Origin of the sequence: Mycobacterium colombiense, assembly GCF_001953985.1 — a bacterium.
GTDB lineage: Bacteria > Actinomycetota > Actinomycetes > Mycobacteriales > Mycobacteriaceae > Mycobacterium > Mycobacterium colombiense_B.
In genome coordinates this window covers 230,686-288,159 of record NZ_MBEI01000051.1, presented here as the reverse complement: position 1 = coordinate 288,159, position 57,474 = coordinate 230,686, and the positions used below count along the sequence as shown (strand labels likewise).

54 protein-coding genes and 1 tRNA gene (2 of these 55 cut by a window edge) are annotated in these 57,474 nt (G+C 68.5%); 32 read left to right on the top strand and 23 right to left on the bottom strand.

Annotated features, from left to right (window positions below; genetic code table 11):
- The 4 genes from glgX to A5732_RS14145 form a co-directional block, all read right to left on the bottom strand.
- Positions 1-1,323, bottom strand: partial view of a glycogen debranching protein GlgX gene (glgX, locus tag A5732_RS14160; RefSeq protein ID WP_076055220.1) — the 5' portion only. Its footprint begins 879 nt before the window's first position; 1,323 of the gene's 2,202 nt are visible here — the first part of the coding sequence; it begins with the start codon at positions 1,321-1,323; the stop codon falls past the left edge of the window.
- A gap of 61 nt (positions 1,324-1,384) precedes the next feature.
- Complete coding sequence (locus tag A5732_RS14155) at positions 1,385-3,544, bottom strand: acyltransferase family protein (RefSeq protein WP_076102519.1); 2,160 nt, start codon at positions 3,542-3,544, stop codon at positions 1,385-1,387.
- 145 nt (positions 3,545-3,689) lie between these two features.
- Positions 3,690-4,466, bottom strand: a complete 777-nt coding sequence (gene ripD, locus A5732_RS14150; RefSeq protein ID WP_076102518.1) for an NlpC/P60 family peptidoglycan-binding protein RipD — start codon at positions 4,464-4,466, stop codon at positions 3,690-3,692.
- Between the two features lie 330 nt (positions 4,467-4,796).
- Positions 4,797-5,273 (bottom strand): hypothetical protein, encoded by a 477-nt coding sequence (locus A5732_RS14145; RefSeq protein WP_076055214.1) that lies wholly within the window; start codon positions 5,271-5,273, stop codon positions 4,797-4,799.
- A 62-nt stretch (positions 5,274-5,335) separates the two neighbouring features.
- Between A5732_RS14145 and A5732_RS14140 the strand changes: the two genes are divergently transcribed.
- The 4 genes from A5732_RS14140 to A5732_RS14125 are packed head-to-tail and all read left to right on the top strand — an operon-like array spanning position 5,336 to position 9,001.
- Positions 5,336-6,652, top strand: a complete 1,317-nt coding sequence (locus tag A5732_RS14140) for an adenosylmethionine--8-amino-7-oxononanoate transaminase (protein WP_076102517.1) — start codon at positions 5,336-5,338, stop codon at positions 6,650-6,652.
- 4 nt (positions 6,653-6,656) lie between these two features.
- On the top strand, positions 6,657-7,802 hold the full coding sequence (locus A5732_RS14135; protein ID WP_076055210.1) for an 8-amino-7-oxononanoate synthase: 1,146 nt from the start codon (positions 6,657-6,659) through the stop codon (positions 7,800-7,802).
- Between the two features lie 9 nt (positions 7,803-7,811).
- Entirely contained in the window at positions 7,812-8,492 is a 681-nt protein-coding gene (gene bioD, locus A5732_RS14130) for a dethiobiotin synthase (protein ID WP_076102516.1), read from the top strand.
- Complete coding sequence (locus tag A5732_RS14125; protein ID WP_076055206.1) at positions 8,492-9,001, top strand: 2'-5' RNA ligase family protein; 510 nt, start codon at positions 8,492-8,494, stop codon at positions 8,999-9,001. Before bioD ends, A5732_RS14125 begins: the two co-directional genes overlap by 1 nt.
- Here the strand turns inward: A5732_RS14125 and A5732_RS14120 are convergent.
- The 6 genes from A5732_RS14120 to A5732_RS14095 all read right to left on the bottom strand — a co-directional run bounded on the left by A5732_RS14120 (position 8,998) and on the right by A5732_RS14095 (position 16,547).
- On the bottom strand, positions 8,998-10,410 hold the full coding sequence (locus tag A5732_RS14120) for a mechanosensitive ion channel domain-containing protein (protein ID WP_076102515.1): 1,413 nt from the start codon (positions 10,408-10,410) through the stop codon (positions 8,998-9,000). The two genes, A5732_RS14125 and A5732_RS14120, sit on opposite strands and share 4 nt — an antisense overlap.
- A complete protein-coding gene (locus A5732_RS14115; protein WP_076055202.1) occupies positions 10,407-12,587 on the bottom strand; it encodes an adenylate/guanylate cyclase domain-containing protein in 2,181 nt (726 codons plus the stop codon). Before A5732_RS14115 ends, A5732_RS14120 begins: the two co-directional genes overlap by 4 nt.
- An 81-nt stretch (positions 12,588-12,668) precedes the next feature.
- Positions 12,669-14,033 carry a hypothetical protein gene (locus tag A5732_RS14110; protein WP_076102514.1) on the bottom strand — a complete coding sequence of 455 codons (1,365 nt, stop codon included), beginning with the start codon at positions 14,031-14,033 and terminating at the stop codon, positions 12,669-12,671.
- Positions 14,030-14,407: a hypothetical protein gene (locus tag A5732_RS14105; RefSeq protein ID WP_076102513.1), complete on the bottom strand. Its 378-nt coding sequence runs from the start codon at positions 14,405-14,407 to the stop codon at positions 14,030-14,032. The genes A5732_RS14110 and A5732_RS14105 overlap by 4 nt, the downstream gene beginning before the upstream one ends.
- 4 nt (positions 14,408-14,411) lie before the next feature.
- Positions 14,412-16,244 (bottom strand): hypothetical protein, encoded by a 1,833-nt coding sequence (locus A5732_RS14100; RefSeq protein WP_076102559.1) that lies wholly within the window; start codon positions 16,242-16,244, stop codon positions 14,412-14,414.
- A 111-nt stretch (positions 16,245-16,355) separates the two neighbouring features.
- Complete coding sequence (locus tag A5732_RS14095; protein WP_076055196.1) at positions 16,356-16,547, bottom strand: hypothetical protein; 192 nt, start codon at positions 16,545-16,547, stop codon at positions 16,356-16,358.
- Positions 16,548-16,682: 135 nt separating this feature from the next.
- Here A5732_RS14095 and bioB point away from each other — a divergent pair, with 135 nt between their 5' ends.
- Genes bioB through A5732_RS14080 form a run of 3 tightly spaced genes read left to right on the top strand, consistent with a single transcriptional unit; the run spans position 16,683 to position 18,633 of the window.
- Positions 16,683-17,720, top strand: coding sequence for a biotin synthase BioB (gene bioB, locus A5732_RS14090; RefSeq protein ID WP_076055194.1), 1,038 nt, complete (start codon positions 16,683-16,685; stop codon positions 17,718-17,720).
- 29 nt (positions 17,721-17,749) lie between these two features.
- Positions 17,750-17,977 carry a hypothetical protein gene (locus A5732_RS14085; RefSeq protein ID WP_064883538.1) on the top strand — a complete coding sequence of 76 codons (228 nt, stop codon included), beginning with the start codon at positions 17,750-17,752 and terminating at the stop codon, positions 17,975-17,977.
- A complete protein-coding gene (locus A5732_RS14080) occupies positions 17,974-18,633 on the top strand; it encodes a DUF2567 domain-containing protein (RefSeq protein ID WP_076102512.1) in 660 nt (219 codons plus the stop codon). The genes A5732_RS14085 and A5732_RS14080 overlap by 4 nt, the downstream gene beginning before the upstream one ends.
- Here A5732_RS14080 and A5732_RS14075 read toward each other — a convergent pair.
- Together A5732_RS14075 and A5732_RS14070 are read right to left on the bottom strand one after the other, a co-directional pair.
- Entirely contained in the window at positions 18,628-19,968 is a 1,341-nt protein-coding gene (locus A5732_RS14075; protein ID WP_076102558.1) for a lipase family protein, read from the bottom strand. The two genes, A5732_RS14080 and A5732_RS14075, sit on opposite strands and share 6 nt — an antisense overlap.
- Before the next feature lie 160 nt (positions 19,969-20,128).
- Positions 20,129-20,854, bottom strand: a complete 726-nt coding sequence (locus tag A5732_RS14070; RefSeq protein ID WP_076102511.1) for an NUDIX hydrolase — start codon at positions 20,852-20,854, stop codon at positions 20,129-20,131.
- A 46-nt stretch (positions 20,855-20,900) separates the two neighbouring features.
- Between A5732_RS14070 and nadA the strand changes: the two genes are divergently transcribed.
- Genes nadA through nadC form a run of 3 tightly spaced genes read left to right on the top strand, consistent with a single transcriptional unit; the run spans position 20,901 to position 24,384 of the window.
- Entirely contained in the window at positions 20,901-21,950 is a 1,050-nt protein-coding gene (nadA, locus tag A5732_RS14065) for a quinolinate synthase NadA (protein WP_064952752.1), read from the top strand.
- Entirely contained in the window at positions 21,947-23,527 is a 1,581-nt protein-coding gene (locus tag A5732_RS14060) for an L-aspartate oxidase (RefSeq protein WP_076102510.1), read from the top strand. The genes nadA and A5732_RS14060 overlap by 4 nt, the downstream gene beginning before the upstream one ends.
- On the top strand, positions 23,524-24,384 hold the full coding sequence (gene nadC / locus A5732_RS14055; RefSeq protein WP_076102509.1) for a carboxylating nicotinate-nucleotide diphosphorylase: 861 nt from the start codon (positions 23,524-23,526) through the stop codon (positions 24,382-24,384). The genes A5732_RS14060 and nadC overlap by 4 nt, the downstream gene beginning before the upstream one ends.
- Before the next feature lie 101 nt (positions 24,385-24,485).
- On the opposite strand, the gene A5732_RS14050 is transcribed toward nadC, so the two are convergent.
- Complete coding sequence (locus tag A5732_RS14050) at positions 24,486-24,899, bottom strand: nitroreductase family deazaflavin-dependent oxidoreductase (protein ID WP_064952749.1); 414 nt, start codon at positions 24,897-24,899, stop codon at positions 24,486-24,488.
- Positions 24,900-24,994: 95 nt separating this feature from the next.
- Between A5732_RS14050 and hisD the strand changes: the two genes are divergently transcribed.
- From hisD to A5732_RS14005, 9 genes are all read left to right on the top strand, one after another.
- Positions 24,995-26,341: a histidinol dehydrogenase gene (gene hisD, locus A5732_RS14045; RefSeq protein WP_076102508.1), complete on the top strand. Its 1,347-nt coding sequence runs from the start codon at positions 24,995-24,997 to the stop codon at positions 26,339-26,341.
- Complete coding sequence (locus tag A5732_RS14040; protein ID WP_076102507.1) at positions 26,338-27,477, top strand: histidinol-phosphate transaminase; 1,140 nt, start codon at positions 26,338-26,340, stop codon at positions 27,475-27,477. Before hisD ends, A5732_RS14040 begins: the two co-directional genes overlap by 4 nt.
- The gene (gene hisB / locus A5732_RS14035; RefSeq protein ID WP_076055176.1) at positions 27,474-28,094 is read left to right on the top strand and encodes an imidazoleglycerol-phosphate dehydratase HisB; all 621 of its coding nucleotides are present in this window, start codon (positions 27,474-27,476) and stop codon (positions 28,092-28,094) included. The genes A5732_RS14040 and hisB overlap by 4 nt, the downstream gene beginning before the upstream one ends.
- Entirely contained in the window at positions 28,091-28,714 is a 624-nt protein-coding gene (gene hisH / locus A5732_RS14030; protein WP_075236460.1) for an imidazole glycerol phosphate synthase subunit HisH, read from the top strand. Before hisB ends, hisH begins: the two co-directional genes overlap by 4 nt.
- A gap of 82 nt (positions 28,715-28,796) precedes the next feature.
- On the top strand, positions 28,797-29,528 hold the full coding sequence (gene priA / locus A5732_RS14025; protein ID WP_065052459.1) for a bifunctional 1-(5-phosphoribosyl)-5-((5-phosphoribosylamino)methylideneamino)imidazole-4-carboxamide isomerase/phosphoribosylanthranilate isomerase PriA: 732 nt from the start codon (positions 28,797-28,799) through the stop codon (positions 29,526-29,528).
- A gap of 7 nt (positions 29,529-29,535) precedes the next feature.
- On the top strand, positions 29,536-30,336 hold the full coding sequence (locus A5732_RS14020) for an inositol monophosphatase family protein (RefSeq protein ID WP_076102506.1): 801 nt from the start codon (positions 29,536-29,538) through the stop codon (positions 30,334-30,336).
- A gap of 1 nt (position 30,337) precedes the next feature.
- Positions 30,338-31,126: an imidazole glycerol phosphate synthase subunit HisF gene (hisF, locus tag A5732_RS14015; RefSeq protein WP_076102505.1), complete on the top strand. Its 789-nt coding sequence runs from the start codon at positions 30,338-30,340 to the stop codon at positions 31,124-31,126.
- Complete coding sequence (gene hisI, locus A5732_RS14010) at positions 31,123-31,470, top strand: phosphoribosyl-AMP cyclohydrolase (protein ID WP_064952742.1); 348 nt, start codon at positions 31,123-31,125, stop codon at positions 31,468-31,470. The genes hisF and hisI overlap by 4 nt, the downstream gene beginning before the upstream one ends.
- 77 nt (positions 31,471-31,547) lie before the next feature.
- Positions 31,548-32,639 carry a calcium:proton antiporter gene (locus A5732_RS14005; RefSeq protein WP_065052465.1) on the top strand — a complete coding sequence of 364 codons (1,092 nt, stop codon included), beginning with the start codon at positions 31,548-31,550 and terminating at the stop codon, positions 32,637-32,639.
- Between the two features lie 3 nt (positions 32,640-32,642).
- Here A5732_RS14005 and A5732_RS14000 read toward each other — a convergent pair whose 3' ends face one another.
- On the bottom strand, positions 32,643-33,101 hold the full coding sequence (locus A5732_RS14000; RefSeq protein ID WP_065052469.1) for a peroxiredoxin: 459 nt from the start codon (positions 33,099-33,101) through the stop codon (positions 32,643-32,645).
- Positions 33,102-33,173: 72 nt separating this feature from the next.
- On the opposite strand from A5732_RS14000, the gene A5732_RS13995 reads away from it, so the two are divergent.
- The 11 genes from A5732_RS13995 to A5732_RS13945 all read left to right on the top strand — a co-directional run bounded on the left by A5732_RS13995 (position 33,174) and on the right by A5732_RS13945 (position 45,502).
- A complete protein-coding gene (locus tag A5732_RS13995; protein WP_076102504.1) occupies positions 33,174-34,712 on the top strand; it encodes an anthranilate synthase component I in 1,539 nt (512 codons plus the stop codon).
- Positions 34,705-35,391, top strand: coding sequence for a TIGR02234 family membrane protein (locus tag A5732_RS13990; protein ID WP_076102503.1), 687 nt, complete (start codon positions 34,705-34,707; stop codon positions 35,389-35,391). The genes A5732_RS13995 and A5732_RS13990 overlap by 8 nt, the downstream gene beginning before the upstream one ends.
- A 112-nt stretch (positions 35,392-35,503) precedes the next feature.
- Positions 35,504-36,322, top strand: coding sequence for an indole-3-glycerol phosphate synthase TrpC (trpC, locus tag A5732_RS13985; RefSeq protein WP_007776189.1), 819 nt, complete (start codon positions 35,504-35,506; stop codon positions 36,320-36,322).
- A gap of 69 nt (positions 36,323-36,391) precedes the next feature.
- A complete protein-coding gene (gene trpB, locus A5732_RS13980) occupies positions 36,392-37,654 on the top strand; it encodes a tryptophan synthase subunit beta (protein WP_216351582.1) in 1,263 nt (420 codons plus the stop codon).
- Positions 37,651-38,466, top strand: a complete 816-nt coding sequence (trpA, locus tag A5732_RS13975; protein ID WP_076055162.1) for a tryptophan synthase subunit alpha — start codon at positions 37,651-37,653, stop codon at positions 38,464-38,466. Before trpB ends, trpA begins: the two co-directional genes overlap by 4 nt.
- On the top strand, positions 38,463-40,160 hold the full coding sequence (locus A5732_RS13970) for a prolipoprotein diacylglyceryl transferase (RefSeq protein WP_076102501.1): 1,698 nt from the start codon (positions 38,463-38,465) through the stop codon (positions 40,158-40,160). Before trpA ends, A5732_RS13970 begins: the two co-directional genes overlap by 4 nt.
- A 141-nt stretch (positions 40,161-40,301) precedes the next feature.
- Positions 40,302-40,655 (top strand): DUF2752 domain-containing protein, encoded by a 354-nt coding sequence (locus A5732_RS13965; protein WP_170880115.1) that lies wholly within the window; start codon positions 40,302-40,304, stop codon positions 40,653-40,655.
- A 66-nt stretch (positions 40,656-40,721) separates the two neighbouring features.
- A complete protein-coding gene (pyk, locus tag A5732_RS13960; RefSeq protein WP_064952736.1) occupies positions 40,722-42,140 on the top strand; it encodes a pyruvate kinase in 1,419 nt (472 codons plus the stop codon).
- A gap of 92 nt (positions 42,141-42,232) precedes the next feature.
- Positions 42,233-43,081: an acyl-CoA thioesterase II gene (locus A5732_RS13955; protein WP_139334753.1), complete on the top strand. Its 849-nt coding sequence runs from the start codon at positions 42,233-42,235 to the stop codon at positions 43,079-43,081.
- A 144-nt stretch (positions 43,082-43,225) separates the two neighbouring features.
- A complete protein-coding gene (locus A5732_RS13950; protein ID WP_076102557.1) occupies positions 43,226-44,626 on the top strand; it encodes a bifunctional lysylphosphatidylglycerol flippase/synthetase MprF in 1,401 nt (466 codons plus the stop codon).
- A 132-nt stretch (positions 44,627-44,758) separates the two neighbouring features.
- Positions 44,759-45,502 carry a maleylpyruvate isomerase N-terminal domain-containing protein gene (locus A5732_RS13945; RefSeq protein WP_076102500.1) on the top strand — a complete coding sequence of 248 codons (744 nt, stop codon included), beginning with the start codon at positions 44,759-44,761 and terminating at the stop codon, positions 45,500-45,502.
- Here the strand turns inward: A5732_RS13945 and cydC are convergent.
- The 7 genes from cydC to A5732_RS13905 all read right to left on the bottom strand — a co-directional run bounded on the left by cydC (position 45,464) and on the right by A5732_RS13905 (position 54,183).
- Positions 45,464-47,125, bottom strand: coding sequence for a thiol reductant ABC exporter subunit CydC (gene cydC / locus A5732_RS13940; protein WP_076102499.1), 1,662 nt, complete (start codon positions 47,123-47,125; stop codon positions 45,464-45,466). The genes A5732_RS13945 and cydC overlap by 39 nt on opposite strands.
- Positions 47,112-48,722, bottom strand: coding sequence for a thiol reductant ABC exporter subunit CydD (cydD, locus tag A5732_RS13935; protein ID WP_076102498.1), 1,611 nt, complete (start codon positions 48,720-48,722; stop codon positions 47,112-47,114). The genes cydC and cydD overlap by 14 nt, the downstream gene beginning before the upstream one ends.
- A 62-nt stretch (positions 48,723-48,784) precedes the next feature.
- Positions 48,785-49,825: a cytochrome d ubiquinol oxidase subunit II gene (gene cydB, locus A5732_RS13930; RefSeq protein WP_076055150.1), complete on the bottom strand. Its 1,041-nt coding sequence runs from the start codon at positions 49,823-49,825 to the stop codon at positions 48,785-48,787.
- Positions 49,826-49,860: 35 nt separating this feature from the next.
- The gene (locus A5732_RS13925) at positions 49,861-51,333 is read right to left on the bottom strand and encodes a cytochrome ubiquinol oxidase subunit I (RefSeq protein WP_076102497.1); all 1,473 of its coding nucleotides are present in this window, start codon (positions 51,331-51,333) and stop codon (positions 49,861-49,863) included.
- Between the two features lie 88 nt (positions 51,334-51,421).
- Positions 51,422-52,027: an HdeD family acid-resistance protein gene (locus A5732_RS13920; RefSeq protein WP_372236953.1), complete on the bottom strand. Its 606-nt coding sequence runs from the start codon at positions 52,025-52,027 to the stop codon at positions 51,422-51,424.
- A gap of 27 nt (positions 52,028-52,054) precedes the next feature.
- Positions 52,055-53,386 carry an adenylate/guanylate cyclase domain-containing protein gene (locus A5732_RS13915; RefSeq protein WP_076055148.1) on the bottom strand — a complete coding sequence of 444 codons (1,332 nt, stop codon included), beginning with the start codon at positions 53,384-53,386 and terminating at the stop codon, positions 52,055-52,057.
- A 720-nt stretch (positions 53,387-54,106) separates the two neighbouring features.
- Positions 54,107-54,183, bottom strand: a tRNA-Leu gene (locus tag A5732_RS13905).
- 112 nt (positions 54,184-54,295) lie between these two features.
- On the opposite strand from A5732_RS13905, the gene A5732_RS13900 reads away from it, so the two are divergent.
- Positions 54,296-54,913 carry an ANTAR domain-containing response regulator gene (locus tag A5732_RS13900; RefSeq protein WP_064952729.1) on the top strand — a complete coding sequence of 206 codons (618 nt, stop codon included), beginning with the start codon at positions 54,296-54,298 and terminating at the stop codon, positions 54,911-54,913.
- A gap of 103 nt (positions 54,914-55,016) precedes the next feature.
- Here A5732_RS13900 and A5732_RS13895 read toward each other — a convergent pair whose 3' ends face one another.
- A complete protein-coding gene (locus tag A5732_RS13895; RefSeq protein ID WP_064952728.1) occupies positions 55,017-56,219 on the bottom strand; it encodes a lipid-transfer protein in 1,203 nt (400 codons plus the stop codon).
- On the bottom strand, positions 56,216-56,659 hold the full coding sequence (locus A5732_RS13890) for a Zn-ribbon domain-containing OB-fold protein (protein WP_064952727.1): 444 nt from the start codon (positions 56,657-56,659) through the stop codon (positions 56,216-56,218). Before A5732_RS13890 ends, A5732_RS13895 begins: the two co-directional genes overlap by 4 nt.
- Before the next feature lie 165 nt (positions 56,660-56,824).
- Here A5732_RS13890 and polA point away from each other — a divergent pair, with 165 nt between their 5' ends.
- Positions 56,825-57,474, top strand: the start of a protein-coding gene (gene polA / locus A5732_RS13885) for a DNA polymerase I (protein ID WP_171975022.1). The gene runs 2,011 nt beyond the window's last position; the window shows 650 of its 2,661 coding nt (coding positions 1-650); its start codon is at positions 56,825-56,827; the stop codon falls past the right edge of the window.

The following is a 57,474-nucleotide window of genomic DNA, read 5'->3' as shown; positions in this document are numbered from 1 at the left end:
CCGCCAGTAATCGCGCACAGTATCGCGATACTTCCCGTTCCACTCGGTCCACAAACCCGGGAAATTTCCGACTTGGTAGCCGCCTTCGCCGACGTCCCACGGCTCGGCGATCAGTTTGACCTGGCTGACGATCGGATCCTGCTGCACCAGATCGAAGAACGCGCTCAATCGGTCGACGTCGTGCAGTTCGCGGGCCAGCGTGGCGGCCAGGTCGAAGCGGAACCCGTCCACGTGCATCTCGGTCACCCAGTAGCGCAGCGAGTCCATGATGAGCTGCAGCACGTGGGGATGACGCGGGTTCAGGCTGTTGCCGGTGCCGGTGTAGTCCTTATACAACCGCAAGTCGGTGTCGACGAGCCGGTAGTAGGCGGCGTTGTCGATGCCGCGGAAATTGATGGTCGGCCCGAGGTGGTTGCCCTCGGCGGTGTGGTTGTAGACCACGTCGAGGATCACCTCGATGCCGGCCTCGTGGAAGCTGCGCACCATGGATTTGAACTCGGGGACACTGGACTTGCGGTTGGCCGCGTACTCGTTGTTCGGCGCGAAGAACCCGAAAGTGTTGTAGCCCCAGTAATTTCGCAAGCCCAGGTCCAGCAGTCGCGAGTCGTGCATGAACTGGTGCACCGGCATCAGCTCGATGGCCGTGACCCGCAGAGACTTGAGGTGGTCGATGATCGCCGGGTGGGCCAGGCCGGCATACGTGCCGCGAAGCTCCTCGGGGATGCTGGGATGGGTCTGCGTCATGCCCTTGACATGGGCTTCGTAGATGACGGTCTCGTGGTAGGGGGTCAGCGGAGCCCGGTCAGATCCCCAGTCGAAGAACGGGTTGCTCACCGCACTGGTCATCGTGTGGCCCAGCGAATCGACCATGGGGGGAGTCCCCGGGTCGGCGCCGTCGGCGTTGGGCCCGTCCGGGTCGACCGCCTTCATGTCGTAGGAGAACAGGGCCTGGCCGAACGTGAAGTCGCCGTGGAAAGCCTTGCCGTACGGGTCGAGCAGCAGCTTGCTGGGGTCGCAGCGGTGACCGGCCGCCGGATCCCATGGCCCGTAGACCCGAAATCCGTAGCGCTGCCCCGGGGTGATGTTCGGCAGATAGGCGTGCCAGACGAATCCGTCCACCTCGTCCAGCGGAATCCGCGACTCGCTGCCCTGGTCGTCGATCAGGCACAACTCGACCTTCTCGGCGATTTCGGAGAACAACGAGAAGTTGGTCCCCGCGCCGTCGTAGGAGGCGCCGAGCGGATACGGGTTTCCCGGCCAGACGGTGGCGAGCTTGGGTTGGTGGTTACCGCCTGCTTCTGAAGCGGGACTGTTGGTTGACACCTATCGACCTTATCCGCGCGCGGTTGCGCTCACTCGGCTAAGTGGCCAGGAGTAAGGCGGCTCACCACCAGCCGGTGGCCTCGGCGATCTGGCGGCCCAATTCGGCTGTCATCGTCCGCACGTAGGTGGGAGTCAAATGGTGGGCGCCGTGGTAAATCAGGATGTTTCCCTCGACCGGACGGCACACGTCGGTGCGGCAGATCGCGTCCGACATGTCGAGCACCTTGAGCTGCGGGAACTGTCCGACGAAGTCGAGCGTCTGATTGCGGTCCGAGAGCAGGTCGGAACGCTTGATCGCGCATGACTGCGCGGTGCCACCCCGTTTGGCCAGGCAGTCCGCCGGGTCGAACGGTTGTCCGTTCTTCACCAGCCACGGGGTGTCGCGCATGCCGAGAATCGGAATGTTGTTGTCGGACAACGTCTGCCAGATCCCGATATAGGTGGCGGGCATGACGTCGCCGCTCTTGATGTTCCACGGCCGGGTGGTGGTGGTGAAGACGTAATCGGGCCGGTCGGTGACCAGTTTGGTCATCGTGCGTTGCACCCACTCGCGGCACTGCGGGTAGGGGGCGTTGTTGCCCATGATCAGCGGGACCTGCTCGGTGGACAGCGGGCAGCCCATCTTCAGATAGGTCACGACCTTGAAGTGGCGCGTCTTGCCCAGGATGTCCAGCGCGGGCAGCCAGTGCTCGGCGTGTGACCCACCCGCCAGCGCGATGGTCCGGCCGGCGGCCACATCGCCGTAGGTGCAGGTGACCACCGCGGGGTTGACGAAGTCGCTAATGCAGCCGTCCCGGGTGGTGGCGGGCAGGTCCTGTTTGACCTCCAAGACGGAGGGCCGCATCGGCAGCGCGGGCACCCGCACGCGTTCGGTCAGCGCACGCGCGCCGGGATAGTCCTGCGGGTTGAGGACGCTGAGCTCCTTGCCGGCCGACCGCAACACCGTGACGTGCTGGCGCCAGGTGAATGAGGTCGCCGTCAGCGTCACGCCCAGCAGCACGACGGCCGATCCGAGCGCCATCGTCGGCCGGGCCAGGCGCGTCGGCCACGGCCTCCTCGGGGCCGGCGCCGCCGCAGCCTTCGAGGATGCGCGGTAGCGCAGCGGGTCCTCGACGAGCCGGTTGGTCAGATAAGCCAACGCGCCGGACACCAGCAGCAGCACCGCGCCTTCGACGAAGCCGGCGTGCTTGTGACCGCTGTAGGACAGCCAGAAGATCAGCAGCGGCCAGTGCCAGAGGTATAGCGCGTACGCCATGGCGCCCAGCTCCACCAGGGGGCGCGTGGCCAGGATCCGGTTGGGCAGCGGCAACCGGCCGCCCTGCAGGTTGGCCCCGACGAGGATCAGCAGCATGGCGGCGCCGACAGGCACCAGCGCCCACGGGCCGGGGAACTCCTGCACGCCGTCGATCAGCGCCCCGCAGGACAGCACCGCGCCGAGCGCGACGGTGGCCACCACCGTCCGCACCCACCTAGGCCAGCGGACCCGGGTCACCAGCGCGCCGACGAGCGCGCCCAGCAACAACTCCCAGCCCCGCGCGAAGGTGTTGTAGTAGGCGGCCGACTGGTCCTGCTGGTGCGCGATGATCGCGTAGACGAACGAGGCCACGGTCAACGCGGTCAGCACGACCAGGAACAAGGTCCGCAGCCGGGCGCCCAGCGGTCGCCGGAACAGGTAGGCCAGGCCGGCGATCAACACCAGGAAGCTGACGTAGAACTGGCCCTGCACCGACATCGACCAGATGTGCTGCAGCGGGCTGACGGCTTCGCCGGCCCGCAGGTAGTCCGACGCGGTGTTGGCCAGTTCCCAGTTCTGGTAGTAGCCGAGGCTGGCAAGGCTTTGGTCGGCGTACGTCTCCCAGCGCGTCTCCGGTTGAACCAGGATGGTCAGCACCGCGCAACCGGCCAGCACCACGACGAGGGCCGGAACCAGGCGTCGGATGAGCCGGACCACCTCGGACGCCGGCGAGAGCGTCACGGCCGGGTTCAACGCCGCGCGAATGACCTTGCCACCGAAGAAGAATCCGGACAGCGCCAGGAAGACGTCCACGCCGCCGGAGACGCGGCCGAACCAGATATGGAAGACGGCGACCAACGCGATCGCGATGCCGCGCAGGCCGTCGAGGTCGTAGCGATAGAACCCCTGCGACCCCGCTTTACGCACCCCCGTGGCCCCCGGATCGGCGGTGGCGTCCGGCGCAGGAGAGGGTGACAGGGTCTGCATGATCGACAGTTAATTTACCGAAAACCCGCCACCCACTCCCGACCGCTCGCGGCGGCGAGGCTGCTCAGCGGGTCGCTGAGCGCCCGCGCTTGGCGGCGGGGGAGCAAGTGGCGGGCGTCGGACGGCCGGGGATCGACCGGGGAGACTACCTGCCGATGCCGGCGCCGGTCGGCTGTAACGGCGACTGCTGGGTCGGCAGTTGCTGGACGGGCGCTTGCTGGAACGGCGACTGCTGCAGCGGGGCCTGCTGCGTCGGAACCTGCTGCAACGGCGCCTGCTGAGCGGGCAGCTGCTGCGGCGTCTGCTGGTACGGCGACTGCTGCAGCGGGGTCTGCTGGGTGGGCAGCTGTTGCGGGGTCTGCTGGGTAGGCAGCTGCTGGGGCGCCTGCTGCAACGGCGCCTGCTGCGCCGGCGCCTGCTGCAACGGGGCCCCCAGAACCCGGACCATGTAGGGCGTCATGCCGTTGGTACGTACCGGCGAGACCTGCACGACGTCGCCGACCTCGAGCATCTGGTTGTTGCCCAGGTACATCGCGACGCTCTGGGTGCCCTCGGGACCGTAGAAGATCAGGTCACCCTTGCGGGCCTGCTGCGGGACGATCTTCTGGCCGACGCGGTATATCGCGCCCGATGACCGCGGCAGCTTGATGCCGGCGCCGGCGTACGCGTACTGCATCAGCCCGGAGGCGTCGAAACCGACGGTGTTGATGCCGGTGCCGGTGCCGCGGGTGGGGCCGTTGATGCCGCCACCGGCCCAGGAGAACGGCACACCGCGCTGCGACAGACCGCGGGCGATCACCACGTCGGTGGCCTGCTGGTAGTCCATCGACCTGGCGCCCGGGTCGGCGGTCGCGATGGTGGGAACCACCATCGGCGCCCCGAGCAGGGCCAAACCGATCGCGAAGGCGTAGATGCGTTTCATTGTTCCTGGCCTCTCAGGCGCTCAATGGGCCTCGGCGCGGTGACCTCGCGCGTCCGCCCCCGGTTCATGGACCAAGCGAAGGCCCCCACGCTGGGGCCGGACGCCGTCCATGGCACTTGCGAAGTGAATCAGCTGTCAGGACGCTCTATTCACATCAGTCACACAAGCAACTTTGACAACAGATGGGGTTAGCCGCCAGGTCCACGCGGGATTTTTTGTCGTACCGTGACCGGACGGTGACTGGCGCGCCGAATCTCGTATGCGCAGTTGTGATTTCGGTCTCAGTCGGTGACGAAATCGCACGTCTGCCGGGCGCCGGCGGCGGGGCGATCAGAGCCAGTAGCGTTCGCTGAACATGGTCAGCAGCGATCCGGCCACCGAGCTGACCATGACCAGCGCCAGCGCCAGAACCGGCCAGAAGGACATGTACCAGCCCTTCAGGATCGACACGACCGGCCCGATAACGGCCGCGGTCATGGCCGCACCGATACCGCCCCACACCACCGGGTGGATGTACAGGTCCAGCCCGTAGGGCACCGGCCCGCAGGTTTCGTCCTCGCAGACGTTCGCCAGGAAGCCGAAAAGCCGCGTCGGCCAGGTCGTCGCAGTGGCCAGCACCGCGAGCAGGACCAGCAGCACGACGGTGCAGACGACGTCCCACGGCGCCAGCCGCACCCGGATCACCCGGGCAGCCTCGTCGTCGTAGTCCGCCAGCGGGTAGTGCGTGTCCCTGGACCAGCCGGGTCCCGGCGCGGGCCCGGCCTCGGGTCCCGGCGCTGCGCTGTCGGACTGCTGCGGCGTGGCCATGATCTCCCATGCTTCCCGACGTCCCGGTTTTCCGCGAATCGGCTGCTTTACCCTCGATCACTATGCCCGCGGCCAAGGCCGGGCTGACGCCCGAGCAGATCAGCGCGATCGACGCCGCGCACCTGTGGCATCCCTACAGCACCATCGGTGCCGAATCCGTCGCCCCCGTGGTGGCCGTCGGCGCCCGCGGCGCCTGGCTGACCCTGATCCGCGACGGCACGCCGGTCGAGGCGCTCGACGCCATGAGCTCTTGGTGGACCGCGATCCACGGGCACGGCCATCCGGCGCTGGATGCGGCGCTGACGGCCCAGCTCGGCGCGATGAACCACGTCATGTTCGGCGGGCTGACCCACGAACCGGCCGCGCGGCTGGCCCAGCTGCTGGTGGACATCACCCCGGCCGGGCTGGACACGGTGTTCTTCAGCGACTCCGGGTCGGTGTCGGTGGAGGTGGCGGTGAAGATGGCGCTGCAGTACTGGCGCAGCCGCGACCGGCCCGGCAAGCACCGGCTGATGACCTGGCGCGGCGGCTACCACGGCGACACCTTCACGCCGATGAGCGTCTGCGACCCCGACGGCGGCATGCACTCGCTGTGGACCGACATCCTGGCCCGGCAGGTGTTCGCACCGCAGGTGCCCCGCGCCTACGACCCCGCCTACAGCGCCACGTTCGAGGAACAGCTGGCCCGGCACGCGGCCGAGCTGGCCGCCGTCATCGTCGAACCCGTCGTACAGGGCGCCGGCGGCATGCGCTTTCACGACCCGCAATACCTGCGCGACCTGCGCGACATCTGCCGGCGGCACGACGTGCTGCTGATCTTCGACGAGATCGCCACCGGCTTCGGCCGCACCGGCGAGCTCTTCGCCGCCGATCACGCCGGCGTGAGCCCGGACATCATGTGCGTCGGCAAGGCGCTGACCGGGGGATATCTCACCCTGGCCGCGACCCTGTGCACCACCGATATCGCCCACACCATCAGCACGGGTGAGGCCGGAGCGTTGATGCACGGCCCCACGTTCATGGCCAACGCCTTGGCCTGCGCGGTGTCGGTGGCCAGCGTCGAGGCGCTGCTCGGGCAGGACTGGCGGGCGCGGGTCGGCGAGATCGGCGCCGGCCTGGCGACCGGCCTGGAGCCGGCGCGGGCGCTGCCCGGCGTGCGCGACGTGCGGGTCTGCGGCGCCATCGGCGTCATCGAATGCGAGCGCCCGGTCGACCTGGCCGTCGCCACCCCGGCGGCGCTGGACAACGGCGTCTGGCTGCGCCCGTTTCGCAACCTGGTCTACGCGATGCCGCCCTACATTTGCACGCCCGACGAGATCGCCCAGATCACCTCGGCGATGGTGCAGGTCGCCAAGCGAACCGGCTCTCGTAGGCTCTAGGGCGATGAAGGCACCGATCGAGGTTTCCCCGCTGGACTGGCTGGAAGCGGTGGAACGGCAGCGCCGCGAGGCCGGACTGCGCCGCTCACTGCGGCCGCGTCCCGCCGTCGCCACCGAGCTGGACCTGGCCTCCAACGACTACCTCGGGCTCTCCCAACACCCCGACGTGATCGACGGCGGCGTCGCCGCGCTGCGCATGTGGGGCGCCGGGTCGACCGGGTCCCGCCTGGTCACCGGCGACACCGAGCTGCACCAGCAGTTCGAGTCCGAGCTGGCCGACTACGTCGGCGCCGCCTCCGGACTGCTGTTCTCGTCGGGCTACGCGGCCAACCTGGGCGCGGTCGTCGGCCTGTCGGGCCGGGGTTCGCTGCTGGTGTCCGACGAGTACTCGCACGCCTCGCTGGTGGACGCCTGCCGGCTGTCGCGGGCGCGGGTGGCGGTGACGCCGCATCGCGACGTCGGTGCCGTGGAGGCGGCGCTGCAGGCCCGCGACGAGCAGCGTGCGGTCGTCATCACCGAGTCGGTGTTTTCCACCGACGGTGCGCTGGCCCCGCTGCGGGAACTGCACGAGGTGTGCCGCCGGCATCGCGCCCTGCTCATCGTCGACGAGGCGCACGGCCTGGGCGTGCGCGGCGGCGGCCGCGGGCTGCTGCATGAGGCCGGGCTGGCCGGTGCTCCCGACGTGGTCATGACCACCACGCTGTCCAAGGCGCTGGGCAGCCAGGGCGGCGCGGTGCTCGGGCCGACGTCGGTGCGTGCCCATCTGATCGACGCGGCGCGCACGTTCATCTTCGACACCGGCCTGGCCCCGGCGGCCGTGGGCGCCGCGCGGGCCGCGCTGACCGTGCTGCGGTCCGAGCCGTGGCGGGCGGACGCGGTGTTGCGCCACGCCGCCTTCCTGGCCGAGGTCTGCGGCGTGCCCGAGACGCCGCAGTCGGCGGTGGTGTCGGTGATCCTGGGCGACCCGGACGTGGCGGTGGCCGCCGCGACCGCCTGCCTGGACGCCGGCGTGCGGGTGGGATGCTTCCGGCCCCCGACCGTGCCCGCCGGGACGTCGCGGCTGCGGCTGACCGCGCGCGCCTCGCTGGACGACGCCGAGCTGGAGGTCGCGCGCCGGGTGCTCACCGATGTGCTCGCCAAGCTGGGTTGAGGCGCGCCGGTGACGGTTCTGGTCGTCACGGGCACCGACACCGGGGTCGGCAAGACGGTGGCCACCGCCGCGCTGGCGTGCCACGCCCGTCAGGCCGGCCTCGACGTGGCGGTCTGCAAACCGGTCCAGACCGGCATCGACGCGGGCGACGACGACCTCGCCGAGGTGGCCCGGCTGTCTGGGGTGACCGAACTGGCCGGGTTCGGCCGCTATCCGCTGCCGCTGGCACCGGTGGCCGCCGCCGAGGCGGCCGGGATGCCGTTGCCCACCCGCGAGCAACTGCTGGCGCTCATCGGGGAGCTGGACCGCCCGCGGCGGCTGACACTGGTCGAGGGCGCCGGGGGACTGCTGGTCGAACTCGGCGAAAACGGTGTCACCGCACGCGATCTCGCCGTCGCGCTGGGCGCGGCGGTGCTGGTGGTGGTCGGCCCGTCACTGGGCACCCTCAACCACACCGCGCTGACCCTGGAATCCATTGTGGCGCAAAATCTTTCATGCGCGGGTCTGGTCATCGGCAGCTGGCCCCGGCGGCCCGGGGCGGTGGAGACGACGAACCGGCCCGCGCTGGCCCGGCTGGCCGCGGTGCGCGCCGTGCTGCCCGAAGGTGCGGCGGCGCTGGACGCCGCCGAATTCGCGGCCCTGTGCGCCCAAGCATTCGACCGCGACTGGGTCACCTCGCTGGTGGGCTGATGGTCCACTCCATCGAGCTGGTCTTCGACCGCGACACCGAGTCGGCGATCCGGAACATCTGGGAAGCGCTGGCCTCGGCCGGAATTCCCAGTCAGGCACCGGCCAGCCGGCCGCACGTGACGCTGGCCGTGGCTGAAGGCATCGCCGCCGACGTCGACGAGCTGCTGAGCCCGCTGAGCGAGCGGCTGCCACTGCGCTGCCTCATCGGTGCGCCGGTGTTATTCGGCCGCGCCACTGCGGTTTTCGCGCGGCTGGTGGTGCCCACCGGCGAGCTGTTGGCCCTGCATGCCCAGGTACACCGGGTGTGCGGGCCGCATCTGTCGCCCGGTCCGATGCCCAACAGCCTGCCCGGACAGTGGACCGCGCACGTCACGATGGCCCGGCGCGTCGGCGGCGCGCAACTCGGGCGGGCGCTGCGCATCGCGGGCCGGCCCGCCCAGATCGACGGCAGCTTCGCGGGTTTGCGCCGCTGGGACGGCAACACGAAGCTCGAGCATCCGATCGGCTAAGCGCCCGACGTCGCGAACTCCGGCGCGGTGGCCGCCTGCACCCTGGCGCGCCGCTCATCGATGGTGCGGCCCAGGTCTTGCAGCAGCAGCGGCTTGTCCATCACCAGCTCGACCAGGTGATCGCGATCGATCTCCAGCGCGGTGATTTCGTCGATGGCCTGCGCGTCGGCGAGGTTGGGTTGGCGGGTCAGGGCGGTCACACCCAGGAACGAGCCCTCGTCCAGTCCGCCGACCGCGACGACCGATCCGTCCGTGGCGGTCGCGGTCAACCGCACGCCGCCCTCGATCAGGAACGTCATCCCGGCCGGAACGCGACCGGCGTGCTCGACGATCTCGTTGGCCCCGTACCGAACGATTCTCGCGTGCGACACCAAGGCCTGCTGGTCCGGTTGGCTGAGCCGCAACGCCGGCGCCACCACCGTGCGCACCGCCTTCTCGATGCGCTCGGTCGTGGAGATGTCGTCCTCGGCGCCGTTCAGGTGCAGGCCCTCCCGCCGCGCCGCATACCACAGCCAGCGCAGAAACGCCGCTTGCGCGCCCGCGTCGTCCGCGGGCGACTTCAGCCCCACGGTGGCCTGATACTCCGCGCCCCCGGTCGGCGCCGCCGTTGCCACCGCGTTGGGCCTGCGCTGCGGCAACGCGTCGGCGACCCGCTCCAGCAGCGCGCACACCCGATCCGGCGGGTCGACCTCGGAAAAGGTTGTGGTGATTGCCAATTGGTGCCCTCCGGGCGGGCGGCTGAGATTGGTGAACGAGGTGGTAGCCAGCACCGAGTTCGGGGTGATCTGCAGCCCGCGGCCGGATTCGATGTGCACGGATCGCCAGTTCGCCTCCACGATCCGCCCGCGCGCCGTCGGGGTGTCCAGCCAGTCACCGATCCGGAACGGCTGCTCGAACAACATGAACAGGCCCGACACGATCTGGCCGACGGAGTTCTGCAGCATCAGGCCGATGACCACCGAGGTCACCCCCAGCGCGGTGAACAGGCCACCGACGCGCACGCCCCACACGTAGGAGAAGATGACCGCAAGTCCGACCCCGATCAGCACGAACCGGGTGACGTCGAGGAAGATGCCCGGGATCCGCTGGCGCCAGGAACCCTGCGGTGCGCCCTCGAAAACCGTTGCGTTGAGCCCGGACAACAGCAGCACCAGCACCACGAAGCCGAACACCGTCGCCAGCACCCGAACCGACGTGAACTGGGCCGGCATCCTGGCCACGTTCACCAGCAGCACCAGCAGCGCGCCCAGCGGGATGAGGTAGCTGCGCAACATCAGGACGGGCCGCGCCAGCGGACTCCTCTTGCGCACGAGGCTCTGGTGCCATTCGGTGAGGGCGATCAGCAGGAGCGGCAGCCCGAATACCACCCCGGCGGCCCAGTACAGCGATGGCGAGTCAAAGGTTTTCATGGCCCCTGCCCTTCCGAGAGCTTCCAGATCTGCTGCTCGTCGCCGCCGACGGTGATGGTGCCCGCCGGGGTGAATCGCCGGATGTCGTGCATCACCTCGTAGACCTTCGCGGTGACATAGATTCCCGATTGTGTTGTGCTGCTGCGTGTCTGATGGGCCAGGTTGACGGCCGCGCCCCACATGTCGTAGACGATGCTGGAGCGCCCGACCAGCCCGCTGATCACGTTGCCGGTGTTGATTCCGGCCCGCAGGGCCAGGTGGTAGCCGGTCTTGCTGTTGAAGCGCGCGATGATGTCCTGCATCTCCACGGCGAATTCGACCGTGCGGTGGACGCTGTCCAGCCGGGGAAAGTTCAGGCCGCAGCTGGCCAGGTAGCCGTTGTGCAGAGTGCGGATCGGCTCGATGCCAAGGGATTCCGCCGCCGAGTCGAGTTCGCGGATCAGCTCGTCGACGATGCCCACCAGTTCCCGGCCGGAGAGTTTGCCGGAGATGTCGTCGAGGCCGACGATGTCGGCGAAGATGACGGTGACGTCCTGGTGCTCCTGGGCGATGGTTTGTTCGCCATCGCGGTACCGCCGCGCCACCGGTTCGGGCATCAGCGAGGCGAGCAGCCGGTCGTTCTCCTTGCGCTGTTCGGTCAGCAGATCTTCCTTGATCTGCAGGTTGCGGCTCATGTCGTTGAAAGCGGCCATCAGCTCACCGATCTCATCGCGTGAGGTGACCGGGATCGCGACGTCGTAGTTGCCGGAGGCGATCTCGCGGGCCCCGGCCTGCAACCTGCGAATGGGCCGCACGAATATCTGGGCGACCAGCAGCGCGGCCACGCAGATGACGAAAACCATTGCCGTTGTGGTCAATATCAGTGTCTGGGTGAGCGACGCCACCCGCGCGTTGGCCTCCGAGGTTTCCCGGGTCGCCACGATCGACCAGTGCAGGTCGGAATTCGGCAGCGACAACGGGGCGTACGACGCGAGCTCGCGCCGGCCCAGATAACCCGTGTCGGTCACCGTTCCGGTCTCGCCGCGCTGCGCGGCGCGCACGGCCGGGGTGGCGACGGGCTGGACCAGCGTGGTGCCGCCCCACCTCATCGCGGTGTCGACGGTCTCGCGGCGAGCGCCGGCGGCCAGCGCCTCACGCCGGTATCGCTGCGCATCTTCCAGGAACAGCCGCGAATCGGAGCGCATCAGGTTGTCCGGGCCCGCCAGATAAGTCTCGGCGGTCTGGCCCATGCCCGCGGCCCGCCACTGCTTGTCGGCGGTCATGATCCGATTCACCTTCGCGATCGGCAGCGGCAGCGCCAGCACGCCGGCCGGCTTGCCCGGCGGGCCGATCGGCGCGACCAGCCACGCGATGGGCTGTCCCAGTTGAGGCTGATAGGGCTGAAAGTCGGTGATCCACACGAAGTTCACCGAGTTCGCGGCCATCGCCTTCTCGTAGGCGCCGCGCAGATTCGACTGGCGATACGGGCCGGTGAGCACGTTGGTACCCAGCGAGGCGCTTTTCCGCACGGTGTAGACCACGTTGCCGCGGGTGTCGAGCAACAGCGCGTCGCGGTACTCGAAGCGGGTGGCGATCTCGCGGAAGTAGTCGTTGAACCGGGCGTTGGCGGCCGACCAGGCGCTGCCGTCGCCGGCGTCGTCGGGCGCGGACCCATTCGAAGACCCGTGCGCCGCAACGGTGTAGTGCGCCTGCAGATAGCGCTGTGAGTTGTTGCTGGGCAGCACCGCATCCAGGGCCAGCTTGTTTCCGGTGTCGCGCTCCAACGGTTTGATCAGCCGCTCGTTGTAGAAGTCCACCAGCGCCCGCTGCTGCCCGGGGTCGACGGGCGCGTTGGCCAGCTGGTCGAAGCCGGCGGTGAAGGCCTGCACCGCGTCCGAGGCGGTGGACCCCCGGCTGTAGACCACCAGCGAATCCGAAAGGTCCGAGAACAGCGTCTCGATCGCGCGCTTCTGCGCCTCGCGCAGCTGCGTCATCCGCTCCGAAGCCGCCGGCAACAGCGCATTGCGGGCCGCGACGTACTCGACGGCCCCGATCACTCCCAGCGACGCCAGGCTGGACACCAGCAGCATCAGCATCACCTTGGACTGAATGCTGATCCAGGACAGCGCTCGCGGGCGACGCCTTTTCTTACGGGCCGGGTTCTGTTCGTCCGAGGGGACCGACTCGGTCGAACGCATCAACCGACCCGGTGTCGGGTCGACCCTCGACGCCACGGCGCCGCTTCTCGCGATGGCGTTAGGAAGCGCACGCCCCGACGCCTACCCCCCGAAGAGCAAATACAAACCGGTGAAGGTGTAGCCGACCATCACCAGCATCATCGTCAGCTGGCCGGTGAGCTGATGGCCGGCGGGCAGCAGCCGCAGGGCCTTGTCGTGGGCCGCGATCACCGCGACGATGTGCCCGGTGACCACGCAGGTCACCTTGACCGCGGCCAGCACCGGCGGGTGCATGGACAAGACGTAGGCCACGTGCAGGTGCGCCAGGCCGAGCAGATTCCACCCGCGGCCGAACGGGCCGGCCAGCGCGAACACCGCCTGCTGTCCGCGCTCCACCAGATAGGACAGGTAGTGCGCGAAGATGTAGCCGACGACGATCGGGATCAGTGAATGCGCCATCTCGCCGGGCAATTCGCGGCGCCGCTCCGCGGTGACCCCGCCGGTGGCGCGTGCCGCAAGTGAAAACGTTACTGCCACAACGCAAATGAAGACGATCAGTCCGACGGTGCGCAGTATCGACGACGCCAATGTCGGGGGAGCGCCGAATTCACGCGTGAGCTGATCGGAGAAGCCGCGCCACGTCGGCGACGACGAGAAACTGTCGAACGCCGTCGAGCCGAGCAGCACCGCCAGCAGCACCACGACGCCCGGCCGCACCGGCAGCGACGGCAGATGGTCGAGCGGGTTTCCGACGACGATCTTTCCGGTCTCCAGGTTGCGCCGAAAGGGCGAGAGGCGGGAGACGGCCACGCTGTACACGCCGAACGGGTCGGCGCGGGCCAGCCAGCGCTGCCCGCACAGCCACGCGCCGACCAGCATCAGCACGGCGTAGGCGGCGATCCACGTCATGACCCACGACAGTGACGCCGAGTTCGGGCTGGCCAGCTCCATCCAGACGAAGGCGAACAGGCCGAACGCGGCGGGCCGATAGCCCCAGCCCTCGGGGTAGGACAGCCGGGGCCGGCCGAGCCGCTCCGGGACGACGCGACGCAGCAGCAGATACACCGTGCGCATCGGGGAGATCACCCGCCACACCGGCCCGATGACCAGTGACAGCGCCACCAGCCCGACCCACAGCAGCACGTAGAACGCACCGAGCAGCGCGTTGGACTCCGATTCGGGACCCCACACCCCGGCGGCCACCGCCCACGCCGCAAACACCAGCGCCAGCGCGGCCGCCGACCACCGGGTCACCCGGGAGTCGACGAACGTCGTCACCGCCGTCGGCAGGGGTCGGCCCGGCTTCAGCGGATCGAACCGCGGCCGCCGCCACGCGAACGCCACCAGGGCGAACGTGAAGGTCAGCGCCCATGCCGCCCCGACCATCGCGTAGGCGTAGGGCACTGGAAGGTCACCCGACCCACCGAGGCCGTGCGCGAGCACCACCGCCGCGGCGGCGGAGCTCACGACTGCACTTGGATCGTTGCGATGGTGCGGTCCAGATGGTGCAGCTCCACCGCGACGTTGCCCGGAACGTCGACGGCGAATCCGAACGTCTGGTTGGGAGCGGCAGCGACCTGGAACTTGTGATCCGGGGTCGAATGCACGTGCAGCTCGTCGGTGGCGTCGCTGGTCACGTGCAGGGTGATCTGCTGGTGCACCTTGGCCTGCAGCGTGGCGTTGGTCGGGGTGACCTGCCCATTGGCGATCGTCACGTCGATCATCAGCGGTGCTGCCGGGGACTTACTGGTCGAACCGCCGCAGCCGACCAGGCCGCAGCCGACCAGGCCGCAGACCAGCGCCGCCTCCCACGCTGCGATGAGTGTGCCTCGAAGTGTCATGGGCTCACGCCGCCCGCGGGATCGGCCGCTTGTCCTCGACCGGTTCCGGCTCGGCGATGGAGTTGTTGAGCCGGCCGGCGCCCCAGGTCAACCCGGCGATCACCGTGAGCGTCAGGAACAGCACCACGATCCCGCCCGCGGTGAACAACCAGGCCGGCGCGCCCTGGTCGCGTTCGCGCTGCAGGATGGTGACTTCCAGGACGAACGGCCGCGTGCTCGACGGCAGCGCGGGGACCTCGGGGGCCGGAATGGCGGCGTCCGCCGGTTCCCAGATCGGCACGGCCGTCATTGTGCGGCCGTCCTGCACTCGCAGCAGGGTCTTCCAGTCCCCCCACACCGGAACCGGCTGGGTGGAGCGGTAGTGCCCGGGCCCGACCTTGGCGAGCCGGTCGATGACCAGGCCGCGGTCGTTATTCATGCGCCCCTGCCAGGACAGGATCGTCACCCAGTCCGGATGGTCGCTGACCATGTCGGCGGGTAGGAGTTGCACGTCGGCCGACACCATGCGCTGCCCCGGTGCACTGGGCAGATCGGTCAACGTGATGGCGGCGTTGTTCTTGCTCGGCACCAGGATGTGCAAGCCGTTGGCCACCGCGCCGCCGATCACCAAAACGGTCACCACGATTATCGAGATGCCGATGGCGCGCCCCGGCAGGCGCTGTCCGGTGAGCACCATGCCGAACATGGCGCCGCACATACCCATCAGGATCGCCACCGGCACCGCCGTCGCCAGCGCCTCGCCCCACATGCTGATCGGCCACGGGTAGTGGTACACCGCCGAGATCCACAGCGATTCCAGGAACAGCCCGATGGTGCCCACGCCCAGACCGGCGACGGCGCCAAATACGACGGGGCGCTTGAAAAGCGGGGTCAGCGCGACCAGCTCGACCACCAGAGCGGGGCCGAGGTAGAGCGGGAACCAGTTGATCGGGGCTCCGAGTACCGGCCCGACCAGCAGGGCGACCCCGCCACGCAGCGCGATGGCGAAGACGGCCGCGATCAGGGCCGCACCTCGCCCCATGGTGGTGCGGGCGGCGACCGCCGCCAGCGCCGCCGCGCCGGCGATCAGCATGGGCTGGAACACCAGGCGGAATTGTGGAACGCCGAAGTCGAACTCGATCTGATAGACCGACAAGCCGATGAACAACCCGCCGAAGGACAGGTAGCGCAGGAAGGTGATGAAGACGCCGTGGTAGACATCCTCGCCTTCGGCGGCCTCACCTTCGCGCTCCAGCATCAGCACCGCGAACAGCGAAAAGCAGGCGCCGCCGATCATCATCAAATGCGTTGGCCCCCAGAGGGTTACGTCTTGACCGAAGATGCGGTGCCAGATGTCGTCGAGCGGGAACCCGATCATCGCGTACAGCCCGCAACCGGCCATCAGCACGCCGCCGACGGGCGCGTGCCAGTTTTGCGTGATGCGCACCGCCGCCGGGCCGGGCTTGTCGAACGGCAGCACGACCGCCGTCATTCCGCCCAGGAAGATGCCGAACAATCCGATGATGATGAAGTAGTGCGCCGGATTGGCCAACGGCCCGGGGTCGCGACCGTTGCCGATGTGCCAGCTGACGTCCCAGATGAAACCGAACAGCGCGCAGATGATGGATGTGGTGAACACCAGAACCGGCAGGGCGACCCAACCCGGCCGGTGGAACTTTTCGCCGAGTTTGTCGGCGAGGCGCGTCAACCAATGAATGCGATGGGTGCGATGGGCATGGCCCAGCCATAGCAATAGCAGGGTGATCACCACCGCGGCGATCGATAGCCCGATCACCTGGTTCAGGCCCGCGCCACGCGCGGGTGCCTCAGCAACAATCACCAGTTCATTCGACCGCATCGTCGTGCCTCCCAACCGCGCCGGGCTGCCCCGGAGGATCCGATTCCGTCAACCGCTATTACTGCCAAGTAGGTACGTGATTGTTTGTTTAATGCCCCGATCCAGGGCTCGTCAATCACGCTCGTTGTCGGGCGTGTCGGGATGGGAAGTGTCGTTGCCGGCGCCCGTCGTGCTCCGGCCTTCCCGGCGGTCGCGCAGCGCGATGTACAAGACCACCCCGACGACGATCACCGCAGGCAGGAACGCCGGCGCCGCCAACAGCAGGTAGTGGTGGGCCAGGAATTCGACGTGCGGAGTCACCATGGTCGTATACCCATAGGTAGGTCGTGTACTTGGGCCGTTACCCTACTTTGAACACCTTTTCATTCACCGCTGCCATCACACGTGGCAGATGTGTCCCCACGCGCGGACACGAGAAAGAGGCAAGGGGAGTACCTGGTGACTCAAGCGGCAACTCGACCGACGGCCGAAACCGGCAACGACGAGGACATCCTGGCGGTGGCCCGGCAGCAGGTGCTGGACGACGGCCAGGGATTGAGCCGGGACCAGGTGCTGCGGGTGCTGCAACTGCCCGACGACCGGCTCGACGAGCTGCTGGCGCTGGCCCACGAGGTGCGGATGCGCTGGTGTGGTCCCGAGGTCGAGGTCGAGGGCATCATCAGCCTGAAGACCGGCGGCTGCCCGGAGGACTGTCACTTCTGCTCGCAGTCGGGGCTGTTCGCGTCGCCGGTGCGCAGCGCGCGGCTCGACATTCCCAGCCTGGTCGAGGCGGCCAAGCAGACCGCCAAGTCCGGGGCCACCGAATTCTGCATCGTGGCCGCCGTGCGCGGACCCGACGAGCGGCTGTTGGCCCAGGTCGCGGCCGGCATCGAGGCGATCCGCAACGAAGTCGAGATCAACATCGCGTGCTCGCTGGGGATGCTGACGGCCGAGCAGGTCGAGCAGCTCTCCGGGATGGGTGTGCACCGCTACAACCACAACCTGGAGACCGCCCGCTCGTTCTTCACCAACGTGGTGACCACCCACAGCTGGGAAGAGCGCTGGGAGACGCTGTCGATGGTCCGCGACGCCGGCATGGAGGTCTGCTGCGGCGGCATCCTCGGCATGGGCGAGACCCTGGAACAGCGCGCGGAATTCGCCGCCGAACTGGCCGAACTCGGCCCCGACGAGGTGCCGCTGAACTTCCTCAACCCGCGGCCCGGCACCCCGTTCGGCGACCTGGAGGTCATGCCGGCGAGCGAGGCGCTGAAGTCGGTGGCCGCCTTCCGCCTGGCGCTGCCCCGCACCATGCTGCGATTCGCCGGCGGGCGGGAGATCACGCTGGGCGACCTGGGTGCCAAGAAGGGCATCCTGGGCGGCATCAACGCCGTGATCGTCGGCAACTACCTGACCACGCTGGGCCGGCCCGCCGAATCCGACCTGGAATTGCTGGACGATCTGCAGATGCCCCTCAAGGGGCTCAACGCCAGCTTGTAGGCCGGCTTCGCGGCTAGGGTTGGAGACTTGTGGTTGGCGATTTGGGCGCTGCGGTCAGCGCCGGCGTCTACAACGTCTACACCGGGGAATTAGGGGGCACCTCAGTGCCGACAGCGGCTCAGTTGGGTCTCGAGCCTCCACGATTCTGCGCGGCGTGCGGTCGCCGGATGGTGGTGCAGGTTCGCCCCGATGGCTGGCGCGCGCGCTGCTCGAGGCACGGTGAGGTCGATTCCGGCGACCTGGAGACGCAGCGGTGACCGAGCCGGTCAAGACCGAGGCGCCTCTCGTCACCGTTTCACGGCGGGCCCGGGTGCGCGCGCTCCTGGTCGTTGCCCTGGGGTCGGCGGTCACCGGCGTGGTGATCGGCGGAGTGTGGGCGTGGATCGCCCCGCCGATTCGCGCCGTGGTGGCTCTCACCCGTTCGGGCGAGCGGGTCCATGACTATCTGGGCAACGAGTCCGAGCACTTCTTCGTGGCACCGGCCCTGCTGCTGGGGCTGCTGACCGTGCTGGCGGTGGTCGCCTCGGTCGGGGTGTGGCAGTGGCGCGAGCACCGCGGGCCGGCGATGGTCATCGCCCTGTCGGGCGGCATGGTGGCGGCCGCCGCGCTGGCCTCGGCGGTGGGGGCCGGGCTGGTCCGGCTGAGCTACGGCGCCCTGAACTTCGATGCGGTCCCGCTGACCAAGAGCCCGTCGGTCGCGTACGTCACGCAGGCGCCGCCGGTGTTCTTCTCGACCGGTCCGCTGCAGATCGCGGTGACCCTGGTGTGGCCGGCCGGCATCGCGGCCCTGGTCTACGCCGTGCGGGCGGCTGCGGACGCCCGTGACGACCTGGGTGCGCTTCCGGCGGAGCCTAGGTCTTCCGAAGCGCTGCCGGTGGGAGGCGGAGGTGCCGCGGAAGCCCCCGTGTCATAGCGGACGGCGGCCGATCTTACGGCCCGTGACGACCTTGCCCGCGATCCTGAGCAGCCGGGCCATGCCGACGTAGGTCATCGGGTTGAACATCGTCGGCCACGTGGTGCGGATCAGGTGCTCGGTCAGCGGGCGGCCTTCGAAGCGATCCGTCAGCCAGCGCAGGGCCATCGGCGCCGACAGCGGATGCAGCATCATGTGCTCGTTGAAGGCGTCGCGGTGATAGGTGACGTGCGCGCCGCCGGCCGAATACGCGTCGGCGAGCACGTCGATGTCGTGGACGTCGATCAGGTAGTCGTGCACGGCCTGCACGATCAGCACCGGGGGAGTCGGGACGGCGGCACCGAGCTTGATGTGGTCGAAGACGTAGGTGACTTCCGGGGTGGATAGGATCTGCTCGAGCGGCTGGTCGAGGTAGTCGCCCATGTTCTTGCCGGCCATCCGCACCACGGCTTCCACCGTCGTCATCTTCTCCAGCGAGTCGAGCAGGGCTCGGCCCTCCTCGTTGGTGTGCTCTCGGATCACCCGGTCCAGATCGGGATAGATGTGTGCGAGCGCGGCCACCACCAGCGCGGGAAGCCCCGACAGGAAGCTGCCGTTGAGCCTGCGGAAGGTGTTGCCCAGGTCGCCGACGGGTGAGCCCAGCACCGCGCCGACGATGTCCAGCTCGGGCGCGTATTCGGCGCACATCTCGGCGGCCCATGCGCTGGCCAGTCCGCCACCGGAGTACCCCCACAGCCCGACGGGGGCGGTGGAGGACAGGTTGAGGCGCTCCGAGTTGCGCGCGGCCCGGATGCCGTCCAGGACGCGGTAGCCGGGTTCATACGGCGCGCCCCACAGGCCGCGCAGGCCTTCGTGGTCGGGCACGGAGACGGCCCACCCCTCGGCCACCGCGGCGGCGATCAGGAAGAGCTCGAACTGGCCGATGGCGCCCAGCGCCTTCGCCCGGCGCCGCAGGGCGTAGGAGGGGAAGCAGCGCGACGAGACGGCGTCGATCGCGCACTGGTAAGACAGCAGCGGGCAGGACTGGCCCGGAGCGAGGTCGGCGGGGACGATCACCGTCGTGGCGGTGGCCTCCGGCTCGCCGTTCATGTCCATGGTCCGGTACAGCAGCTGGACGGCCTTGATGGGCTGCGGGACCAGGCCGAGGAACGCCAGCTCGACGTCGCGCGAGCGCAGCACGGTTCCGGGCTCGGCGTGCTGGAAGCCCAGCGGCGGCTGGTAGAACGGGTCGTCCGAGGGCAGCAGCGGACGCACCTTGTGCTGCAGTTCCTCGTGCGGCGGCCGGGCGATCCATTCCGCGCCCTGCGTGCCTACCAGGTTGCCGAGCTCAGCCATTGAGGCTCCCTTCGTGGCCACCCGGCATTCTCGCGTACGAACGGCAGGTAACCAAAACGTAATCGCCGCAGTGTGAGCGACTTCTCGTCACGCCGGCCAGGTCAGAACGCTACTGAATGTCGAATCGCCCGGCGTCGCCCGATGAGACCTTCCCGTCAGCCTAGCTTGGCAGCCCCGGCGGCCTGAGCGCGGCGAACTCGTCGGTGACCCGCAACGCCGCGTCGGTGAACCGGTACAGCGCGGCAGGACGTCCGCCGCTGCGCCCGGATTGTGCGATGGTGCCGGTGGCCCTGATGACGCCGCGCCGGGCCAGGACCCGCTGCAGGTTCGTCGCGTCCACCTGATAGCCCAGCGCGGCACCGTAGATATCACGCAGCGTGGAGAGCGCGAATTCCCTTGGCGCCAAGGCAAAGCCGATATTCGTGTAGGACAGCTTGGCGATCAGCCGGGTGCGGGCGTTGTCCACCATCTGACCATGGTCGAAGGCCATCGGCGGCAGGGAGTTCACCGGATGCCAGCGGGTGTCCGGCGGCAGCTCGGGGCTGGCGGGGGAGGGCACCAGGCCCAGGAATGTGGACGCGATCACGCGCGTGTCGGGCACCCGGTGCGGGTCGGAGAACACCGCAAGCTGTTCCAAGTGTGCCAGCTCTTTGAGGTCGACCTTCTCGGCTAACTGGCGCCGCACCGAGGTGATCATGTCCTCGTCGTTGCGCAGCTGCCCGCCCGGAAGCGACCACTTGCCCTGTTCCGGCTCCCGGGCGCGCTGCCATAACAGCACGTTCAACTGCGGTTTCGCCGTCCGGCATCCCTTCGTAACCTGTGGGGTCGCTTCGCGAACCTGGAACACGACCGCGAGCACTTCATGAGCGGTGCTACCATGGGCCATGTTTTCGATTATAAGTCGAAAACCTCCTGGGCTGAAAGGAGCCGCCATGACGGTTATCAATCGCATGGACACGCTCGCCGAAAGCATGATCGCCGACATCACCAATTCACCCGCCGGGTACGCCGGTGTGGCCGGTGATGAGCAATGGGCCGCCGAGGTTCGCCGCCTGGCCAAGCTGCGCGGCGCAACCGTATTGGCGCACAACTATCAACTGCCCGAGATCCAGGACGTCGCCGACCACGTGGGCGACTCACTGGCACTGTCGCGGATCGCCGCCGAGGCGCCCGAGGACACCATCGTGTTCTGCGGTGTGCACTTCATGGCCGAGACGGCCAAGATCCTGAGCCCGGACAAGACCGTGCTCATCCCGGACCAGCGCGCCGGCTGCTCGCTGGCCGATTCCATCACCGCCGACGACTTGCGGGCCTGGAAGGACGAACACCCCGGTGCGGTCGTCGTCTCCTACGTCAACACGACTGCGGCGGTCAAGGCGCTCACCGACATCTGCTGCACCTCGTCCAACGCGGTCGAGGTCGTCGAGTCCATCGACCCCGACCGTGAGGTGCTGTTCTGCCCGGATCAGTTCCTCGGCGCCCACGTCCGCCGGATGACGGGCCGCGAGAACCTGCACGTGTGGGCGGGCGAATGCCACGTGCACGCCGGGATCAACGGCGACGAACTGGGCGACCAGGCCCGCGCCAACCCCGATGCCGAGCTCTTCGTGCATCCCGAATGTGGTTGCGCCACTTCGGCCCTGTATCTCGCGGGCGAGGGCGCCTTCCCGCCGGACCGGGTGAAGATCCTGTCCACCGGCGGCATGCTGGAGGCCGCAAACCAGACCAACGCACGCAAGGTGCTGGTCGCCACCGAGGTCGGCATGCTGTATCAATTGCGCCGGGCCGCACCGCAAGTCGACTTCCGCGCGGTCAACGACCGCGCTTCCTGCAAGTTCATGAAGATGATCACCCCGGCCGCGCTGCTGCGCTGCCTCGTCGAGGGGGCCGACGAGGTCGATGTCGATCCCGACGTCGCCGCCGCCGGCCGGCGCAGCGTGCAGCGAATGATCGAAATCGGCCAGCCGGGCGGTGGCGAGTGACCGCCCGTCCCCAGTGGACGCACAGCGCCGACGTCGTCGTCGTCGGTACCGGCGTCGCGGGATTGGCCGCCGCGCTGGCCGCGCACCGCGCCGGGCGCAGCGTCGTCGTGCTGAGCAAGGCCGACCAGGCCCGCGGGGCGACCGCGACGCATTACGCGCAGGGCGGCATCGCGGTGGTGCTGCCCGACAATGACGATTCGGTGGAGGCCCACGTCGCCGACACGGTCGTCGCCGGCGCGGGCCTGTGCGACCCCGAGGCGGTCTACTCGATCGTCGCCGACGGGTATGCGGCCGTCGCTGAATTGGTCGGCGACGGAGCACGTTTCGACGAAGCCGCGCCGGGCAAGTGGGCGCTGACCCGCGAGGGTGGACACTCCCGCCGTCGCATCGTGCATGCCGGCGGCGACGCCACCGGCGCGGAGGTGCAGCGCGCCCTCGACCACGCCGCGCGCACCCTGGACATCCGCACCGGCCATGTGGCGCTGCGGGTTCTGCACGACGGGGCGGCCGTGACCGGCGTCCTGGTCGGCACCCCCGACGGATACGGAATCATCAGCGCGCCGTCGGTGATCCTGGCCTCCGGCGGCCTCGGGCATCTGTACGGCGCGACCACCAACCCCGAGGGCTCCACCGGCGACGGCATCGCCCTGGGCTTGTGGGCCGGCGTTGCGGTCAGCGATCTCGAGTTCATCCAGTTCCATCCCACGATGCTCTTCGCGCCCGATGCCGCCAGCGGGCGGCGCCCGCTGGTCACCGAGGCCATCCGCGGTGAGGGCGCGAAACTGATTGACCGGCAAGGTGATTCGGTGACAGCCGGTGTTCACCCGATGGGCGACCTGGCGCCCCGCGACGTCGTCGCCGCGGCCATCGACGCCCGGCTGAGGGCCACCGGCGATGCCTGCGTCTTCCTCGATGCACGCCACATCGGCGACTTCGCCAACCGGTTCCCGACGGTGACGGCCGCCTGCCGGGCCGCCGGCATCGATCCCGTCCGGCAACCCATTCCGGTTGTGCCCGGGGCGCATTACAGCTGCGGCGGCATCGTCACCGATGTCTACGGCCAAACCGAACTGCCCGGGTTGTTCGCCGCCGGCGAGGTGGCGCGCACCGGACTGCACGGCGCCAACCGGCTGGCGTCCAACAGCCTGCTGGAGGGTCTGGTGGTCGGCGGGCGGGCCGGCAAATCGGCGGCCGCGCACGCCGCGACGACCGGGCGGGTGCACGCGGTCGCGCCCGAGACGCTGGTGCACACCGCGCCCGAACGCGCCGAGCTGCAGCGCGCGATGAGCCGCGACGCGTCGGTGGTGCGCGATGCCGCCGGGCTGACCCGGCTGTCCACCCTGCTGTCGCAAGCACCGCCGCGTCCTGTGTCCGGCCGCCGCGACTTCGAGGATGTGGCGCTGGCCGTCGCCGCCCGCGTGGTCACGGCCGCGGCCCTGGCCCGCACCGAGAGCCGCGGTTGCCACCATCGCGAGGAATATCCGCGGACCGCGTCGGAGCTGGGGCGCAGCAACGTGCTGCGCCTGGCCGACGACCAGAGCGCGGTGCTGGTGGAGGCGTTGGCGGCGGTCGTATGACCACGATGTCGGACTGTGAACTGACCGCCGCGCGCGAAACCATCAAGCGCGGCCTGGTCGAGGACCTGCGCTACGGGCCCGACATCACCACCCTGGCGACGGTGCCCGCCGAGGCGGTCGCGACCGCGTCGATGGTGCCCCGCGAGCCGGGCGTGATCGCCGGCATCGACATCGCGTTGCTGGTGCTCGACGAGGTGCTCGACGCCCGCGGCTATGAGGTCGTCGACCGCGTCGAGGATGGGGCCCGCCTGGAGCCGGGCCAGCCGGTGCTGACGCTGCGCGCCGAGACCCGTGGCCTGCTGACCGCCGAGCGAACCATGCTGAATCTGATCTGCCACCTGTCCGGGATCGCCACCGCGACGGCGCACTGGGTCGACGCGGTGCACGGGACCAAGGCCCAGGTGCGCGATACCCGCAAAACCCTGCCCGGCCTTCGCGTCCTGCAGAAATACGCCGTCCGGGTCGGTGGCGGCGTCAACCACCGCCTGGGGCTCGGCGACGCGGCCCTGATCAAGGACAACCACGTGGTGGCCGCGGGATCGGTGGTCGAGGCGCTGCGGGCCGTGCGCGAGGCGGCGCCGGATCTGCCGTGCGAGGTGGAAGTGGATTCACTCGAGCAGCTGGACGAGGTGCTGCCCGAGAAGCCCGAGCTCATCCTGCTGGACAACTTCCCGGTGTGGCAGACGCAGATGGCCGTGCAGCGCCGCGACGCGCGGGCACCCGCGGTGCTGCTGGAGTCCTCGGGCGGGCTCAGCCTGGAGAACGCGGCCGCGTACGCCGCGACCGGGGTGGACTACCTGGCCGTCGGCGCGCTGACCCATTCGGTGCGGGTGCTCGACATCGGCCTCGATATGTAGGTGGCGATGGCCGTCGAGTGTGCCTCCCGGGCGCCACTTCTCGGCGTGTCGCCGCCACCAGCGCACCCTCCACGAGGGCCGTGACGTTTCGGGCGCCGGCCTCAGGCGATGTCGGCGACGAAAACCCCGATCCGGCGCAGCTGCACGCGCGCCATCCCCGGCAGGCCGCCCCCATCCGAGCCGGCGGGCAGGATCCGCGGGTTGATCAGGTGCAGCGACCGGTTGCGGCTCAACTCCACGTCCGCCTCACCGGCGGCCAACACGTTCTTCACCCAGTTCGTCTTGCCGTGGCCGAGGGCGATCGCCAGGGTGTTGCCCTTGCGATAGGTGGTCACGATGGTCTCGTAGGGCTTGCCGGAGGTGCGGCCGCGGTGCTTGATCGTCGCGGTTCCGGGCAGGTATCGCGCGATGGGCTTCAGCGCAGGGTTGATGTATTTGATCTGGAAGCGCTCAAACCAGGGCGGGAAGACCATCGGGATGCCCGGAGCATTGTTCGGGTGATCCTTCGCGGACATGGCGGCTCCCTGGGTCGGCTCTTCCTTTAGCGCGGGGTATGGCCTCGATACCGGCACTGTACCGGTCGGATATTGACTTGAGATCCTCTGGGACAATGGACACCGTGAGCACCACCCAACCGTCGCCGATGGCCCGTATCGACCTGCGGGGCGCGGAGTTGACGGCGGCCCGACTGCGGGCGGCGCTGCCCCGCGGCGGCGCCGACGTGGAGGCGGTCCTGCCCAAGGTCCGGCCGATCGTGCAGGCCGTCGCCGAGCGCGGCGCCGAAGCCGCCCTCGAGTTCGGGGCCACGTTCGACGGGGTCCGGCCCCCGGCCGTCCGGGTGCCCGCCGCCGCGCTCGAGAAGGCCCTGGCCGAACTGGACGCGCGGGTGGCCGACGCGCTGCGGGTGATGATCGAACGCACCCGCGCCGTGCATGCCGACCAGCGTCGCACCGACGTCACGACCACCCTTGGCCCGGGAGCCACCGTCACCGAGCGGTGGGTCCCGGTTGACCGGGTGGGTCTCTACGTGCCCGGCGGCAACGCCGTCTACCCCTCCAGCGTGGTGATGAACGTGGTGCCGGCGCAGGCCGCCGGCGTCGCCTCGCTGGTGGTGGCCAGCCCACCGCAGGCCCAATTCGACGGCCTGCCGCACCCGACGATCCTGGCCGCGGCCCGGCTGCTGGGCGTCGACGAGGTGTGGGCCGTGGGCGGCGCCCAGGCGGTGGCGCTGCTGGCCTACGGCGGCACCGACCTCGACGGCGCCGAGCTGGCGCCCGTCGACATGATCACCGGGCCCGGCAACATCTACGTCACCGCCGCCAAGCGGCTGTGCCGGTCGCACGTCGGGATCGACGCCGAAGCCGGCCCGACCGAGATCGCGATCCTGGCCGACCACACCGCCGACCCGGCGCACGTCGCCGCCGACCTGATCAGTCAGGCCGAGCACGACGAGATGGCGGGCAGCGTGCTGATCACCCCCAGCGCGGACCTGGCGGCCGCCACCGACGCGGAGCTGGCCAGCCAGCTGCGGACGACCGTGCACCGCGAACGGGTGACGTCCGCGCTCGGCGGTCGCCAATCGGCCATCATCCTGGTCGACGACCTGGATGCCGGCGTCGACGTGGTCAACGCCTACGCCGCCGAACACCTGGAGATCCAGACCGTCGACGCGGCCGCGGTGGCGGGCCGAATCCGTTCGGCCGGGGCCATTTTCGTCGGCCCGTATGCGCCGGTGAGTCTCGGCGACTACTGCGCCGGATCCAATCACGTGCTGCCCACCGCGGGCAGCGCCCGGCATTCCAGCGGCCTGTCGGTGCAGACCTTCCTGCGCGGCATCCACGTCGTCGACTACACCGAGGCGGCCCTCAAAGACGTGTCCGGACATGTGATCGCGCTCGCCGAGGCCGAAGACCTGCCGTCGCACGGCGAAGCTGTACGGCGGAGGTTCGAGCGATGAGCATCGAGAGGCCCACGCTCGACGACCTGCCGCTGCGCGACGACCTGCGCGGCAAATCGCCTTACGGCGCACCGCAATTGGACGTCCCGGTGCGTCTGAACACCAACGAGAACCCGCACCCGCCGAGCAAGGCGTTGGTGGACGACGTGGTTCGGTCGGTGGGCCGGGCCGCCGCCGACCTGCACCGCTACCCCGACCGCGATGCGGTGGCCCTGCGGACCGACCTGGCCGCCTACCTGAGCGCACAAACCGGCGTTGCGCTCGGAGTCGAAAACCTCTGGGCGGCAAACGGTTCCAATGAGATCCTGCAGCAGCTGCTGCAGGCCTTCGGGGGCCCGGGGCGCACCGCCATCGGCTTCGTCCCGTCCTATTCGATGCACCCGATCATCTCCGACGGCACCCGCACCGAATGGCTGCAGGCCGCCCGGGCCGACGACTTCGGCCTGGACGCCGACGCCGCCGTGGCCGCCATCACCGACCGCCGGCCCGATGTGGTGTTCGTCGCCAGCCCGAACAACCCGTCCGGACAGAGTGTTCCGCTGCCCGACCTGCGGCGGCTGCTCGACGTGGTGCCCGGCATCCTGATCGTCGATGAGGCTTATGGCGAATTCTCGTCGCAGCCCAGCGCCGTCGAGCTGGTGGGGGAGTATCCGACCAAGCTGATCGTCTCGCGCACCATGAGCAAGGCGTTCGCGTTCGCCGGCGGCCGGCTGGGCTACCTGATCGCCACCCCGGCGGTGATCGACGCGATGCTGCTGGTGCGGCTGCCGTATCACCTGTCGGTGCTCACCCAGGCGGCCGCCCGCGCCGCGCTGCGGCACGCCGATGATACCCTGGGCAGTGTGGCGACGCTGATCGCCGAACGCGAGCGTGTCTCAACCGCCTTGGCCGGCATGGGTTTTCGGGTGATTCCCAGCGACGCAAACTTCGTGCTGTTCGGGGAATTCACCGATGCACCGGCCACCTGGCAACGCTATCTGGACGCCGGCGTGCTGATCCGCGACGTCGGCATCCCCGGCTATCTGCGCGCCACCACCGGACTGGCCGAGGAGAACGACGCCTTCCTGCGCGCCAGCGCCCAGATCGCCTCCACCGAACTGGCACCAGTTACCCCCAGCCCCGTAGGAGCACCGTGACAGCCACCGCCACCCGTCGTGCGCGCGTCGAGCGCCGCACGAAGGAATCCGACATCGTCATCGAACTCGACCTCGACGGCACCGGCCAGGTCGACATCGACACCGGTGTGCCGTTCTACGACCACATGCTCACGGCCCTGGGCAGTCACGCCAGTTTCGACCTGACCGTGCGCACCAAGGGCGACGTCGAAATCGAGGGACACCACACCATCGAGGACACCGCGATCGCGCTGGGGCAGGCGCTCGGCCAGGCCCTGGGCGACAAGCGGGGCATCCGGCGGTTCGGCGACGCCTTCATCCCGATGGACGAAACGCTGGCGCACGCGGCGGTCGACGTGTCCGGCCGGCCCTATTGTGTGCACAGCGGAGAACCGGATCACCTGCAGCACACCACCATTGCCGGCAACTCGGTGCCGTATCACACCGTCATCAACCGGCACGTGTTCGAATCGCTGGCGATGAACGCGCGCATCGCGCTGCACGTGCGTGTCCTGTATGGGCGCGACCCGCACCACATCACCGAGGCGCAGTACAAGGCGGTTGCCCGGGCGCTCCGTCAGGCGGTCGAGTCCGACCCCCGGGTGTCGGACGTGCCGTCCACCAAAGGGGTTCTGTGACGGCACTCAAGAAAGTTGTTGTCCTTGACTATGGTTCGGGCAACCTCCGGTCGGCGCAGCGTGCGCTCGAGCGGGTAGGCGCGTCGGTCGAGGTGACCGGCGACGCCGACGCCGCGGCCGCCGCCGACGGACTGGTGGTGCCCGGCGTCGGCGCGTACGAGGCCTGCATGACGGGGCTCCGCAACATCGGTGGCGAGCGCATCATCGCCGAGCGGATCGCCGCCGGGCGCCCGGTGCTGGGCGTCTGCGTCGGCATGCAGATCCTGTTCGCCCGCGGCGTCGAATTCAGTGTGGAGACGCAGGGATGCGGTCAGTGGCCGGGCTACGTCACGCGACTGCAGGCGCCGGTCATTCCGCACATGGGCTGGAACGTCGTCGAATCCGGGCCCGGCACCGTCCTTTTCAAGGGACTCGATGCCGACACCCGGTTCTACTTCGTGCACTCCTACGCCGCCCAGCAGTGGGAGGGTTCGCCCGAGGCGGTACTGACGTGGGCCACCCACGAGGGCCCGTTCCTGGCCGCGGTCGAGGACGGGCCGCTGTCGGCCACCCAATTCCACCCGGAGAAGAGCGGGGATGCGGGCGCGGCCGTGTTGAGCAATTGGGTCCAGGGATTGTGAAGGGCCTCGCGAAAGCGCTTTCTAACAAGCAACAGCCGGGGATGCGCGTAACGCGTTGCGGTCTCGGCACACAGGAGGGAATGTGTTGATCTTGTTGCCCGCGGTCGACGTGGTCGACGGCCGCGCCGTGCGCTTGGTGCAGGGCAAGGCGGGCAGTGAAACCGAGTACGGCTCGGCGCTGGACGCCGCGCTGACCTGGCAGCGCGATGGGGCCGAATGGATCCATCTGGTCGACCTGGACGCGGCGTTCGGGCGCGGCTCCAACCGCGAACTGCTGGCCGAAGTGGTCGGCAAGCTCGACGTGCAGGTGGAGCTGTCCGGCGGCATCCGCGACGACGCTTCGCTGGCCGCCGCCCTGGCCACCGGCTGCGCCCGGGTGAACCTGGGCACGGCGGCCCTCGAGGACCCGCAATGGTGTGCGCGGGCGATCAGCGAGCACGGCGACAAGGTCGCGGTTGGCCTGGACGTCCAGATCGTCGACGGCGCGCACCGGCTGCGCGGGCGGGGCTGGGAAACCGACGGCGGCGACCTGTGGGAGGTGCTGGAACGCCTTGACGGGCAAGGGTGTTCGCGGTTCGTGGTCACCGACGTGACCAAGGACGGCACGCTGGGCGGCCCCAATCTGGACCTGCTGGCATCCGTGGCCGACCGCACCGACGCCCCGGTGATCGCCTCGGGCGGTGTGTCCAGCCTCGATGACCTGCGCGCCATCGCCACCCTCACCGGCCGCGGGATCGAGGGCGCCATCGTGGGCAAGGCCCTCTACGCGGGCCGATTCACCTTGCCTCAGGCGCTCGCCGCGGTGGCGGAGTAGCGCCGGCATGGACGTGCACACGTTGGTGGCGCAGGCCTCGGCGATACTCGACGACGCGGTCGAACCGTTCCTTGCCGGGCACCGCGCCGATTCCGCGGTCCGTAAGAAGGGCAACGACTTCGCCACCGACGTGGACCTCGCGATCGAGCGGGAGGTGGTCGCCGCCCTCGTCGAGGCCACCGGGATCGGGGTGCACGGCGAGGAATTCGGCGGCTCGGCAGTCGACTCGCCATGGGTGTGGGTGTTGGATCCCGTCGATGGCACCTTCAACTACGCGGCCGGATCGCCGATGGCCGGGATCCTGCTCGGCCTGCTGCACCACGGTGACCCGGTGGCCGGACTGACCTGGTTGCCGTTCATCGACCAGCGCTACACCGCGGTGGCGGGCGGCCCGTTGCGCAAGAATGGGGTGCCGCAGCCGCCGCTGGCCGCCATCGATTTGGCCGACGCCCTGGTCGGCGCCGGGTCGTTCAGCGCGGACGCGCGCGGCCGGTTCCCGGGGCGCTACCGAATCGCGGTGCTGGAGAACCTCAGCCGCATCTCCTCGCGACTGCGCATGCACGGCTCCACTGGGCTTGACCTGGCGTTCGTCGCCGACGGAATACTCGGCGCGGCAATAAGTTTCGGTGGTCACGTGTGGGACCACGCCGCCGGGGTGGCGCTGGTTCGCGCCGCCGGCGGCGTCGTCACCGACCTGGCCGGCGAGCCGTGGACTCCAGATTCGGATTCCGCGCTGGCGGGCGGTCCCGCCGCGCACGCCGAGATCCTGGAAATGCTGCGCGCCACCGGCCGACCGGAGGACTACTGAGATGGCCCCGAAGCCGAACGGCCTCGCGGTGCGAGTGATCCCATGCCTGGACGTCGACGGCGGCCGGGTGGTCAAGGGCGTCAACTTCGAAAACCTCCGGGACGCGGGGGATCCCGTGGAACTCGCGGCCGCCTATGACGCCGAAGGCGCCGACGAGCTGACCTTTCTCGACGTGACCGCGTCGTCGTCCGGACGGGCCACCATGCTCGAGGTGGTGCGCCGCACGGCCGAGCAGGTCTTCATTCCGCTGACCGTCGGCGGCGGGGTGCGCACCGTGGCCGACGTCGACGTCTTGCTGCGTGCGGGCGCGGACAAGGTGTCCATCAACACCGCCGCGATCGCCCGGCCCGAGCTGCTGGCCGAGATGGCGCGGCAGTTCGGCTCCCAGTGCATCGTGTTGTCCGTCGATGCCCGCACGGTGCCGCCGGGCGCGGTGCCGACCCCGTCGGGCTGGGAGGTCACCACGCATGGCGGGCGCCAAGGCACCGGGCTGGACGCGGTCGAGTGGGCCTCGCGCGGAGCCGATCTGGGGGTGGGGGAGATCCTGCTGAACTCGATGGACGCCGACGGCACCAAGGCCGGGTTCGACTTGGAGATGCTGCAGGCGGTGCGGTCGGCGGTCACCGTACCGGTCATCGCCAGCGGCGGCGCCGGAGCGGCCGAACACTTCGCGCCCGCGATCGCGGCCGGCGCCGATGCGGTGCTGGCGGCCAGCGTGTTTCACTTCCGGGAGTTGACCATCGGTCAGGTGAAGGCCGCCATGGCCGCGGAAGGGATCACCGTGCGATGACGCTCGACCCGCAGATCGCCGCGCGGCTGAAGCGCAACGCCGACGGCCTGTTCACCGCTGTCGTGCAGGAGCGCGGCAGCGGTGACGTGCTGATGGTCGCCTGGATGGACGACGCGGCGCTGGCCCGGACCCTGGAAACCCGTGAGGCGACCTACTATTCACGCTCCCGCGGTGAGCAGTGGATCAAGGGGGCGACGTCCGGCCACACCCAATACGTGCACTCGGTGCGGCTGGATTGCGACGGCGACACCGTGCTGCTGACGGTCGACCAGGTCGGGGGCGCCTGCCACACCGGCGATCACAGCTGCTTCGACGCCGACGTACTGCTGGCACCGGAGCGCTGACCGCCTAACCCGGCATTGCGTGTCTAGGGTCACTTTCCACAGGCACGGACGCCTGACTTCGACAAGAATGGCGGTCAATGTCGAACTGGTTGTCGTGGAACGCCGTTGTGCCGGTGCTTTCCGTCGTCGTGCTGGCAGTGATCTGGGGCGAGAAACTGGGACCGGTTCTTGTCGGGGTGGCCGCGCTGTTTCTCATCGGCGCCGTGATCGCCGCGGTGCATCACGCGGAGGTGGTCGCACACCGGGTCGGCGAGCCCTTCGGGTCGCTGATACTCGCGGCCGCGGTCACCATCATCGAGGTGGCCCTGATCGTCACCCTGATGACATCCGGCGGCAACGAAGCCGCGACGCTGGCCAGGGACACCGCGTTCGCCGCGCTGATGATCACCACCAATGGGATCGCCGGGTTATCGCTGCTGCTCGGCTCCCGACGCTATGGTGTGACCCTGTTCAACGCTGAAGGCGCTGGAGCCGCCCTGGCCTCGGTCACCACGGTGGCCACGTTGAGCCTGGTTTTGCCCGCCTTCACCACCGGGCGCCCGGGCAGGGAGTTCACCCCCAGCCAGCTCGCCTTCGCCGCGATCGCCACGCTCTTGGTGTACCTGCTGTTCGTGTTCACCCAGACCATGCGGCACCGCGATTTCTTTCTGCCGATCGCGCAGAAGGGCCAAAAGCGCGTGTTCGAGGACGAGAGTCACGCGGATCCACCCACCAGGCGGCAGGCGCTGAGCAGCCTGGTGCTGCTGCTCTGCGCTCTGGTGGCGGTGGTCGGCCTGGCCGAGGAGGAATCACCGGCCGTCGAACACGCGGTGGTGATGGCGGGCTTGCCGCAGTCGTTCGTGGGCGTGATCATCGCGGCGCTGGTGCTGCTGCCCGAGACGCTCGCGGCGGCTCGGTCGGCGCGGAAAGGCCGCATCCAGATCAGCCTGAACCTGGCGTACGGCTCGGCGATGGCCAGCATCGGGCTCACCATCCCGACGATCGCGCTGGCGTCGATCTGGCTCAAGGGGCCGCTGGTGCTCGGCCTGGGCGCCATCCAGCTGGTGTTGCTTGCCTTGACGGTCGTGATCAGCATGCTGACGGTGGTGCCCGGGCGGGCGACCCGCCTGCAGGGCGAGGTACATCTGGTGCTGCTGGCCGCCTACGTGTTCTTGGCGATCAACCCCTGACCGCTATGCGCGGCCCCGCAGCGTCGCCAGCGCCTTGTCGGCGTGGCTGTCCATGTTGAACTCGCTGGAGATCACGTCGAGCACCGTGCGGTCGGTGTCGATCACGAACGTCGTGCGCTTGACCGGCATCAGCTTGCCTAGCAGGCCGCGCTTGACGCCGAACTGCGTGGCGACGGTGCCGTCGGTGTCCGATAGCAGCGGGTAGTCGAACTTCTGCAGGTCGGCGAATTTGGCCTGCTTCTGCACGGCGTCGGCGCTGATGCCCACCCGGTTGGCGCCCACCGCGGCGAATTCGGAGGCCAGGTCGCGGAAGTGGCACGCTTCCTTGGTGCAGCCCGGCGTCATCGCGGCCGGGTAGAAGAACAGCACCACCGGCCCGCCGGAGAGCAGTTCGCTGAGCTTGCGTGGCGTCCCGGTCTGATCGGGTAACTCGAAGTCCGCGACGGTGTCACCAGGTTTCATGGCGGACACGCTACGCCGCCGTCGTCGTCGGGCTGGCCCGAAGCACAGCAACCCGTCTGGGAGGATGGATCGGTGCACGCCCACCTCGCCGCGACGACCTCACGAGAGGATTTCCGCCAGCTGGCAGCCGAGCACCGCGTGGTTCCGGTGACCCGCAAGGTGCTGGCCGACGGCGAGACGCCGCTGTCGGCCTACCGCAAACTCGCCGCCAACCGCCCGGGCACCTTCCTGCTGGAGTCGGCCGAGCACGGCCGTTCCTGGTCGCGGTGGTCGTTCATCGGCGCCGGAGCGCCGTCGGCGCTGACGGTGCGCGACGGTGAGGCCGTCTGGCTGGGCGTGGTGCCACAGGACGCACCGACCGGGGGCGACCCGCTGCGGGCCCTCCGCGCCACCTTGGACCTGCTGGCCACCCGCCCGCTCGCCGGGCTGCCACCGCTGTCGGGCGGCATGGTCGGATTCTTCGCCTACGACATGGTGCGGCGCCTGGAACGGCTGCCCGACCTGGCCGTGGACGACCTGAAGCTTCCCGACATGTTGCTGCTGCTGGCCACCGATGTGGCGGCGGTCGACCACCACGAGGGCACCATCACGCTGATCGCCAACGCCGTGAACTGGAACGGGACCGATGAGCGGGTGGACGAGGCCTACGACGACGCGATCGCCCGCTTGGACGTGATGACGGCGGCGCTGGGCCAGCCGTTGCTGTCCACGGTCGGCACGTTCGAGCGGCCCGAGCCGCGCTACCGCGCGCAGCGCAGCGTCGAGGAGTACGGGAAGATCGTCGACTACCTGGTCGACCAGATCGCCGCGGGTGAGGCCTTCCAGGTGGTGCCCTCGCAACGGTTCGAGATGGACACCCACGTCGACCCGATCGACGTGTACCGGATGCTGCGGGTCACCAACCCGAGCCCCTACATGTATCTGCTGCAGGTGCCGAATGACACTGGCGGAACTGACTTTTCGATCGTCGGCTCCAGTCCGGAGGCGCTGGTCACCGTCGCCGACGGCACCGCGACCACCCATCCGATCGCCGGCACCCGGTGGCGCGGGGAGACCGAAGAAGAGGATCAGCTGCTGGAAAAGGAGCTGTTGGCCGACGAGAAGGAGCGCGCCGAGCACCTGATGCTCGTCGACCTGGGCCGCAACGATCTGGGTCGGGTCTGCGCGCCGGGCACCGTGCGCGTCGAGGACTACAGCCACATCGAGCGCTATAGCCACGTCATGCACCTGGTGTCGACGGTGACCGGCACGCTCGACGAGGGTCGCACCGCGCTGGACGCGGTGACGGCCTGCTTCCCGGCCGGCACGCTGTCGGGTGCGCCGAAGGTCCGGGCCATGGAGCTCATCGAAGAGGTGGAGAAGACGCGCCGCGGCCTGTACGGCGGCGTGGTCGGCTACCTGGACTTCGCCGGCGATGCCGACTTCGCGATCGCCATCCGCACCGCCCTGATGCGCGACGGCACCGCCTACGTGCAATCCGGTGGTGGGGTCGTCGCGGACTCCAACGGGCCCTACGAGTACACCGAGGCGACCAACAAGGCCCGCGCGGTGCTGAGTGCGATCGCGGCCGCCGAGACCCTGACCGAACCCGGCCCCAGCGGCGATGACTGAGGCCGAAACGGACACCGGCCGGCCGAAGAGCCGGTGGCTGATCCGGATTGCCCAGGCAGTGCTGGTGATTGCCGCCGGGACGTTGTGGGTGGCCTCGCGCCTGCCTTGGGTCGTCATCCGGTCGTTCGACGGGCTGGGGCCGCCCAAACAGGTGACCTTGGCCGGCGGCGCGTGGTCGACGGCCCTGCTGCCGTTGGCGTTGCTGCTGCTGGCCGCGGCCGTCGCCGCCATCGCCGTGCGGGGTTGGCTGCTGCGCGCGCTGGCGGGCCTGCTGGCGGTGGTCAGCCTGGCGGTGGGCTACCTGGGGATCAGCCTGTGGGCGCTGCCCGACGTGGCGGTCCGCGGCGCCGAGCTGGCGCACGTCTCGGTGATGTCGCTGGTGGGAAGCGAGCGGCGGTACTGGGGCGCGGGCGTCACGGTGGCCGCCGCGGCGTGCACGCTGATCGCCGCCGTCCTGCTCATGCGCTCCGCGTCCGACTCGGGGTCGGCCCGCTCGAGCGCAATAAAGTACGCGGCACCGGCGACGCGCCGGTCGATTGCGCGACGGGAAGAGGCCGACGGGGCGATGCTGGAGCAGGCGGAGACGCCGGGAATGTCGGAGCGGATGATCTGGGACGCGCTTGACGAGGGACGCGACCCAACCGATCGGCCGAACGAGTCTGACACCGAGGGTCGGTGACGGGCCGCAAGCCGCGGGCCGCTACCCTTCATTCACGTCGTCGCAATCGGCTCGGGACAACAAACTGGCCGTGGGATGACAGCGGACGACAGGGCGAAGGGAAACGACAGGCATGAGTCCGGCAACCGTGCTTGACTCCATCCTCGAAGGAGTCCGGGCCGACGTTGCCGCGCGCGAAGCGCTCATCAGCCTGTCCGAGATCAAAGCCGCCGCAGCGGCCGCGCCGCCGCCACGCGACGTGATGGCCGCGCTGCGCGAGCCCGGAATCGGCGTCATCGCCGAAGTCAAGCGCGCCAGCCCGTCGGCCGGTTCGCTGGCGACCATTGCCGATCCGGCGAAACTGGCCCGGGCCTACGAAGACGGTGGCGCCCGCATCATCAGCGTGCTGACCGAGGAGCGCCGCTTCCACGGCTCGCTCGACGACCTCGACGCGGTGCGCGCGGCCGTCTCGATACCGATTCTGCGCAAAGACTTTGTCGTGCAGCCCTATCAGATCCACGAGGCGCGCGCGCACGGCGCCGACATGTTGCTGCTCATCGTCGCGGCGCTGGAGCAGTCGGCGTTGGTGTCGATGCTGGACCGCACCGAATCGCTGGGTATGACGGCGCTCGTCGAGGTGCACACCGAGGAAGAAGCCGACCGGGCGCTTAAGGCCGGGGCCAACGTAATCGGTGTCAACGCCCGCGATCTGGCGACACTGGAGGTGGACCGGGACTGCTTCGCACGCATCGCTCCCGGGTTGCCCAGCAACGTCATCAGGATCGCCGAATCGGGCGTGCGCGGTACGGGAGACCTGCTGGCGTACGCCGGTGCGGGTGCCGACGCCGTCCTGGTCGGCGAAGGCCTGGTCAAAAGTGGTGACCCGCGCGCCGCGGTTGCCGACCTGGTCACCGCGGGCACCCATCCGTCCTGTCCGAAACCGGCTCGCTAGTCACTGCGTCACTGAAGAGCCCCAGCGCTGGAACGTTGAACCCATGAGCCATCCCCGCGTAGAGACTTGGTGATGGTGGACCTGTCCCGCCCGGACCTTCCGCTCGCGAGCGCAGCCATCGCCGAACCCACCCGCCACGAACCTGATGCGGGTGGCCATTTCGGCGTATACGGCGGACGCTACGTCGCCGAGGCGTTGATGGCCGTGATCGAAGAGGTCACCGCCGCCTACGAGAAGGAACGTGTCAACCAGGATTTCCTCGACACGCTGGATTACCTGCAGGCGAACTATGCCGGCCGGCCGTCGCCGCTGTACGAGGCCCCCCGGCTGTCCGAGCAGGCCGGCGCACGCATCTTCCTCAAGCGAGAAGACCTGAACCACACCGGTTCTCACAAGATCAACAACGTGCTCGGTCAGGCGTTGCTGGCCCAGCGGATGGGCAAGAAGCGGGTGATCGCCGAGACCGGGGCCGGTCAGCACGGCGTGGCGACCGCAACCGCGTGTGCCTTGCTCGGCCTGGAGTGCGTGATCTACATGGGCGCGGTGGACACCGAGCGTCAGGCGCTCAACGTGGCGCGGATGCGCCTGCTGGGCGCGACGGTCGTCTCGGTGGAAAGCGGTTCCAGGACGCTCAAGGACGCCATCAACGAGGCGTTCCGGGATTGGGTTACCAACGCCGACAACACCTTCTATTGCTTCGGCACCGCGGCCGGTCCGCATCCCTTTCCCGCCATGGTGCGCGACTTTCAGCGGATCATCGGCCTCGAGGCGCGCGCCCAGATCCAGGCCCAGGCGGGCCGGTTGCCCGACGCCGTGGTGGCCTGCATCGGTGGTGGCTCCAACGCCATCGGGATCTTCCACCCGTTCATCGACGATCCGAATGTGCGGCTGGTCGGGTTCGAGGCGGCCGGCGACGGTGTCGAAACCGGAAGGCACGCCGCGACCTTCAGCGGCGGCTCTCCCGGCGCGTTTCAGGGATCGTTCTCGTATCTGCTGCAGGACGAGGACGGGCAGACCATCGAATCCCATTCCATCTCAGCGGGTCTCGACTACCCGGGAGTTGGTCCAGAACATGCGTATCTGCGCGAGACGGGCCGCGCAGATTACCGTCCGATCACCGACGCCGAGGCGATGGATGCCTTCCGCATCCTGTGCCGCACGGAGGGCATCATCCCGGCCATCGAATCCGCGCACGCCGTGGCGGGTGCGCTGAAATTGGGTCCCGAGTTGGGGCGCGGCGCGATCATCGTGGTGAACCTGTCCGGGCGCGGCGACAAGGACGTCGAGACCGCCGCGAAGTGGTTCGGGCTGTTGGGATCCAGCGATCGATGACGGTCAAACACAGCGAAGCGGGCAAGCTCGAGTCGATCTTCGATGACTGCCGAACCGACAATCGCGCGGCGCTGATCGGCTATCTGCCCACCGGCTACCCCGACGTGCCGACCTCGGTGAAGGGGATGACGGCACTGGTCGAATCGGGTTGCGACATCATCGAAGTCGGGGTTCCCTATTCGGATCCCGGCATGGACGGCCCGACCATCGCCAAGGCCACCGAGATCGCGCTGCATGGGGGAGTGCGGGTTCGCGACACCCTTGCCGCGGTCGAGGCGATCAGCGCGGCCGGTGGCCACGCCGTGGTGATGACCTACTGGAACCCGGTGTTGCGCTACGGGGTTGACGCGTTCGCCCGTGACCTGGCATCCGCGGGCGGGTTCGGCTTGATCACGCCGGACCTCATCCCCGACGAAGCCGGGCAGTGGCTGGCTGCCTCCGAGGAACACCGGTTGGACCGGATCTTTCTGGTGGCGCCGTCCTCGACGCCGCAGCGGTTGGCGATGACGGTCGACGCGTCGCGTGGATTCGTCTACGCGGCCTCGACGATGGGCGTGACCGGGGCGCGCGACGTCGTGTCCAACGCCGCGCCCGCGTTGGTGAGCAGGGTCAAGGAGATATCCGACATACCCGTCGGCGTCGGTCTGGGGGTGCGGTCGCGAGAGCAGGCCGCCCAGATCGGCAGCTACGCCGACGGTGTCATTGTCGGGTCCGCGCTGGTGTCGGCACTGGGGGACGGGGGGTTGACTGCATTGCGTGCACTGACTGAGGAACTCGCCGCCGGTGTTCGTCAGAGGGCGGCTGCCTCGTGACGAAGCTGCTGGCCTATTTCCCGAGCCCCCCGCAGGGCGTGTGGCACCTCGGCCCGGTGCCCATCCGGGCCTATGCGCTGTTCATCATCGCCGGCATCGTGGCCGCACTGCTGATCGGTGACCGGCGCTGGGAGGCCCGCGGCGGCGAGCGCGGCGTGATCTACGACATCGCGCTGTGGACGGTGCCGTTCGGATTGATCGGTGGCCGGCTGTATCACCTGGCCACCGACTGGCGGACTTATTGGGGCCCCGGCGGCGCCGGACTCGGTGCGGCCGTGCGGATCTGGGACGGCGGTTTGGGCATTTGGGGCGCGGTGGCGCTCGGCGGCGTCGGCGCCTGGATCGGCTGCCGCCGGCATGGGATTCCGCTTCCGGCCTTCGCCGACGCGCTGGCCCCCGGAGTCATTCTGGCGCAGGCCATCGGCCGGCTCGGCAATTACTTCAATCAGGAGCTGTATGGCCGCGAAACCACGCTGCCGTGGGGCCTGGAGGTCTTCTACCGCCGAGACCCCTCGGGATACATCGACCCGCATTCGCTGGATGGCGTGTCGACGGGCCAAGTCGCGTTCGTGGTGCAGCCGACGTTTCTCTACGAATTGATCTGGAACGTCCTGATTTTCGTCGCGCTCATCTATGCGGATCGGCGCTTCACGTTGGGCCACGGCCGGCTGTTCGCTCTCTACGTGGCGGGCTATTGCGTGGGGCGGTTCTGTGTCGAGTTGCTGCGCGACGACGCCGCCACTCACATCGCCGGCATCCGGATCAACTCGTTCACATCGACTTTCGTGTTCATCGGGGCCGTGGTGTATCTGATGGCGGCGCCGAAGGGCCGCGAAGATCCCGAGAGCCTGCGCGGCAAGCAGTACCTCGACGAGGAGGCGGCCGAAGCCGAACCGGAGGAAGAGCCCGCGACGGTGGCCGCAGCGACGGCCGCGGCGGGCGCGGGGGCCGTCGCGGCAGCCGATGCGCCGACGTCGTCGCTGGAGACTGCGGAAGCTGACGAAACCGCCGCGGCCGATGCGGAAGCCGAAGAACCGGTGGCGGACTCGACGGAGGCAATCGAGGCGGAGCCGAGCGAGGCGGAAGTCGAAGAGGCGGAGGTCGACGAGGCGGAGGTCGACGAGCCCGAGCCCGAGGAGCCCCAGGATCCCGAAAAGGCCGAGGCAGAGGCGGAATCCGACGAGACGGAAGCCGAGGCCGAGCCCGAAGAGTCCGAAGAGTCCGAAGCCGAAGAGCCTGAGGCCGAGGCGGCGGAGCCGGCAGCCGCGGAGCCGGAAGCCGAAACCGAAGAGCCGGAAGCCGAAGCGGCGGAGCCGGAAGCCGAAGAGCCTGAAGGGTCCGAAGCCGAAGAGCCTGCGGCAGAAGAGCCGGAAGCCGAAACAGTCGAGCCTGAAGCCGAGGAGCCCGAAGCAGAAGAGCCTGAGGCGGAACAGCCCGAAGCGGAACTCGAACAGCCCGAAGCGGAGGAGCCCGAAACCGAAGCCGAAGAGCCCGAAGCCGAAGAGCCGGAAGCGGAATCGGAAGAGCCCGAAGCCGAAGAGCCGGAAGCCGCAACGGCAGACGAGCCGGCCGCCGAAACACCCGAACCCGAGAAACCCGAACCCGAGAAACCCGAAGCCACAACGAGCCCAGCCCAGCCGGAAACCCGTCGGCGATGGGGCTCGCGACTGAGGAACCGGCTGTCGGGCCGCTAACCGCCGGCGTGGCCCCGATTTCACCTGGCGGGGCGCAAGGGATCTGGCATGCTGAAATGCGTGACCAACGCGAGGTCAGCGGCTAGACCCCTCCCGCACGGCCTGCGGCGCCATCGCCTCTCCATCGCGGCCGGGACCGGCGTGGTGCTGGGCGGCGCGCTCGGCTACGTCGCGCTGGCGGACCCACACAGCCCGAGTTCGATCTACCCGGCGTGTCCGTTCAAATGGCTCACCGGCTGGAATTGCCCGTTTTGCGGCGGGCTGCGGATGACGCACGACGTGTTGCACGGCGACCTGGCGGCCGCCATCCACGACAACGTCTTCCTGCTGGCAGGAATCCCGCTGCTGGCCGCATGGCTGCTGGTGCGCCGTATCCGCGGCAAGGGAGTGCCGTCCAGGGCCGCATTGCTGACCATCGTGGTCGCGACGGTCGCGTGGACGGTGCTGCGTAACCTGCCCGCCTTCCCGTTGTTTCCCACCGTTCTTGGTGGGTAAGAGCACACCCCGCGACGTCACCGATGTGGCGTCCGCGCGGGTTACACACGACTATGCTGGGTCGGCGTGAGTAGACGCGGGAAGATCGTCTGCACCCTTGGCCCTGCGACCAATTCGGATGAGTCGATCCTGGCCCTGGTTGAGGCCGGAATGGACGTCGCGCGGCTGAACTTCAGCCACGGCGACTACTCCGATCACAAAGCCGCCTACGAGCGCGTCAGGTCCGCTTCCGACGCCACGGGCCGCGCCGTCGGCGTCCTCGCCGACCTTCAGGGCCCCAAGATCAGGCTGGGGCGGTTCGCCACCGGGCCCACGTACTGGGCCGACGGCGAAACGGTGCGGATCACTGTCGCCGACTGCGAGGGCGACCACGACCGCGTGTCGACCACCTACAAGAAGCTGGCCGAGGACGCCGCCGTCGGCGACCGGATCCTGGTCGACGACGGCAAGGTCGGCCTGATGATCGACGGCATCGAGGGTGACGACGTCATCTGCACGGTCGTCGAGGGCGGGCCGGTCAGCAACAACAAGGGCATCTCGCTGCCCGGCATGAACGTGTCCGCACCGGCCTTGTCGGAGAAGGACATCGAGGACCTGACCTTCGCGCTCGAGCTCGGTGTCGACCTGGTCGCGCTCTCGTTCGTGCGTTCGCCCTCGGACGTCGAGTTGGTGCACGAGGTGATGGACCGGGTCGGCCGGCGGGTGCCGGTGATCGCGAAGCTGGAGAAGCCAGAGGCCGTCGACAATCTGGAGGCCATCGTGCTGGCCTTCGACGCGATCATGGTGGCCCGCGGCGACCTGGGCGTCGAGCTTCCGCTGGAAGAGGTCCCACTGGTGCAGAAGCGGGCCATCCAGATGGCCCGGGAGAACGCGAAACCCGTGATCGTGGCGACCCAGATGCTCGATTCGATGATCGAGAGCTCACGGCCGACCCGGGCGGAGGCCTCCGACGTCGCCAACGCCGTCCTGGACGGCGCCGACGCGGTGATGCTGTCCGGCGAAACCTCAGTGGGGAAGTATCCGATGGCGGCCGTTCGGACCATGGCGCGCATCATCTGCGCGGTGGAGGACAACTCCACGGCCGCGCCGCCGCTGACACACGTGCCGCGCACCAAGCGCGGCGTGATCTCGTATGCGGCCCGCGACATCGGTGAGCGGCTCGACGCCAAGGCGCTGGTCGCTTTCACCCAGTCCGGCGACACCGTCAAGCGCCTCGCGCGCCTGCACACCCCGCTGCCGCTGCTCGCCTTCACCGCCTGGCCCGAGGTGCGCAGTCAGCTGGCCATGACCTGGGGCACCGAAACGTTCATCGTCCCGATGATGACCTCCACGGACGGCATGATCCGCCAGGTAGACAAGTCGCTGCTGGAGCTCGGTCGCTACAAGCGTGGCGACCTGGTGGTCATCGTCGCCGGCGCGCCGCCTGGCACAGTAGGGTCAACCAACCTCATCCATGTGCACCGGATCGGGGAGGACGACGTCTAACTAGAGGAGAGCGTGTGCCGGCGGGCTGTGAGTCTCAAGAGCCGAATGCGGTTGGCGAAGCCGCGACACAGACCCATCCGGACTTCGCGGAGCTGCTGGCGACACTCGACCTCCACCGCGCCGACGACGACCTGTTCATCGGCTCGCATCCCAGCAAGAACCCCATGCGGACCTTCGGCGGTCAGCTCATGTCGCAGTCGTTCGTCGCGAGCAGTCGCAGCCTGGTTCGCGACGACCTGCCGCCGGGCGCGCTCTCCGTGCACTTCATCAACGGGGGAGACACCGCCAAGGACATCGAATTCCGCGTGACGCGGCTGCGCGACGAGCGCCGCTTCGCCAATCGGCGCGTCGATGCGATGCAAGATGGCACGCTCCTGTCCACGGCCCTGGTCTCCTACATGGCCGGCGGCCGCGGCCTGGAACACGGCATCGAGCCGCCGGCGGTGGCCGAGCCGCACACGCAGCCCACGATCGGTGAACTCCTGCGTGGCTACGAAGAAACCGTTCCGCACTTCGTCAACGCCCTGCAGCCCATCGAATGGCGCTACACCAACGACCCGGCCTGGGTGATGCGCACCAAGGGCGATCGGCTCCCGCACAACAGGGTCTGGGTCAAGGCTTTGGGAGAAGTTCCCGACGACCCCGTATTGCACACGGCAACAATGGTGTATTCGTCGGACACCACGGTGTTGGACTCGGTTATCACCACGCACGGGCTTTCCTGGGGATTCGACCGCATATTTGCCGCCTCGGCCAATCATTCCATTTGGTTTCACCGGCAGGTCAACTTCAACGACTGGGTGTTGTACTCCACATCGTCGCCGGTGGCGGCCGATTCGCGGGGACTGGGCACCGGGCACTTCTTCGACCGATCCGGGCAACCGCTCGCCACGGTGGTGCAAGAAGGCGTGCTGAAATACTTCCCATCTTCCGGCCGGTAAAACGTGACCTAATAGCTACGGAATCTCCGCGCGAATTCGGGCCCTCAACGGTTCTGATCCGGCGTAGCTTTGACCTAGTCGGGTATTCGGTGCAGAGGCGGTAATCAACCCGCCCAGCTGGTGTCAGCGCATCGGGAGGTGATTGTGAACGGGCCAGTGGTGGACGTCACGGTAGCAAGACCCCGCGCGCGCGAACGCGTTGTCGTGTCGGTCGATTCGCTCGCGGCCCGCTTGATCGGCGCGTTGGCGCTGTTCGGCGCGGCATGCTGGCTCATCGAGATCCTCGCTCGGCACCATAGCCATCCGAGCTGGGACTACACCGACCGGTTGGCCTGGTCGCTGACCGTGCTGGTGGCGGTGGCCTGGATGGCTCGCGGCATCTTCCTCGGTCGGCCTGTGACGACAATGCACGCCATTGCCGCCGCCTTTTTCGTGCTGGCGGGGCTCTGCCTGCACGTGCTGTCTTTCGATTTGCTCGGTGACCTGGTGATCGCCAGCTCGGGCATGGTGTTGATGTGGCCGACGACGTCGTTTCCGCGGCCCGGCGACCTGCCGCGCGTGTGGAAGCTGGTCAACGCGACCGGCGGCGATGCGCTCGCGCCGTTCACCATGCAGACCGGCAAGAGCTATCACTTCACCGCCGACGGCACTGCGGCGCTGGCCTACCGGACGCGGATGGGAATCGCCGTGGTCAGCGGTGACCCGATCGGCGACGAGGCCCACTTCCCGGAACTGGTCGCGGATTTCGTCGCCACCTGCCACGCCCACGGATGGCGCATCGCCGTGGTGGGGTGCGGCGAGCGGCGGCTGGGCCTGTGGACCGATTCGACGGTATTGGGACAATCGTTGCGGCCCATACCGATTGGCCGCGATGTGGTGGTCGACGTGTCCGGCTTCGACATGGTGGGCCGCAAATTCCGCAACCTGCGTCAGGCGGTGAAGCGCACCCACAATTGCGGTGTGACAACAGAAATCGTGTCGGAGCAGGAGCTCGACGACAAGCTGCTGGCCGAGCTGACCGAGGTGGTGCGCGAGTCGTCAAAGGGGGCCCACGCCGATCGCGGGTTTCACATGAACCTCGACGGGGTGCTCGAGGGCCGTTTCCCGGGAATTCAGCTCATCATCGCCCGGGACAAAGGGGGCACCGTGCAGGCATTCCACCGGTACGCCACGGCCGGCGAGGGCCGCGACATCACCCTCGACGTGCCGTGGCGCCGGCGCAGCGCACCCAACGGCCTCGACGAGCGGCTGAGCGTCGACATGATCATGGCCGGCAAAGAGACCGGCGCGCAGCGGGTATCGCTTGCCTTCGCCGCGTTCCCGGAGATTTTCGACGACAAGAACCGCGGCTGGACGCAGCGCGTCTTCTACCGGTTGATCCACATTCTCGATCCGTTGATCGCCCTCGAGTCGTTGTACCGGTATGTGCGCAAGTGGCACGCGCTGGACGCCCGGCGCTACGCGCTGATCTCCCTGACGCAGATCGTCCCGCTACTGTTCGTGCTGCTGTCGCTGGAGTTCATGCCGCGCCGGCGACACCTCTGAGCGCTCACGACCTTCACTGCCGGCAACGGCCGACTGTGGTGTCGAAAAACGGCCAGCGTCGGTCGATGCCGGGCGGTTTAGTAGGGACCGAACACAACGACGGACGGGCATCGGCGGGGAGTTCGCAGCGCCATGACACAAACCCTGAGCTTGCGCGACGAAGCCATGTGCGCGTTCGTTTCGAGCCTGTCCCGATTGCACCCGACCGCGCCAACCTGGTGCCCGGGCTGGAGCGCCCACGACCTCACCGCGCACGTCACGGCGGCCGCGCAGGAACGTGCCGACCTCATCGACGAACACCTGGCCGGCAAGCCGACCCGGGCCACACGCTCGTGGGAAGTGCGGGAGCCGCCGTTTCGGGCGATGCCCGATGAGCTGCTGCGAGAATGCCTGCTGGAACACGCTGTTCGCTTCGAATCGAAGGTCGCCGCACTCGGCGATGGCGACACGATCGTGTACACCGGATGGACGATGACCGCCGACCGCCTCCGCATGCACAGCCACAGCGAAGCGGTGTTGCATCGGTGGGATCTGGTGGGCGACGACGCCACCAGCATCCGGTTGCTCGCAGACCCGGCGATGGTCACCCACGCACTCGCTGCGTTCGACGCCTTGCCCGCGATGACGGAATCGCGGCGCTGGCGTGACGGCAACGTACTTTCGCGGCCGCTCGTGCTGCGGTGCGCGGGAAGGCCCGACGTGGTTGTGACGCCGGGCGGGTCGGCGCGTCCAGCCGGCGACGGCGCGTTGATCGAGCTCGAGCGCCACGAGCTCCCCCTGGTCCTCTGGGGACGCCTACCGCCGCGGCTGCGGGACGCGAACGTCGGCGTGCAGACGCTAGACGATCTCCTGCGTCACCTCGTCATTCACGCGTAGTTGCGGACAGCCCAGCCCCTCGGGCAGGTGGTGAGTCGCCACCACCACCGTCCGCTGTGCGGACATCAACCGCGAATCCGGGGCCAACAGGTCGCGGAGAATCTGTTCGGCGTCGGTGACATCGAGGTGTTCGGTGGGCTCGTCGAGCAGCACGATTCGCGTGGGCGATATCATCGCCCGGGCCAGCAATAGCCGTCGGCGCTGGCCGGCCGAAAGGGCTTGCGCCCCACCGGTGAGCAGCGTGGACAAGCCGTCGGGCAGACCGGCGAGCCAGGCGCTCAGGCCGACCGCGTCCAGTGCTGCCGTCAATTCGTCGTCGGGGCAGTTTCCGCGGGCGACCAACAGGTTGTCGCGGATGGTGGTGGCGAAGATATGGGCGTCCTCGGCGAAAAACCCGATCGCGCTGCGCAAGTCGGCCTCGCCGAACTCGTTCACCGCGGTACCGTCCAGCGTCACCCGCCCGTCCAAGGGCGCCAGCAGCCCCGCGAGCGTCATCAATAGTGTCGTCTTGCCGGAACCGCTGGCGCCGGTGACGGCCAGCCGCGCACCCGGCGGCAGATCCACCGCTACCCGGGTCGAGCGTGCCGCGCCGTCATGACCGGAACGCACGTCGGCCGACAACCGTCCGGTGCCGACCGGTGTGGGCGCGCTCGCCGTCGCGATCTCGGGCCCGGGCGGGGACAGTTCGAGCAGGCGGCGCGCGGCGATCCGCGACCGCGTCAATTGCACCGCAGCGGCCGGTAACGGCGTCATCGCCTCAAAGGCGGACAGCGGCAGCAGCATCAGCACGGCCAGCGTGGTGGGCGCGACCGCGTGCGCCAATCCGATCCCGCACACCACCGCGCCCAGCACGCTCGCCCCGATCGCCGCGGTCGGCATCGCCTCGGCGATGGCCGCCGGTTTCGCGGCGGCGTCCAGGGCATCGCCCCAGGCGCGTTGCCGGCGTTGCGATTCGGCGATGACATCGGGTAGCAGGCCGGCGACCCGAAGCTCAGGGGCATGCTCGAGGGCGACCATCGCGGACGTGTCGCGTTCGGAATGATGCTGGCGCGCAACATCTTCCTGGGCTGCAGCGGCCCGGCCGGCGATCCGGGGCGCGACCAAGCCGGCGATCAGCAGGCAGACGGCCAGCACCACGGCCGCCGCCGGCGAAATGGCCGCGACGACCGCGGTTGCCGCCAGCGCCAGCACCACCGCGACCCCGGTCGGCACCAGGGCGCGCACCACCACGTTGGCCAGCTCGTCGACGTCAGTGCCCACCCGCGCCACCAACTCACCGCTGTGCAGCCGGACGGCGGCCACCGCCGGTCCGCGCGCCAGCCGCCGGTAAATCTCCACCCGCGCGGTGCCGGCCGCGCGCAAGGCCGTGTCGTGGGTGGCCAGTCGCTCGCAGTAGTGCAACACGCCGCGCGAGATCGCGAACATCCGAACCGCGACCGCCGCCACCGACAGGTCCAGCACAGGCGGCATCTGCCAGGCCCGCGTGATCAGCCATGCCGAGACACCGGCCAGGGCCAGCGCACTGCCCAGCGAGAGCACCCCGAGCGCAATCGCCGCCAGGACCCTGGGCAGCCGAGGGCGCAGCAGTGTCCAAGCGTCCATGAGCGGATCACGCCGGGGCATAACGCACCCCCTGGTCGGCGACGACTTCGATGACCCGGTCGCCGATGGCCACCACCGGCGCACGGTGGCCGACGACGATCACGGTCGCACCGGCCCGGGCCCGCTCGACGATGGCCCGCAAGACGCGGTCCTCGGTGGCCGCGTCCAGGTGTGCGGTCGGTTCGTCGAGCAACAGCACGGCGGCCGTCGAGCCCAGCGCACGGGCCAGACCCAGCCGTTGCCGCTGCCCCAACGACAGCCCGACACCGCCGCGCCCGAGCAGGGTGCCGCCACCGTTTGGCAGCTCGGCCAGCACTGCGTCGAATCCGGAATCGGCACAGGCCTTTTCGGTGTCGTGAAGATCTCCGAGCAGCTTCAGGTTGTCCTCGACGGTGCCCGGCACCAGCACCGGTCGTTGGGGGAGCCAGGACAGCTGCGCCCACCAGCCGGCCGGCTCCAGGTCGGCGACGTCGACACCGTCCACCACGACGCGGCCCGACGAGGGCACGCTGATGCCGGCGATTGCCTGCAGGGTGGTGCTCTTGCCGGCACCGTTGCGCCCGGTCAGCACGGTCACCGAGCCGGGTTCGATGACCGCGCTCAGATCGTGCGGCGCCCGGCCGTCGCGGCCGTCCACGGCCAGATGGTCGAGGCGAATCCGCGCGCCGCGCCCGGTGACCGTCTGAGTCCCGGCCGTCGACGCGGTCGGCTCGCCGATGAGGGCGAACGCGGCGCCGGCAGCGGCCCTGCCGTCTTGCGCGGCATGGAATTCCACGCCGATGCGGCGCAGCGGCCAGTACACGTCCGGCGCCAGCAACAGGACGGTCAAACCCGTGGTCAGGGTCATCTCGCCGAACACCAGTCGAAGGCCTATTCCGACGGCGATCAGCGCCACCCCGAGCGTGGCCAGCAGCTCCAGCACCAGGGCCGACAGAAACGCGATCCGCAACGTCGCCATGGCCGAGCGGCGGTGCGCCGCAGCCAGTTCGGCGATGCGGTGTTCGGGTCCCGAGCTGCGGCCCAGCGCGCGCAGGGTGGGGATGCCGGCGATCAGGTCCAGCAACCGGGCCTGCAGCGTGGTCATCGCGGCCAGCGCCGCGGCCGACCGGTCGGCAGTCGCCAGCCCGATCAGCACCATGAAGATCGGTATCAGGGGCAGCGTGATCGCCACGACCACCGCGGATTTCAGGTCGTAGGACGCGACCACGGCGACGGTAGCCGGGGTCAGGATCGCGGCGAGCATCAACGTCGGCAGGTAGCCGGTGAAGTAGGGGCGCAAGCCATCGAGCCCGCGGGTGACGACGACCGCGGCGGTGTCGCGCTCCGTCGCCAATTCGCTGGGTTGCCTGGCGGTCACCGCGGCGAGCACCTGGCCGGACAGATCGGCGATGACCGCGCTGGCTCCCCGCTGCCCCAGCCGGGCCTGAAGCCAATGCGTCGCCGCGCGGACCACCCAGAGCGCCAACAGAATTGACAGCGGACCCAGCCAGACGTGCAGGCCCCGGGCGGGCTCGCCGACGACGCGGGCGACGACACGCGCCAAGACGATTGCTGATCCGATCGCGCAGCCGGAGATCACCACGCCGCAGCCCACCACGGCGACCAGGTAGCGGCGCACCGCCGCCGATGCTCGCCACAGTCTCGGGTCTAGCGGCGCGCGGCTGGTACGGTCCGTACCGCTCAGGACGGGCGCCTTGCCAGTCCGACCGGCGCGGGTATCCGGTCGGCCGAGATCCGTTGCCGGAAGATCCAATACGACCAGGCTTGGTAGATGACCGTCAGCGGGGCCATGAACGCCGTCACCCACGTCATGACTTTGAGGGTGTAGTGGGTCGAGGAGGCGTTGTAGATGGTCAGGCTCCACTGCTTGTTCAGCGTCGAGGGCACCAAGTTCGGATACAGCGAGCCGAAGAGCAGGATCACGACGGCCGCGACCACCAGCGCGACGCAGGTGAACGCCCAGCCGTCGGATGCGCGACGCCACACCAGCAGCACCGCCGCCAGTTGCGCCAGCACCGCCACGGCCAGCACCAGCCAGGTCCAGTCTTTGCCATGAGCCAGCTGCGTCCAAAGTCCAAATGCCGCAACCAGTCCGGTGACCGGAAGCGATAGCCAGACGCCGAACCGGTAGGCGTCCTCGCGGATGGCGCCGGAGGTCTTCAACGCGACGAATGTCGCTCCGTAGAACAAGAACAGTCCGGCGGTGGCCAGGCCACCCAGCAGCGTGTAGGCGTTGAGCACATCGGTGATCGAGAGGTGAATGTGTCCGTCGGCCCCGACCGGGAGCCCACGCACCAGGATGGCGAACGCGACGCCCCACAAAACGGCCGGCAGCCAGGATCCGGCCGCGATGGCGGCGTCGGCCCAGCCGCGCCATTTGGTGTCATCGATCTTGCCGCGCCACTCGATCGCCACGGCGCGCACGATCATGCCGAAAAGTATCGCCAGCAGCGGCAGGTACAGCGTGGAGAACACGGTGGCGTACCAGGCGGGGAACGCGGCGAACATCGCCGCGCCGCCGACGATCAGCCAGACCTCGTTGCCGTCCCACACCGGTCCGATGGTGTTGAGCGCCGTGCGGCGCAGCGGTTCGGGTTCGCCGATCCCGACGCGGGCGAACGGCTCCATCAGCATGCCCACGCCGAAGTCGAAGCCCTCGAGGATGAAGAAACCCAGGAACAGCACCAAGATGATGCCGAACCACACTTCCTGCAGTCCCACCGTCGCAACTCCTTTCGGCGTCGGGTCAGCCCTCGTCAGTACGCGAAGGACAGAGGTGCGACCTCGTCATCGCTGGGCGCTTGTGGGGGAGCGGGTTCCGCGTCGTGTTCCAGCGGCCCTTCCACGGTGTACCGCTTGAGCAGGAAGAACCAGAGGACCGCGAGCACCGCGTAGACGAGGGTGAAGGTCACCAGCGAGGTGATAACCATGCCGGGCACGTGATGCGACACCCCTGCGCGGACAGTCATCCGAATCAATTGATCCCCAGTGGGATTGGGTGCCACCACCCAGGGTTGGCGGCCCATCTCGGTGAACACCCACCCCGAGATGTTGGCCAGAAACGGCGTGGGGATGGTGAGCAGGGCGAACCAGGACATCCAGCGGCGCTGGGGTGTTCGCCCGCCGCGGGTGACCCACAACACGGTCAGGGCGAACAACACCGGGATCGCCAGGAATCCGATCATGGCCCGGAAGGACCAGTAGGTGACGAACAGGTTCGGCCGGTAGTCGTCGGGTCCGAAGCGCTGCTGATACTCCTGCTGCAACTCGTCCACCCCGCGCAGCGTCACGCCGCTGAACTTGCCCTCGGCCAGGAACGGCAGCACATAGTGCACCTTGATGACCTCGGCGACGCTGCCGCAATTGTTGTGCGTTCCGATCGTCAGCACTGAGAAGTCGGGGTCGGTCTGGGTGTGGCACAACCCTTCCGCCGACGCCATCTTCATCGGCTGCTGGACGAACATCAGCTTGCCCTGCCGGTCACCGGTGAAGAACAGGCCGACGGTGGCGAGCAGCACCACCCCGCAGCCCAGGATGGCCGCCGGACGAAACATGGTGCGGGCATCGGTTTGCGCCTCGGGCGTGGTGGACCCCTGCCTGCCTGAGCGCACCATCCACCACGCACTGACCGCGGCGACGAAGGTGCCCGCAACCAGGAGCGCCCCGGTCACGGTGTGTGAAAACGCCGCTTGGGCAGTGTTATTGGACAGCAGGGCGAAGATGTCGTCCAGCTCGGCGCGTCGCGTCGCCGGGTTGTAGTGCGCGCCGACCGGGTGCTGCATGAACGAGTTCGCCGCGATGATGAAGAACGCCGACGCGTTGACGCCGAACGCGACGATCCAGATGCAGGCCAGGTGTATCAGCTTCGGCAGCCGGCTCCAGCCGAAGATCCACAACCCGATGAACGTGGACTCGAAGAAGAAGGCGAACAACCCCTCCATCGCCAGTGGCGCACCGAAGATGTCGCCGACGAACTTCGAGTACTCCGACCAGTTCATCCCGAACTGAAATTCTTGGACGATTCCGGTCGCCACACCGATGGCGAAGTTGATCAGGAACAGCTTGCCGAAGAACTTGGTCAGTCGGTACCAGGCGGTGTTACCGGTCGCCACCCACACCGTCTGCATGATCGCGATCAGCGGCGCCAACCCGATGGTGAGCGGCACGAAGATGAAGTGGTAGACGGTAGTGATACCGAACTGCCACCGCGAAATATCGACGACATTCATCTGTCATCTCCCGAGACTGCGGAGGGCCGATCAACGGCTACGACAGAGTGTAGTAGATGAGTCGGCGCCTCCGCTACCGGCGCCCTTGTCAGGCGGCGGGGGTTTTGGAGGCCTTGCGAATTCCGAACGACGAAATGATCTCGAACACGCCGATGACCACGAACCACGCGCCGACCACGATCGCCAACGTGACGATGGATTGGAACGGCGACGCCAGCACGACGATGCCGGCGATCAGGCTGATCACGCCGACGAAGATGTTCCAGCCCCGGCCCGGCAGGTGCGGGTCACTGACGGCCGAAATCGTTGTGGCGACACCGCGGAAGATGAACCCGATGCCAATCCAGATGGCCAGCAGCAGGATTGCGTATCCCTGACCGAAATGACGGAACGCCAGCAGCGCGAGGATCAACGACGCTGCGCCACTGATGAACAGCAGGACCCGGCTGCCCGCCGAGACATGAAGCGAGAACGCGAAGACGACCTGCGCGATGCCGGTGATCAATAGATAAACGCCGAAGGCGACGGCGGCGACCAGGATGGAAATTCCCGGCCACGCCAGCACCAGGACACCGAGGACAAGAGACAGAATTCCCGACAGCAGAGCGGATTTCCACAGATGCGGCAGCAGGCTTGGAACGGGGTGGGTTCCAGGAGAGCCAGGGGAGATAGTCATGGCCGCAGTCTGGCACAAACGCGAGCCGTGGTACAGGGACTTTCGTCAGACGTGGACCGTGCGTGGATCTGCGGCACGCAGGTCGGTGGGTTCTTCGCCTGCCTTGCGGCCGATTAGATACCAGGTGCGCATAACACCCTTGCCTTTGATCTCGATCCGGCCGCGCTCCTGCAGAACGAAGTCGTGTTTGAGGCGTTCATACATCGCCTCGGGCACCTGAATTCGGCCCACCGAATCGGTGGACTCCATCCGCGACGCGACGTTGACGGCGTCACCCCACACGTCGTAGAAGAACCGGCGCGAACCCACGACGCCGGCCACGACGGGCCCGCAGGCCATGCCCATCCGCAACGGGATGGCCTGGCCGTGTGGATCCTTCAGTGCGGCAGCAACATTGGCCATGTCGAGCGCCAAAGCGGCCAGGGCGAAGGCGTGGTCCGGCCGGGCGCGCGGCACACCGCTGACCACCATGTAGGAGTCGCCGCTGACCTTGATCTTCTCCAGGCCGTGTCTTTCCACCAACTCGTCGAAGGCGCCGTACAGCCGGTCGAGGAACCGCACCAGGTCGGCCGGGGTGGTGCTGCTGGCGCGTTCGGTGAAGCTGACGATGTCGGCGAACAGGACGGAGGCCTCGTCGTACTTGTCGGCGATGACGTTCCGGTCGGCGCTTTTGAGACGCTCGGCGATGCTGCCCGGCAGCATGTTGGCCAGCAGCGCCTCCGACCGCTGATATTCGGATTCCATCACCGTCTCGGCGCGCTGGGTATCACGCAAGGCGTACCACACCGTGATGAACACCATGACGCACGCGGAGATGATGGTGACGACGAACATCATGGACTGCGCCCACGCCGGCACCAGCCCGGTATCGCGGGGAACCAGGAATTCCAGGGCGATGATCAGGCCCGCGGCGATCGCCGCTAAGCCTCCCGCCAACACGATGTGATCAAGCCCCAGCACCAGCACCACCAGGCAGGCGCCCACCACCAAGAAGAACTGGGCGCCCGAGGCCGTTCCCGAGTCCCAGCAGGTGGCGAAGACCGTGACGTAGGCGGCGCCGATAAACGTCAGCGGTGCAACGAGATCACCGAAGCGGTGCAGCCATGGCACACACGCGAAGATCGCGGCCGAGACGACGTTGAGCAGCAGCATCTGCCAGATCCAGGCGCCGGTGACGACCTGAAGTACGACGAAAGTGGTGCAGACTGCCACCGCCAGCCAGGCCGCGATCGTGAGCACTCGATACTCGCGTGCGGCGCTGTCGGCGTAATGCTGATTGCGGTCGCATGACTGGGCCCGCACCGCGGCCACGCAGTCCGGGCGCTCGGAGGAGCCGTCTAGGCGTGTTGGTGGGGCACCACACTTCTTGGCCGCCACGGGTGTAAGCCTAACCGCTGAGCAGCGAATGTTGTCGGCTGCCGGATGAATATTGCCGTTTTCGCTTCCGTAAGTTTCCGAGTCTGATAACAACTTTGTTATCGGGTTGTAATCGGGTTTGCGAATGGATCGTTATGGTTATTTAACACGTGTTCGGCAGGGCTGTTAGACACGTGTTCGCCTCGACTAAGGGGTGCCTGATGACGGGTCTCAAGAGATTCGTTCTTGCGTCAATCCTTGCTCTCACCGCTGTGCTCATGGACGGCTGTAGTGCCGCCTGCAGCGAGCCGAGTTGGCTCCTCCGGGTCGCCGGCGACTCCATCGGCAACGACGCGACGGGGCTGAATGTCTCTGCGTCAGACCAGGTCTGCATCACCCGATCCTTCGGCGACTGAACCGGCCGGTGGGCCTCGGCGAGGGGTGAGGCCCACCCGAACGGTCCGGTCCGCACGGGATTCCCGGGCATTGGCTCACGCGACCGAAGCTGTTGCTGGATGCATTTCGGCGCGTGGCCGCGCGGGCGAAAAAAGAATATGAATTCATTGCGACCTTGCAAATGCAACGTCTTTTCGTAATTGCGTGGAGTTTATTAATTGGCCAGAAACCATACCCTTGGAAGGTATTCCGCTGAATAACAGAATGACTGGTTTGATTAGGGCCGCGGAGGCGCCACTTCGGTACCGGAAAGTGGTCCTGGTACCCGCCCGGCCGCGGCCTCTATGGTGCCCTCGGTGAGATTCGAACTCACACTGTACGGGTTTTGAATCCGTTTCCTCTGCCAGTTGGGATACGAGGGCGCGCGGCCTCCTACCTTAGAGGCAGCCTCCCACCATAGAGGATCAGGAGTGCTCAACTGCCTCACCGCCCCCGAGGTCGCTGGTCTGCGGCGTGCACGACACAATATGCGTCATGACAGGCCCCACGACCGACACCGACGCCGCTGTGCCGCGCCGGGTCCTGATCGCTGAAGACGAAGCGCTCATCCGCATGGATCTCGCCGAGATGCTCCGAGAGGAGGGTTACGAGATCGTCGGGGAGGCCGGCGACGGACAGGAAGCCGTCGAATTGGCCGAGCGCCATCAGCCGGACCTGGTGATCATGGACGTGAAGATGCCTCGCCGCGACGGCATCGACGCGGCCTCGGAGATAGCCAGCAAGCGCATCGCCCCGATCGTGGTGCTGACCGCCTTCAGCCAACGCGACTTGGTCGAGCGGGCGCGCGACGCCGGGGCGATGGCCTATCTGGTGAAGCCGTTCACCATCAGCGACCTCATCCCGGCCATCGAGTTGGCCGTCAGCCGCTTCAGCGAGATCGCCGAGCTGGAACGCGAGGTGGCCTCGCTGTCCGACCGGCTGGAGACCCGCAAGCTCGTGGAGCGTGCGAAAGGGCTGCTGCAGAGCGAACAGGGCATGACCGAGCCCGAGGCCTTCAAGTGGATCCAACGGGCCGCCATGGACCGCAGGACCACGATGAAGCGGGTGGCCGAAGTCGTCCTGGAGACCCTGGATCCGTCCAAAGACGCCTAGGGCTCAACGCCACGGCATCGAGTGTGCGATGACGACACGCCGACGGCAGCGCCGTGAGTGCACACTGAAAGCCGTGGTCGCACAACACCAGCGGCCGTAGGCCCTAGCGCGCGACGATCACCGACGAGCCGTGGCCGAACAGCCCCTGGTTGGCGGTCACCCCGACGGTGGCGTTCTCCACCTGCCGGCCGGTGGCCTGGCCACGCAGCTGCCAGGTCAGCTCGCAGACCTGAGCGATCGCCTGGGCGGGGATCGCCTCGCCGAAGCACGCCAGCCCGCCCGACGGGTTGACCGGGACCCGGCCGCCGATGGTGGTGGCACCGCTGCGCAGCAGCTCCTCCGCTTCGCCCTTGGCGCACAGCCCCAGGTGCTCGTACCAGTCGAGTTCCAGCGCGGTGGACAGGTCGTAGACCTCGGCCAGGCTCACGTCCTCGGGCCCGATGCCCGCCTCGGCGTAGGCCGCATCGAGGATCTGATCCTTGAACACCCGCTCCGGTGCGGCCACGACGGCGGTGGAATCCGTTGCGATGTCCGGCAATTCGGGCAGGTGCTGCGGGTAGCGCGGCGTGACCGTGCTGACCGCGCGTACCGACGGCACGCCCTCGAGCGAGCCGAGGTGCTTGCGGGCGAACTCGGCGCTGGCCACGATCAGCGCCGCGGCGCCGTCGGAGGTGGCGCAGATGTCGAGCTGCCGCAGCGGGTCGGAGACCACCGGACTCGCCAGCACGTCCTCGACCGAGGATTCCTTGCGGTAGCGGGCATTCGGGTTCTGCAGGCCGTGCTGGGAGTTCTTCACCTTCACCGCGGCGAAGTCCTCGGACGTCGCGCCGTAGAGGTCCATCCGGCGCCGTGCCAGCAGCGCGAAGTACACGGGGTTCATCGCACCGATGAGGTGGAAGCGCTGCCAGTCGGGGTCGTTCTTGCGCTCGCCGCCGACCGGGGCGAACGCCCCCTTGGGGGTGGTGTCCGCCCCGATGACCAGCGCGACGTCGCAGAACCCGGCCAGGATGTGGGCGCGGGCGCTCTGCAGCGCCTGCGAACCGCTGGCGCAGGCCGCGTAGCTGGAGCTGACCGGCACGCCGTTCCAGCCGAGCTTCTGCGCGAACGTCGACCCCGCGATGAAGCCCGGGTAGCCGTTGCGGATCGTGTCGGCACCGGCGACCAGCTGGATCTGCTGCCAGTCCAGGCCTGCCTCGGCCAACGCGGCGCGCGCGGCGACCACGCCGTATTCGGTGAAGTCGCGGCCCCATTTGCCCCACGGGTGCATGCCGGCGCCGAGGATGTAGAGCGGTTCCGGAGCGCTCATGAGGCCACCTTCCACGCGTGCACGAGACGTTCGACGCCGTCGGCGTCGGTGAATAGGGTCATGGTGGCCAGCTCCATCTCGATGCCGACCTTCAGGTCGGCGGCCAGCGTGCCCTCGACCACCTTGCCGAGCACGATGATGCCCTCGTCGGCCAGCTCCACCGCGGCGATGGCGAACGGCTCGAACGGGTCCGCCGCCGGGTAGGGTGCGGGGGGTGGATACCGGTTCTCGGTATAGCTCCACAGCGTTCCCCGGGTCGACAAAGCGACGGACTCTAGGGCGTCGCTGGCGCACGCCGGGTTGGGGCAATTGTTCTCCCGCGGCGGGAAGACGTAGGTGCCGCACTCGGGGCACTTGCTGCCGATCAGATGGGGATTTCCGGCGTCATCGGTGGCGAACCACCCGTCGATCGCGGGTTCTTGACTGGTGACCTCTGGCACTGGGCCAGACTACCCAGCCCAAACGCAAAACTGAAACGTGTTGCAGTTCTCCTGGTGGCATCGGTCGGGGCGCCCAGCCCGTCACACCGGGTGCTTAGAGTGAGAGCCGTGCCCGCCACGAAAACCGCAACGAAGGCCAGCGAGGAAGAAACCACGCCGACGCTCATGCTGCTGGACGGCAACTCGCTGGCGTTTCGGGCGTTCTATGCGCTGCCCGCCGAAAACTTCAAAACCCGCGGCGGGCTGACCACCAATGCGGTTTACGGCTTCACCGCGATGCTGATCAACCTGCTGCGCGACGAAGCCCCGACCCACGTCGCCGCGGCGTTCGACGTGTCGCGGCAGACCTTCCGCTCCGAGCGCTACCCGGAGTACAAGGCCAATCGGTCGGCGACGCCCGACGAGTTTCGCGGCCAGATCGACATCACCAAAGAAGTCCTCGCGGCGTTGGGCATCACGGTGCTGGCCGAGGAGGGGTTCGAGGCCGACGACCTGATCGCAACCCTGGCCACGCAGGCCGAAAACGAGGGCTACCGGGTGCTGGTGGTCACCGGCGACCGCGACTCGCTGCAGTTGGTCAGCGAGAACGTGACGGTGCTGTACCCCCGCAAGGGGGTCAGCGAGTTGACCCGGTTCACCCCGGACGCCGTCGTCGAGAAGTATGGGCTGACGCCCCAGCAGTACCCCGACTTCGCCGCCCTGCGCGGCGATCCCAGCGACAACCTGCCCGGCATTCCCGGCGTGGGGGAGAAGACCGCCTCCAAATGGATCGGCGAATACGGGTCGCTGCAGGCGCTGGTCGACAACGTCGATTC

What these genes read in the sequence shown, in the direction of transcription:
- A5732_RS14075 (WP_076102558.1), bottom strand. Translation starts at nt 19,968, where the DNA reads ATGGCTGAGCTCGGCAACCTGGTAGGCACGCAGGGCGCGGAATGGATC.
- ripD (WP_076102518.1), bottom strand. Translation starts at nt 4,466, where the DNA reads ATGAAACGCATCTACGCCTTCGCGATCGGTTTGGCCCTGCTCGGGGCG.
- A5732_RS14125 (WP_076055206.1), top strand. Translation starts at nt 8,492, where the DNA reads ATGGTCCACTCCATCGAGCTGGTCTTCGACCGCGACACCGAGTCGGCG.
- A5732_RS14140 (WP_076102517.1), top strand. Translation starts at nt 5,336, where the DNA reads ATGCCCGCGGCCAAGGCCGGGCTGACGCCCGAGCAGATCAGCGCGATC.
- A5732_RS14135 (WP_076055210.1), top strand. Translation starts at nt 6,657, where the DNA reads ATGAAGGCACCGATCGAGGTTTCCCCGCTGGACTGGCTGGAAGCGGTG.
- A5732_RS14020 (WP_076102506.1), top strand. Translation starts at nt 29,536, where the DNA reads ATGGACGTGCACACGTTGGTGGCGCAGGCCTCGGCGATACTCGACGAC.
- A5732_RS14005 (WP_065052465.1), top strand. Translation starts at nt 31,548, where the DNA reads ATGTCGAACTGGTTGTCGTGGAACGCCGTTGTGCCGGTGCTTTCCGTC.
- hisI (WP_064952742.1), top strand. Translation starts at nt 31,123, where the DNA reads ATGACGCTCGACCCGCAGATCGCCGCGCGGCTGAAGCGCAACGCCGAC.
- A5732_RS13895 (WP_064952728.1), bottom strand. Translation starts at nt 56,219, where the DNA reads ATGAGCGCTCCGGAACCGCTCTACATCCTCGGCGCCGGCATGCACCCG.
- A5732_RS14095 (WP_076055196.1), bottom strand. Translation starts at nt 16,547, where the DNA reads ATGGTGACTCCGCACGTCGAATTCCTGGCCCACCACTACCTGCTGTTG.
- A5732_RS13900 (WP_064952729.1), top strand. Translation starts at nt 54,296, where the DNA reads ATGACAGGCCCCACGACCGACACCGACGCCGCTGTGCCGCGCCGGGTC.
- cydC (WP_076102499.1), bottom strand. Translation starts at nt 47,125, where the DNA reads ATGCCCCGGCGTGATCCGCTCATGGACGCTTGGACACTGCTGCGCCCT.
- A5732_RS14120 (WP_076102515.1), bottom strand. Translation starts at nt 10,410, where the DNA reads ATGAAAACCTTTGACTCGCCATCGCTGTACTGGGCCGCCGGGGTGGTA.
- nadC (WP_076102509.1), top strand. Translation starts at nt 23,524, where the DNA reads ATGACCACGATGTCGGACTGTGAACTGACCGCCGCGCGCGAAACCATC.
- trpA (WP_076055162.1), top strand. Translation starts at nt 37,651, where the DNA reads ATGACGGTCAAACACAGCGAAGCGGGCAAGCTCGAGTCGATCTTCGAT.
- A5732_RS14155 (WP_076102519.1), bottom strand. Translation starts at nt 3,544, where the DNA reads ATGCAGACCCTGTCACCCTCTCCTGCGCCGGACGCCACCGCCGATCCG.
- A5732_RS14000 (WP_065052469.1), bottom strand. Translation starts at nt 33,101, where the DNA reads ATGAAACCTGGTGACACCGTCGCGGACTTCGAGTTACCCGATCAGACC.
- A5732_RS14040 (WP_076102507.1), top strand. Translation starts at nt 26,338, where the DNA reads ATGAGCATCGAGAGGCCCACGCTCGACGACCTGCCGCTGCGCGACGAC.
- A5732_RS14100 (WP_076102559.1), bottom strand. Translation starts at nt 16,244, where the DNA reads ATGCGGTCGAATGAACTGGTGATTGTTGCTGAGGCACCCGCGCGTGGC.
- trpC (WP_007776189.1), top strand. Translation starts at nt 35,504, where the DNA reads ATGAGTCCGGCAACCGTGCTTGACTCCATCCTCGAAGGAGTCCGGGCC.
- A5732_RS14105 (WP_076102513.1), bottom strand. Translation starts at nt 14,407, where the DNA reads ATGACACTTCGAGGCACACTCATCGCAGCGTGGGAGGCGGCGCTGGTC.
- A5732_RS13990 (WP_076102503.1), top strand. Translation starts at nt 34,705, where the DNA reads ATGACTGAGGCCGAAACGGACACCGGCCGGCCGAAGAGCCGGTGGCTG.
- A5732_RS14145 (WP_076055214.1), bottom strand. Translation starts at nt 5,273, where the DNA reads ATGGCCACGCCGCAGCAGTCCGACAGCGCAGCGCCGGGACCCGAGGCC.
- A5732_RS14050 (WP_064952749.1), bottom strand. Translation starts at nt 24,899, where the DNA reads ATGTCCGCGAAGGATCACCCGAACAATGCTCCGGGCATCCCGATGGTC.
- nadA (WP_064952752.1), top strand. Translation starts at nt 20,901, where the DNA reads ATGACGGTTATCAATCGCATGGACACGCTCGCCGAAAGCATGATCGCC.
- hisF (WP_076102505.1), top strand. Translation starts at nt 30,338, where the DNA reads ATGGCCCCGAAGCCGAACGGCCTCGCGGTGCGAGTGATCCCATGCCTG.
- A5732_RS13925 (WP_076102497.1), bottom strand. Translation starts at nt 51,333, where the DNA reads ATGAATGTCGTCGATATTTCGCGGTGGCAGTTCGGTATCACTACCGTC.
- A5732_RS13945 (WP_076102500.1), top strand. Translation starts at nt 44,759, where the DNA reads ATGACACAAACCCTGAGCTTGCGCGACGAAGCCATGTGCGCGTTCGTT.
- A5732_RS14115 (WP_076055202.1), bottom strand. Translation starts at nt 12,587, where the DNA reads ATGCGTTCGACCGAGTCGGTCCCCTCGGACGAACAGAACCCGGCCCGT.
- A5732_RS14070 (WP_076102511.1), bottom strand. Translation starts at nt 20,854, where the DNA reads ATGGCCCATGGTAGCACCGCTCATGAAGTGCTCGCGGTCGTGTTCCAG.
- hisD (WP_076102508.1), top strand. Translation starts at nt 24,995, where the DNA reads ATGGACACCGTGAGCACCACCCAACCGTCGCCGATGGCCCGTATCGAC.